Source organism: Arcicella rosea, assembly GCF_040543805.1.
GTDB classification, from domain to species: Bacteria; Bacteroidota; Bacteroidia; order Cytophagales; family Spirosomataceae; genus Arcicella; species Arcicella rosea.
In genome coordinates, this window is record NZ_JBEUMS010000015.1 from 115,344 (window position 1) to 173,014 (window position 57,671).

Below are 57,671 nucleotides of genomic sequence, written 5' to 3' on the forward strand. Positions count from 1 at the left end.
CCAATAGTTAATAAAATATTCAACTCTTGTCGAAGTATTTACATCTTCTTCCTTTGTTAGTTCATCTAAATATTTAAGCTTCTTAAACTGCATAATTTTAATCAGGTTATATCCAAATATTTTCCTCTGTGTATGAAAGCGTTATTTAAGTTCAATATAAGATACATATTCCATATAAAAAACTTTACTTAGTTGAGCAATTGTACTAAACATTAAATGAGTATCTATGCACCACTCATGGCATGAATGATAGAGATTTGTCAATGCCACAAACTAAATAAAGTAATACCATGAGTATTTATCACTTCATTTCAATAGGGGTGGACTTAACTCCACCTCTATTGAAATAAAGTAAATTTTAAACCTATGAGGTTTTAAAAACCTCATGGTTTGTTATACTTACTTAATAAAAATATGCAATGGCTGTATGTCTTTTCCATTCATGTTAAGCTTTGCGTAGGTTGATGCGTTTTTCCAACATGTTGACGCTCCGTTTTCATAACCAACTCCATACACATCATTTCCATGCTTAACAAGGCTATTGGCTATTGAGCCATTTACATTACTAAAATACTGAAGTCCTTCAGCATTATTTTTCCAGTAGCAAGCCTTCCCATTATTCATCCCTGATAGGTAAAAATCATCTCCTTCAAAAATCATTGGAGATTGGCTACCGTAATTGCTTTGTGCATTTGCTTCTGCAAGCTTAATAATTTCTTTGCCCGACCCATCTGGGTTTAGCTTTAATACCGCTATGTATAATTTACTATTCGCTTCAAAGTAAGCACCAACGATATACAACTTTGTTTTGTTGGCATAAATATATCTTGGACTAAAACTATCATCCTCTGAAAGACTAATAGATTGCTGTGTACCACCTGCTATTCTAAGCATGACCGATTTCACAACGCCATTGATACCTTGTGTGCCAACGGCAAAATACTCATTATCAAGTTTAGTAATATCAGCAAGGTTATGCACAGCACCTTGGTTGTTTGAAGCAATTAAAACAGTATTATTGCCTTCTTGTAGGTAAAAATTAGGTCTGGTAAAACCACCAGGCGTAGAACGATAAAAATAACTTAACTGATTCTGAAAAACCTTATAAGCTATCACCATTGCATTGGACTCTGTACTGTTGATGGCTGTAATTAACTGCTGGTTTTTTCGGTATTTATAAGAACCGCCGATATAAACATCTTGATTATGATAATAGCCAAATTTTATATCTAAACCTGTGGCAGTGGCACTCATATCTACCGTTTTTTCAGCATTCCACAATACGACACCGTCGCTATTGGTGTTACCGACAGTATGACCTAAAACATGTAATTATGGATTTGTTTGATTAATGATTTCTTCACTATTACAGGCAAAGAGGCTGATAATACTTACAAAAAGTATTAGCCATGAGTTAAAAGTTTTCATTTAAAAAGGTTGTGTTTATGAGGTTATATTGGCTTTTTTAGCGCAATAAACTAAAGATGCACTTTCCCCTTAATTGGTTGGAAACGTTTTTACAATTTTCAAAAAATGATACGAAAAATATTTATCCACTCATGGCATGAATGACAGAGGTTTGTCGATGCCCCAAACTAAATAAAGTAAATTTTAAACCTATGAGGTTTTAAAAACCTCATAGGTTTGCTAAAAATGTAATCTCAACTGTACTTTCACTTCTGAACGATGCGGAGCTGAGATTTCATCTAAACCTGAACCAAAAGTAAGGGCATCGCCCAATAAGTCCGTCCTTGCCCAACGAATCCAAGCATCCACATTCCGATTGATTTTGTATTTCGCCAAGAGATAATGCCGAAAACCATGTTCATAATAAGCAGGAAAGGAAAAGGCATAGAGGACATCTTGTTCATAGAAATATTGTCGGTTATCATAATCATCCGTCTTGAAAAAAGCAATTCTACTCGATAAAGCAATCCGACCAAAATCTGCATTGACATCTTGGGCAATGGCAAAACCTTTGGTAAAGGCTTGTCCATCAAACTGAAAAGTACTTGCCGAAGCCCTTGTTTGGAATTCCCAAGTTTTAGAGAGTTTGTAATTTACATTCACCAACAAAGCCCTTTTAGTTCTTTCCCTTACCACCGTTATTTCTCTGGTTTTCTCCTTCCCTTTATCCAAATACGTTTCGGTGATTTTAGTATTCTCTTCCTTATTCTCTTGCCTGATTTGCAGATAAGCCTGTAGCTTTTTAGAGGGTTGGAAAGTCAATCGTCCCAGATAATCAAAGCCTTTGGTTGGCTGTTTATCCACTAAGTAACGATACCAAGGAAAGTAAAAATAATCGAAATAAGCAGAAGCCGACCATTTCCTGTTAATAGTGTGTTTGATGCCCGTATAAACTCCCCGTTCGTTGATATTTCGGGAGTTTTCAGAAAAGCCATTGGCATAAAAACTATGGAAATTTTTATCATAATTCCGAAGCATTAGCGAAATATCAGTTTGTTTGCTTAAACTCGCTAAAATACCCGTTACTGCCCCTACTCCACCACTTTCTGAACGAGCGATTTCACCAAAGAGATTATAATTCTGGAAATGATAACTCCAATGCAAGCCCGCCAAGAAGTTTTCTTTGCCCGAAAACTCAAATTGATTATAAGCTTTATCAGCTTTAATCAAGGGCAAACTAAAATTGGTTTGCAACAAAGTAATTCCCGTTTGCAAAGTATTGCTTTTGTTATGATAACTAATATTTACACCGACGTTCTCTTCCCTTAAAGAAGCTTTATCAGCAATTTCAGAAGGCGTGCGATGTAAACCAGAAGTTTGAAGCGAAGTAACGAAAGCGACGTCGGTATTGGGATAAGTTTCCAAATTTGCATCACGTTTGATACGAGAATAAAAAGCGGTAAAATCAAAAGAATGAATTTGATAAGTAGCAGTTCCACCACGAAAGAAATTACTTTCCATCACCGAAGTATAAGGACGAGCACCAAGATGGTTTCGGCGAGTCGTTAAAACAGTTTCGGCACCTTTACCCAAATAGAATCCAGCAGCAGAAATTAAGCCTTGTCCGAATTGTAATTGATAATCGCCCAAAGTGATGTTTTTCCAATGTCCTTTGTTTTGTACTTGGAAATGAAAAGAAGTAAAATCTGTAATTTGGCTTTCGCCTTCATCTTTTTCGATGGTGAAACCTGCACTAAAATCTTTGGGTAAAGCGATTTTATAGCGTGCATATAATTTCATCGGCGAACCTTCATAACGCACTTTACTGCGTGCATCTGGTTCGGTAAATCCTTTTTTGGTTTCCAAATATTGGGTGTATCTCAGCAAGAAGTACTGATTGGCTTTTTGTAAGCTATTTTGAAAAGTTTTGATAGAAAATCCATCCGCATTTACCCGCACGAAGGGAATGAATTTATAAATAGTCGGCAAATCAAAGTCTGGAATGGCTTGCAATTCATAGATTGAAAGAAGTTTTCCAACATTTTCACGATAAGTAAAAAAGGCATTCAATTGTTTTTCAGAAAGCAAGTAAAGGGAAGCTAATTCTTGTCGGGAGACTGTATTCAAATCTAAAGGATTCAAATAATTTTGATAGAGCGATTCAAATAATTCTTCGGAAACACCATCAACAGGATTTCCTAAGATTTCTTGAATGAGATTACGAATATTACTTTCTTGTGTAGAAAGTTCTTGAGCATTGATTTGCGTATAAACTACGATGCTCAATGTGAGGAGTAGGATTTTTTTCATGGTAGAAATATTTAATGTGCAGTACAAAAAAAGAGATGCTTTGAGTATTTAAACCAAAAGCATCTCTTAAATCGCTTTGTACTAACAAGTTAAATATTTTTACTGAAATTTTCTAGCGACTACTTCTAAAAAATCGTTGGCTTCTTCTGCTACTGAAATCCAATTATATTTTGGTGCTAAAAACTTATTCATATAACTTTTAGCATCCGATAAATTTCCACAAGCATCAATTTTATCAATCGCATTACTGTATGCGTTGATGTCGCCGTCAAATAATTTACCGATGAATACAAACTTCTGGTTTAAACTCACGCCATCGGCAATACTCTTGATGGGGCGATTAAAAGCTAAATCTGCCAATGGAGTACCTCCAACAATAGCATCTCTTTTCAACAAATCATTCACCGTTGGTAAATCGCCAATGAAAGTATCATTGAGGCGGTCAATTCCGGGTAATTTGATTTCTGCTGGCGTTCCTTTTCTATCTATCTCCGCTTGAATTTTATCAACCGTTGGCAAAGGCACATTTTCATCATCTAAATCTTCTTCTGGCTCAATATCAAAAAAAGATTGAGCGGCTTTCTTCACAGGAATTTCTTCTACTACTTTTACAGCAGTTTTGATAAAATCCTCTTTTCTGAAAGGCACTTTTGCAGATAATATTTCAAAAAACTTATCTGCATTTTCAAACTCTACTTTATCGCTGATTTCCTTTAGCCAATTCAAGGCAACTGTTACATATACTTTATCATCGCTTCCCATTTTCTCCGCCATCGACTTCGCAATATGGTTGTTGATTTTCGTATATTTTACAAGTTGCGCCAAACGCTCTTTGGTGAGTGTAAACTCTGGAGAATCTCTGACAAAATCATCGAAATATTTACTTGGGTCAAGTAAAAGAATGATAGTTCTAACAACTGCTTTCGATAGCATTGGTTCAAAATGCTCTCGTTTTACCATAATATGTTGTGAAGCCGTATTCATAAAAGCTTTCAAAGCGGCTTTTACGTCGTCATTATCAAAATTAAAGTAAGGGCTTTTAAACGCTTCTGTATCTGCTTTCCATTTCTCGAACAAATCGCTCACCACAAACATATTTACTTGTGCAACGTTACTCAGCTTTAAGATTTGTTGACCATTAATGGTAGCAGTTCTATTAAAAAAATCATCACAAACTCGTGCGGCGTATTGCTGTCCGTAATTTTCGATTGCCGAAAAATCTAACTTCATGATTTCTTAGAGGGTCTTTTTAACTATTTGAAATATCGTAATAAATAATACTTATTAACAAAGTTAATATTTTAATAAGTCAGAAAGAAGGGGGATTTCTCCAATCAAGCCTATATTACATAACAGAGCAACAAGTATTAGAGTAAACGCAAAAATTGAACCAAAGATTATTAAATAAAAGAAACTAATCTATAAATCCTTCAAAAGACGTTTTCTTTGAACGTTTTGAAGTAATTATTAAGCTACACAACAAAGTCCACAAAAAAACCTGTGAAGTTCACAGGTTCTTTTATTAACTAATTTCTAGCTTTTCACAGGCTTTCATGGCTGCGGTTTGCTCGGCTTTCTTTTTGGAATAACCTTGCCCTATCGAAAAGGCTTCTTCATTCACAAAAATAGTTGCTGTAAATTCTTTATTATGTTTTGAGCCTTCTTCGATAATTTCAAACCTAATTGGTTTGCCTTCTCTTTGTGCCCATTCAATGACAATTGATTTAAAATTAGGATTGTTTTGTACAACCGTTTCAATATCAAAATGCTGAGTAAGTATTTTCTTGATGATAAACGACCTTGTAAATCGAAATCCTTTGTCTAAGTAAATCGCACCGATTAAAGCTTCGAGTGCATCGCCGTACATAGAAGTTCTGGTCAATACTGTTTTACGATTTCCATCATATTCTACAAGCCTGTCCAAACCAATTTTTCTAGCCACAACATTCAAAGACTCTCGGCTAACCATTCTTGAGCGAATTTCAGTTAGGAAACCTTCATCTTTAAAGGGAAATTTCTTAAACAAATATTCCGCTGTAATCATCCCTAATACTGAGTCTCCTAAAAATTCAAGACGTTCATTAGAATCCTTGTAACCTTTAGCTATTGTTTCTTTTGATACTGAAGAGTGCATAAAAGCTAATCGATACAACATTAAATTCGAGGGATTCTCTCCGATAATATGTTCTACTGCATTTTTTAGCTTTTTGTCTTTAGGATCACTTGAAAAAAAATCAATAATTGGTGATAGCATATTTTTAAAATGATAATTGATAGTTAAAACCTGATAGCCAAAGCTGATTAAAGGAGATTACAACATTAATAAAAAAATTTGACTTCGCCTTAACTACTATCAATTATCCTCTAATGCACTATCAACGATAAAGCTATATTTTTTTGAAAATAACTGTAGCATTATGACCTCCGAAGCCAAAACCATTACTTAAAACGACATCAATTTTTCTTTCTTGTGCTTTATTTAAAGTCAAGTTCAAGCGATTATCAACTTCTGGATCTTCCGTGAAGTGGTTAATCGTTGGTGGAACAATTTGATGTTGCATTGCTAAAATTGAAGCAACAGCTTCGATAGCCCCAGCCCCACCTAATAAGTGCCCAGTCATAGACTTTGTCGAGCTAATGTTCATTTTGTAAGCATGCTCACCAAATAAATCTACAATAGCTTTTAATTCTTGAGGGTCACCAAGTGGTGTTGAAGTACCATGAGTATTGATATAATCTACTTCTTCTGGTTGGATTCCAGCATCATCAAGGGCATCTTTCATTGAAAGTAATGCTCCATAACCTTCTGGATGTGGTGCTGTGATGTGATAAGCATCTGAAGAAAAACCTCCACCGATTAACTCTGCGTAGATTTTTGCGCCACGAGCAATCGCATGGTCATAATCTTCAAGGATTAATGCACCAGCACCTTCGCCTACAACAAAACCATCACGGTCTTTGTCATAAGGACGAGAAGCCGTTTTAGGGTCATCATTACGTTCCGACATTGCACGCATAGCAGTAAAACCACCCACACTTGCAATCGTTACAGCCGCTTCCGAACCACCCGTTACACAAATATTGATACGCCCTAATCTGATATAATTAAAAGCATCAATAATAGCGTTATTAGCAGAGGAACAAGCCGAAACAGTTACGTAGTTTGGTCCACGGAAACCATGACGAATTGAAATGTTACCAGATGCTGAATCGGCAATCATTTTTGGGATAAAGAAAGGATTGATTTTAGGAGTACCATCGCCTTTTCCGAAGTAAATCATTTCTTCTTCAAAAGTTTTTAAACCTCCAATACCAGAACCCCAAATTACACCTACTTTATTTTTATCTATATTTTCAAGATCAAGACCTGAATCCACAATGGCTTCATCAGCAGCAACAACAGCGTATTGCGTAAATTGATCCATCCGACGAGCATCTTGGCGGGGAATAAATTTTGTAACGTCAAAATTCTTCAATTCGCAAGCAAAGCGAGTACGGAACTTTGAAGCATCAAATTTTGTGATATTATCACAACCACTGACACCGTTTTTTAATCCATCCCAAAATTCTGGCACAGTATTTCCGATAGGAGTCAACGCACCTATTCCCGTTACAACTACTCTTTTAAAACTCTTCATGAGAAAAATAAAATTTAACTAATTTTATATTAGATAAAAGACGAAAGACAAAAGATGATATTTGAATAATTTGTCAGCAAACTCATCTTATTATTAAAAAATTCTTGGTTTTACCTTCTTGGGCTTTTATCTAAGCATATAATTAATACTCAAATTTGAGCATAATTAACCTGAAAATCAATAAAAATGTGCTAATCTGTCTATAAAACTATGGTTCAGGAAGAATCAATAATTTTACTTTCAAATTAGCACATAAAGAAGTTCAGATTACTTGGCGTTTTCTTCAAGATATGTGATTGCCTGACCAACTGTTTGGATATTTTCAGCTTGATCATCTGGAATAGAAACGTTGAATTCCTTTTCAAATTCCATGATTAATTCTACTGTATCCAATGAGTCTGCACCCAAATCATTTGTGAATGAAGCCTCTGGAGTAACTTCTGCTGCGTCAACGCCCAACTTCTCGACGATAATGCCTTTTACTTTTTCTGCAATGTCTGCCATTTTTAGAACGAATTTTGGTTAGAAAAACGGTGCAAAGATGATGATAAAAATTAGATTATCAAACATTTTTTTAATACCGCATTACTATGAAAAGATTTACTATAATTATTTAAAGAATATTATTAAAAACATAATGAAGCAGCCCCTAAAAGACCTGCATCGTTGCCTAAAGTAGCACGTTTGATGGTCAAACCATCAGCATGATATTTCGTTAACCAGTGCTCCATCTTAGCTGTCATTGATGGTAAAATGTAATCAAAAGAAGCAGATAAACCTCCACCAATTAGGATTAAATTAATATCAAGAATAGCCACTAAGTGACATAAATTCTCGCCTAGCAACTCTCCTACTTTAGCAAATACTTGTAATGCCAACACATCACCTTCAGAAGCAGAGGCTACTAAGCCAGTCGTAGAAATTGTACCATCATCTGGCAACTGAGTAATTCCTCTAAACTCTTTTCTCATCGAATTTGCAAGGTCTAACAACTCATTTTTGCCAATATTTCTTTCTAATACTTTACCATTCACTGAAGGAGTATGTCCTGGTTCCATTGCATTTCCTCTACCGCCAGAAAATACTTTTTTACCAATAATTGCTGCACCGCCAACACCAGTACCTAAAGTAATGAAAATATAGCTTTCGTCGATACGTTCTTCACCAAAATAAAACTCTCCTAACGCTGCTGCATTAGCATCATTTTCAAGGAAAAAGTCAACTGCTGGAAAACGTTTTTTAAGTATTTCAACTAAAGGTACGTTATTTAACTCTGGAATTGCTGTAATTTCAAGTGGCGTTACTCTTGCCGAATTAATCATTCCCGGTAAACCGATTCCTACTTTTGTAATATTTTTATTGTCGATTAATTGTAAACCGATTGCTTCTCCAAGACGATCCTCAAAATGCCCTGATTTTCTCCAGCTCACAGTATCGTGACTATAAAAATTAGAAATCTGACCCGTTTCTGAATTTACGATGCCCATTTTGACATTCGTTCCGCCAATGTCTATGCCTAAGTACTCGACTGCCGCCATTATTTTGTATTGCTATAGTGATAGTAAAAGTTTGTGGTGTCAAAAATACGGAATTTTTATCAGTGGATAATACAAACTAAAAACGAATTACGTCTTTTTATGTACTATCCTGTATTATTGAGGGGAACTATTTGTACTTTTTTAGCATTTTATATTGTCAAAGTTATTCTACAATTCCTCCTTTATTCCCTAAACCCGCTTTTTTGAGCTGTTCTACAATTTCAAAAACGGCTGGACAAACTTTAGTATTCTCTAAAGTAAGTGGTAAAATTCCTGCAATATTTTTACGATCTGTATGTGGATACTCACGGCAAGCCTTTGGTCTGACATCATAAATAGAGCAATAATTATCCGAACCCAAGAAAGTACAAGGTGTAACATTCAGTACATAATCATGGTCGCTATCTAAATGTAAATGTTCTTTTACCAATTGTGCAGGACGAATACGCAAATGTTTTGCAATGCGGTCAATATCAATATCTGTAAAAATTGGACTCGTTGTTTTACAACAATTTCCGCATTTCAAACAATCTACTTCATCAAACACTTCATCATGAACAGGATGAAAAGCTTCGTCCAATTTCTTGATTTTTTTATTTTTAAGTCTATCGAAAAACTTTTTATTTTCAGGAAACTTCAAGCGAGCTTGTTCGTTGAAAGCTTCTATATTTTCTTCTGTGTATATCATGGGATAAGTAAAATGTAAATCGATTACTTCTGATTTACTAAATCGCAAATAAAAAGGTTCGACAATTTACAAAAAACTGTCGAACCTTTTGGAAATATTATATTGCTTATTAAGCCAATGCACCTTTCAATACACATTCGTCACGGTCTGGACCGGTTGAAATGAAATTGATTGGTAAGCCTAATTTTTCTTCTAAGAAATTAATATAGCCTGTTAATTCAGATGGAAGGCTTTCAAAAGTTCTTAAGCCTTCTAATGAACAATTCCAACCTTTTAAGGTTTCATATACTGGCTCTACAATAGTGTCAGTCATGTCGTAAGGCAATTGCTCAGTAATTGTTCCGTCTGGTAATTTGTAAGCAACACATACTTCAATTTCTTCAAAAATATTCAATACGTCTGCCTTCATCATTACCAATTGTGTTACACCATTAATCATCATGGCATATTTCAATGCTGGTAAATCAATCCAACCACAACGACGAGGGCGACCAGTAGTTGAACCAAATTCACGACCTTCTTGACGCATTCTTTCGCCAACTTCATCCATTAATTCTGTTGGGAATGGGCCAGAACCTACACGTGTAGCATAAGCTTTGAAGATACCGTAAACTTCGCCAATGTTTTTTGGAGCAACGCCCAAACCTGTACAAGCACCAGCAGAAATTGTATTTGAAGAAGTAACAAATGGATATGAACCAAAATCAACGTCTAATAAACTTCCTTGAGCACCTTCTGCCAAGATTGTTTTTCCAGCCGTAAGTGCATGATTTACTGAATACTCAGAATCTACCAAACGGAATTGTTTCATAAATTCTACTGCTTCAAAGAAATCAGCTTCAGCAGCAGCAAGATCGTATTCAAAATGATAAACATCTAAAACCGCTTTGTGACGAGCCACCAAAGCATCGTATTTTGCTTTGAAGTTTGGTGAAATCATATCACCAACTCTTAAACCTTGACGAGAAATTTTGTCGGTATAAGTTGGTCCAATTCCTTTCAAAGTAGAACCAATTTTGGCATCCCCTTTCGCTTTTTCGTAAGCAGCATCTAACAAACGGTGTGTTGGAAGAATAATAGAAGCTTTTTTAGAAACTTCTAAGTTTTCCAATACATTCAAATTATACTTAGCAAGTCCATCAATTTCTTTTTTGAAAATAATTGGATCGAGTACAACGCCATTACCAATGATGTTTTGTACATCCTGACGGAAAATTCCAGAAGGAATTTGGTGCAAAACATGTTTAAAACCATCGAATTCAAGGGTATGTCCAGCATTTGGGCCACCTTGAAAACGTGCAACTACCTGATATTTAGGGGCTAAAACATCTACTATTTTACCCTTTCCTTCATCACCCCACTGCAAACCCAACAATACATCTACTGCCATTTTTTTGTTTTTTGGTTGTCAATCTCACGAAGGAAGCATCTGGCGGTGGCAGACCAGTTCCCTCCTGACGTTAAGATAACAGGAAACAGAAAAATCAAAAAAGAATAAACCACCTAATCAAAGTCGCAAAGATAAACAAACAAAAATAAAACCTCACAAGAATTTCAATAATGCTGTAGTTTTAGTGCAGAGTATTCAAAAAAAATCTCTGGAAAACAAAAATCTGCAATATCATTCGCTGTATGAATAATATTGCAGATTTAAATCTTGTTGAAAACTAGTTATGCTCTCTTCCAGAAATTTCTCTTTCCGCTAACATTGCTTTTTTATGTTCGCAATCTGTTTTTGTACAAGCACCATAAAAAATCAATGAATGGTGCATCACATTAAACTGTAGCATTTCACCTACCATTGATTGTATTGTTTGTACTCTTGGGTCACAAAATTCGGTAACATGATGGCATTCCGTACAAATCAAATGATCGTGTTGACGACGTCCGTAAGATTTCTCATACTGAGCCTGGTTTCGACCAAATTGATGCTTTGAAACTAAATCACATTCTACTAGCACATCCAATGTGTTATAAACTGTAGCACGTGAGACTTGATATTTCTTATTTTTCATCGAAATATACAATTCCTCCACGTCGAAATGATCATCTCTTGTGTAAATTTCCTCCAAAATAGCAAAACGTTCTGGAGTTTTTCGAAGACTTTTATTTTCAAGATAAGCAGTAAAAATCTTCTTTACTGCCTCTAATGTGGCGTTTGATGGCATTACTGACTGTTTTCAGAAAAACAAAAAATAAAATTCATTGATTCAGTATTTAGACTAAATCAATTTTGGAAAGTAAAATAAATCAATTTTTAAGAGAAAAAGAAATTCTACTCACCTCTTTCAATTTGAATAACGCCATCAACTTGCTCTAAAGAATGAACAAGTGTTTCAAGATGTTGTGTATCTTGAACCATTAATGCGATTTTTCCTTCGAAGATTCCTTCTTTTACTCCAATAGATAGATTTTGGATATTTACTTTTAATTCTTGTGAAATTACTCTTGTCACATCGTTCATTAAGCCCATCCTGTCAGTTCCTCTGATAATTAAATGAGCGACAAACGACATCTTCACTTGGCTAGTCCACAAGGCTTTGATTACTCTATCACCATGACGAGACAATAATTCTGTTGCATTCGGACAAGACGTTCTATGAATTTTAATACCTTCATTAATCGTAACAAATCCAAAAACGGTATCACCAGCAATAGGATTACAGCATTTGGCGAGCGTGTAATCTACTCTGTCCATGTCTTCTCCAATCAAAATCGCATCGGCATTTTTTACATCGCCGTGTAATTTCTTGAGTTCTTTAATGACATTTTTGGTATTGGTTAATGGCTCTTGAATCGCTTTTGTCGCTTGCTTGCGTTCATGAGCTTCACGATCAGACTTCCATTTTTTGATTTCATCTAAACTGATATAAGCTTTTCCGAAACGATAAAAAAGGTCATTAGAATCCTTCGCATTAAAATATGCACGAAGTTGATTGGTGATTTCGAGCGTTAAAGTATTTACACCAAGTACTTTTAAGCGATGTTCAATCATATCACGCCCCATGATGACGTGCTGCTTATTGGCTTCTTTTATATAATCTTTGATACGAGCTTTCGCCTTGGTCGTCGCCACAAAAGCCAACCAATCTTCAGAAGGTTTTTGCTTAGGCGAAGTCATACATTCAATAATATCGCCAGTTTTGAGTTTATGACTCAAAGGGACTAACTTATTATTTACTTTCGCCCCAATGCACCTCGCTCCTACTTCAGAGTGAATCTCAAATGCAAAATCTAGTGCAGTTGCACCATCTTTTAGCACAATTAGTTTACCTTTTGGAGTATAAACAAAAATTTCATCATTGTACAAACTACTTCTAATATCATCTACCAATTCAACGGCAGACTGCGATTTATCAGAAGTATCTAAAGCTTCACGTATCTGACTTAACCAAGATTCAAAAGCTTTATTGGTCCGAGTATCATTTCCCTTATATTTCCAGTGAGCTGCAAAACCTTTTTCGGCAATTTCATCCATCCGAGTCGTTCGGATTTGTACTTCTACCCAACGTCCACGCCTTCCAGAACTCATTACTGTGGTATGTAAAGATTCATAACCATTTGATTTTGGGTTAGAAATCCAATCTTTCAAACGTTCTGGATTAGGTTTGTAATGGTCTGTTACCATCGAATAAACAGCCCAACAAGCAGATTTCTCTAATTCAGTAGGAACATCTAAAATTACTCGAACCGCAAAAAGGTCATAGATTTCCTCAAAAGGAGTATTATTCTTTTTGAGTTTATGATAGATAGAATAAATTGATTTTGGGCGACCTTTCACAATGTGTTTGTAACCCATCAGGTTTAAGTCTTTCTCAATCGGTCGAATAAAGTTTTGTATAAAACTCTCTCTGGAAGTTTTGGTTTCTTTTAACTTCTTAGCAATATCTTTATAGGCTTCTGGTTCAGTATATTTCAAGCATAAATCTTCTAATTCAGATTTGATAGCATGAAGCCCCAAACGATGCGCCAATGGTGCATACAAATAAAAAGTTTCAGAACTGATTTTCAATTGTTTATCACGAGGCATACTTCCCAAAGTTCGCATATTATGCAAACGGTCGGCAAGCTTTATCAGAATTACTCGAATATCATCCGAAAGTGTCAATAACATTTTACGGAAGTTTTCCGCTTGTTGCGAACTTCCATAATCAAAAACACCTGAAATTTTAGTAAGTCCATCAATGATTTTAGCCACATTTCTCCCAAAAATGGCTTCGATTTCTGACAACTCAATTTCTGTATCTTCTACCACATCATGCAATAAAGCACACATAATCGAAGTAGCACCTAAACCTATTTCCTCAACACAAATCTGAGCTACCGCAATAGGATGATAAATGTAAGGCTCACCAGATTTTCGCCTCATCTCTTTATGAGCTTCGGCAGATAACATGAAAGCTTTTTTTATCAGTTTAGCATCATCATCTTGCAGGTATGGACGGGCAATATTGAGTAATTTTCGGTATCGCTTTAGGATCTCTTTTCGTTCTTGCTCTAAATCTATTTCTTTTACTTCCACGGTGTTATTCAAGGACAAATGAGTATTTTTTGAAAGACTATGAATTAGTGTTTAATCTAAATTAGCGAATTTTAAGGGAAACGACAAATTGAAGTCTATTTAATTTTATAGACTTGTGCATGCTTTTTTCAGAAATTAGAGTAAAGTCCTGATTGATAATTAGTCGCAATTATTTTATTGAATCACGGGGCATTTTATATTAGGAGAAAGATGGTAAATTAAACGAAAGCTAGTTAATACGTAAATATCATCTAATCTACTTGCTCCATTTCTAGCAGAACCTTGAGGAAAAATATTAGGAAAAGAGCTTACAGGTGTTAATGAGGGATTGGCATAAATAGGATTCACATTTCTAGCTAAATATTGCCTTATTGCGGCTTCTCTATTATTACCTGAATTAGCCGCAATCAATTCGTATTCTCTATGTCCCATAGCAGCAGCAAGTGGACTTATTGTAAGCAATTCATTGGAACTAGCATAGTTCCCTCCAATATCATCAAGGTAATCAGTTAAGTTATAACGGACTCCAATTTCTACTCCTAAATCAACCTTTCTGTTTATTTTGTATTTTAATCCAAAACCGAGTGGAAAATTCAAGGCAAATAGCTCATATTTTGATTTTGGATTACTCGCCAGACCTTGCCCTTCTGTATGAAGTGGCTGAAGGCTAACCCATTCACCAGCAGTTGCTTCAGAACCAACAAAATCTAATGGTACTTTAGCAACAGGATTATGGTGAAAAAAAGCAAATCCTAAAAATAAGTACGGAGAAATAGTTACTCGTTTTTGAAAATTTCTACTTCCTCTAATGACATTAAAAATACCTTTAAAAGACAATTCTTGAATATTATTTCTAAAATGCGCATTTCTCATAAAAGCATTTTGCTGAACAGCAACTCCTTCTAATTCGTTATCATCTCCAGCAATTCTTACCCATGTTAACGCTACATTTCCGGAAAATCTAGGAGAAAAATGTCTTGTTAAATCAAAGGAGAGGTTCCAACGTATATTTTGCAAAGTAGATTGTATTGGTCTATTAATAGGAACAATGTCTCCATAATAGTTTGCTGTTCCTATTCCAAAAGCAATATCAGAGTGTTTTTCAAATAGTTTTTTCTGTGAAAATACCTGAAAACACAGGCATAGAGCAATCATTATTTTACAAAAGGTTCTGACTAGCATCCGTAAATCTGTCTGTTTTATTTTTAAACGAGCAAATAACTATAAAAATACAAAGAATTTCACAAATTAAGCCACCGTTACTTTTCAATCGAAATTAAATAATTTTATTTTACTATCTATATCCTTTGTTTCTTCTATAAAACAAAAAATCTCCTGAGTACGACTTAGGAGATTTTTTGCAAAAATGCTAAAAATGAAGATTAAGCAACAGTAGAAATCGCTTTCATATCTGTCATTGCTTGACGTAACTCAGCACCTACAAATTCAATATCGTGTGAACGAAGTGCTTCGTTTACTGCGATAATAGTTCTGTTGTCTACACCATTATCTTTACCAGCATTAAAGTTTGTACCGATAATGTCAGTTTCAACAGTTGTCATGAAATCAGCTAATAAAGGCTTACAAGCGTGGTCAAATAAATAACATCCGTATTCAGCAGTATCTGAAATTACAGAGTTCATTTCGAATAATTTTCTACGTGCAATCGTGTTTGCGATTAGTGGCGTTTCGTGTAATGATTCATAATAAGCAGATTCTTCTTTGATACCCGCTTCAACCATTGTTTCAAATGCCAATTCAACACCTGCACGAACCATTGCTACCATCAATAAACCGTTGTCGAAGTATTCTTGCTCTGCAATTTTAACGTCGCCTGCTGGAGTTTTTTCAAAAGCAGTTTCGCCAGTAGCAGCTCTCCAAGTCAACAAGTTTTTGTCATTGTTCGCCCAGTCAGCCATCATTGTTGAAGAGAATTCTCCGCTCATAATGTCGTCTTGGTGTTTTTGGAACAACGGACGCATAATGTCTTTCAATTCTTCAGAAATTTCAAATGCTTTGATTTTCGCAGGATTCGAAAGTCTGTCGAACATAGCCGTAATACCACCTTGTTTCAAAGCTTCAGTGATTACTTCCCATCCGTATTGAATTAATTTAGAAGCATAACCAGCATCGATTCCTTTTTCAACCATTTTGTCGAAACAAAGGATAGAACCCGTTTGTAACAAACCACAAAGGATTGTTTGTTCTCCCATTAAGTCAGATTTTACTTCTGCTACGAAAGATGATTTCAACACACCAGCACGGTGCCCACCAGTACCTACGCAATACGCTTTTGCATAAGCCCAACCTTTTCCTTCTGGGTCGTTTTCTGGGTGAACGGCAATCAAAGTAGGCACACCAAAACCACGAACGTATTCAGCACGTACTTCTGAACCCGGACATTTTGGAGCAACCATAATTACTGTAATATCTTTACGAATTTGCATTCCTTCTTCAACGATGTTGAAACCGTGTGAATAAGAAAGTGTAGCACCTTCTTTCATCAAAGGCATTACTGCGTTTACTACTGAAGTATGTTGTTTATCTGGCGTAAGGTTGATTACTAAATCAGCCGAAGGAATCAATTGCTCATAAGTTCCTACTGTGAAATTGTTTTCAGTAGCACTTTTCCAAGATTGTCTCTTTCCATCAATTGCTTCCTGACGTAAAGCATAAGAAACATCTAAACCTGAATCTCTCAAGTTCAAACCTTGGTTCAAACCTTGTGCTCCACAACCTACTACTACGATTTTCTTTCCGATTAATGCACTTACTCCGTCAGTGAATTCAGTGTTATCCATGAATTCGCAAACACCTAACTGATTTAATTTTTCTCTTAAAGAAAGAGTATTGAAATAATTTGCCATTTTTTGAATGTTTTTGATTTTGAAGAACGCTGTCGATACTTAAAATTCACGACATTGCTGAAATATGCACAAAGTTGATAAAAATCATTAATTAATGAATGGTAAATTCGTGTTTTATTTAGGTACTTTTTATGGCTAATTTATATTTACTCAAATACTTTTTATTTTAAACAGATGATTTTAAAACTTTTACAGAAAAAAGCAATTGTGTAATTTTATCAAATGAAACAGCTTGACATTCCCGTTTATAGCATTGATAGGTTTAATAATAAATCTGAAAAAACGATTCAATTTCAGATTGAGCACTATGATATCAATCGAAATTTTAAAGTAACATATCCACATCGTCACGATGATTTTTATGAAATACTCTTTCTTACACAAGGAGAAGGCATTCATACGATTGATTTTCAGAATTATACCATTAAGCCTAATACGATTTTCTTTCTTTCACCCGGACAAATTCATGAATTAAATCTTTCTGAAGATGTAAAAGGCTATATTTTTCTGTTTACTTCTTCTTTTTATCATTTTAATAAAACTGACCCTTATAAACTTTTTGAACTTCCGTTTTTCTATAATTTGAATCAAGAAACGCCACCAATTTATTTGGAAAATGAAAGTGAAAAACAAGTCATTACCGAGCTTTTCAAAAATGCTATTTACGAAAATCAGCAAAACCTGACTGATTCAGAAGAAGCCATTCGGGCTTTGTTGGATTTAATTCTGATTCAGTGTAAGCGAATTTATCCACTCAGTAATTATGACGATAAAACCAGTAAAGGTAAAATCATGGTGAAGCGTTTCAAACAATTGATAGAAGAAAAAAGTCAGGAAAATTTATCGGTGAAAGACTATGCCAGTTTACTTTCCATCACACCTAATTACCTCAGCGAAACCGTAAAAAGTGTAACAGGAAGAACTTCAACAGATTTAATTAATGATAGAATGATTATGGAAATAAAGCGTTTTTTAACCCATACCGATTTAGGAATCTCAGAAATTGCTTATCAATTAAACTTTTCAGACCAATCGTATTTTTCGAAGTATTTTAAAAAATTGACGAATCAATCGCCCTTAGAATTCAGAAATTTACTTTCAAAATAAGGAAGGGTATTTATTCCTTACAAACTATCTTATATTTGTAAAATAAAAATCAAAGGCTTTATTTCATCAACATGGCTAATAAAACAGATCAAAAACAAGATGCTATTTTTCCCACGCTCGAAAGTATTTATGAAGCGGCTGAGCGCCTTCGTGGTGTAGCAGTTCATACTCCACTTACCGAAAACATTGTTCTTTCCGAACGCTATGATGCTAATATTTTTTTAAAAAGAGAAGATTTACAAATTGTTCGCTCTTATAAAATCAGAGGTGCATACAATAAAATGGCTAGGCTTTCTGCGGAAGAATTGGCAAAAGGAGTAGTCTGTGCTTCTGCGGGAAATCATGCGCAAGGCATGGCTTACGCTTGCCATAAAATGAAAGTAAAAGGCACGATTTTTATGCCTACGACTACGCCAAATCAGAAAATCAAACAAGTAAAAATGTTTGGGAAAGATGATATTGAAGTAATGCTAGTTGGCGATACTTATGATGATGCGTCAAATGCTGCCAAGCAATATTGCGAAGAACACAATGCTACTTACGTTCATCCTTTTGATGATATGGATGTGATTACTGGTCAGGCGACTGTCGGGCTTGAAATCTTTAAAGATTCGGATGTTAAGATAGATTATATCATTTTGGCGATTGGTGGAGGTGGAGTTTCGGCTGGTGTTTCTACGGTTTTCAAACAACTTTCTCCACATACCAAAATCATCGGTGTTGAACCTGCTGGTGCGGCTTCAATGAAAGCAAGTCTTGAAATCGGTCATGTAATTGAATTGGAAAGCATTGACAAATTTGTAGATGGAGCAGCCGTTAAGCGTGTTGGCGAAAAGACTTTCAATATTTGTAAAGAAACGCTGGATAATATTATTGTTGTTCCAGAAGGCAAAGTATGTACAACTATTTTAGAATTGTATAACGAATCTGCCATTGTAGCCGAACCAGCGGGAGCTTTAACCATTGCCGCTTTGGATTTTATGAAAGAGGAAATCAAAGGTAAAAATGTGGTTTGTTTGGTTTCTGGTGGAAATAATGACATTACTCGTACCGAAGAAATAAAGGAACGTTCACTCCTTTATGAAGGCTTAAAACATTACTTTATTATTCGTTTCCCACAAAGAGCAGGCGCATTGAAGAATTTTTTAAATAATGTATTGGGAGAAGAAGATGACATTACTTTATTTGAGTACCAGAAAAAAACAAACCGAGAATCTGGTCCTGTATTGTTAGGCATCGAACTGAAACACAAAGAGGATTATGAACCCATGTTAGAACGAATGATTGAACAAAATATAGTCTATCAAAAATTGAACGAACAACCTGATTTATTTTCGGTGTTGGTGTAAAGAATTAGGATTTGTCTTAGCTGGGTAAAAACTCGTTTGAAATATTTCGAGATTTTGCCCAGTAAGAAGCCATCATTTCTTCTGAACCCCCAAGATTATACCAAAAATGTTCAACAGTATCGGGAGATTGGTAAGCAAAGAAAAAATGCCATTGAAATAGATATTTGGCTTGGGGTTTATCAATTTCAAAAGTATCTGCATACAAAGTAACTTCCTCAATAATAGCCAAATATTTATACTTCAACTTTGGGTCATAGCTTCTAATGTCCTCTATTATTTGCGGGTCTTTCTTTTCTGCAAGATTAAGTAAATTGAATAAATCAAGCATTTTCTCATCTCCCAGAAATGATTTCCACAAAGAAGATAAATTTTGTAATCGCTTAAACTTTTGTTGTTTTTGGTACTGGTACAAAGCAAAAATACCTCCAAAAATTACCATTAAAGGCTGAATAATATCTTTTAAAATGTTCATTATTTCGTGTTTTTTGCTTGCTAAGGTATTATTTTTTCACACAATAGTCAAGAATTTGTGATTCATTAAATCAAAAATTAAGGCTATGTTTAGTGTACTCCTGAGAAGTATCAAAAACATAGCCTTAATATACTAACGCAAATTATGGAAATTGAAGCTTTATAATGCTGAGTCAAAAACTTTTAAATTTTCGCTTCTTTAAAGCTATTTTTCTCTGCTTTAGAAACACTCAATATCAACTCTGCTACAAGACCAGTCCAACCCGTTTGGTGTGCAGCTCCTAGCCCTTTCCCAGTATCACCATCAAAATATTCATTGAAAAGAATCAAATCTTTGAAGTGAGGGTCGCTTTGCATTTTTTCGTATTTCTCATACATTGGACGTCTTCCTTCACTGTTTTCAGTAAATAGATTTATCAAACGCTCAGAAATACTTATCGCTGCTTCTTTGATACTCACCATATTACCCGAATTGGTAGGATATTCTACCTCATAATCGTTTCCATAATATTCTTGGAATTTCATCAGCGAATCAATCAATAAGAAATTCATTGGGAACCAAATTGGTCCACGCCAGTTTGAGTTTCCACCAAACATACTTCCAGTTGATTCGGCAGGTGTATAATCCACTCTGAGTACATCGCCATTTACTCTGAACTGATAAGGATGTTCTAAATGATATTTTGAAAGTGAACGAATACCAAAATCAGAAAGGAATTCTGTTTCGTCAAACATTCTTTTCATAATCATTTTCATACGGTGACCTCTCAGAATTGCGAGTAATCTACTTTCTCCTTTACCTGATTCATACCAACGGGAAATCAAACTTGCTAAGTCGGGTCTATTCGCTAAAACCCATTCTACTCTGCGACGGAAATCTGGTAACTTTTCAAGCATTTCAGGATTCAAGACTTCTACTGCAAAAAGAGGAATTAAACCAACCATCGACCTGATTTTCAACAACATACTATTATTGTTCGGTAAATGAAGCATATCGTAATAGAATTGATCTTCTTCATCCCAAAGACTTATTTCATCTCCTCCAAGCGATTGCATCGCTCCTGCAATATGCAAAAAGTGTTCGAAGAATTTTGAAGCCATGTCTTGATAAACAGGACGTTCCAAGGCAATTTCTACGGCAATTCGTAACATATTCAAGCTGTACATTGCCATCCAACCAGTACCGTCAGCTTGTTCTAAACGTCCGCCAGTTGGTAAAGTAGCCGAACGGTCGAATACTCCGATATTATCCATGCCAAGGAAACCTCCACCAAAAATATTATTACCTCCTTCATCTTTTAGGTTTACCCACCAAGTAAAGTTTAGTAATAATTTATGAAAGATTTTTTCAAGGAAGGCAATATCGCCTTTGCCATTCATTTCTTTGTCAATTTCATAAACCTTCCAAGTTGCCCAAGCATGTACAGGCGGATTCACATCCGAAAACGACCATTCATAAGCAGGAATTTGTCCGTTCGGGTGCATATAATACTCACGGAGTACTACAGCTAATTGACGTTTCGCAAAATCTGGATCAACCCTAGCCAATGGTAAAGTATGGAAGGCTAAATCCCAAGCTGCGAACCACGGATATTCCCATTTATCGGGCATCGATAATATATTGGCTGAATACATGTGTCGCCAACCTGCATTTCTTCCATACTTTCTATATTCCGAAGGCTTTGGCATAGCAGGGTCACCTTTTATCCATTCGTTGATATTATAATAATACCATTGCTTCGTCCAAAGCATACCTGCGTAAGCTTGTCGCTGGATTTTTAACAATTCTGGATTTTCTACACCTTGCTGTACTTCTTCATAAAACTGATTTCCTTCACGAATACGTTTATCCATTGTATCTTCAAAACCACCAAATGGTTCAAGAATAGAATGGTCAACCAAACGAAGTCTAACCGTATAACTATCACCACCTTTAATGGTTTTAGTGTATCTAGCCGCCGCCTTTGTACCAATGTTATTCGGATTTATAGCGGTTTTCTTATCATCAACAATATAATCATTGATACCATCCTTACAATAAGGCGAAGCATTTCCTACTTTATAAAGACGTTCAAAATTGGTTTCGTTTTCACAGAAAAGTAATTCCTGAGCATTTTCGCAGTACAGTTTGTAATGACCAATATTTTTATTGTCAATATCGATGGCTTTCTTCGCCACACCAGTCATCATTGGTTTGTACTTGTAGTTTTCGTAGCCCCAGCTCCAAGTATTTCTAAACCAAACAGTTGGTAAAATAGTAAGTGGCGCAGCCTTTTTACTTCTATTATGAGCCGTTATTTTGATAAGAATATCTTGTTCGTCTGCTTTAGAATATTCTATAAAAATATCGAAGTACTCATTGTTATCAAAAACACCTGTATCAAGGATTTCATATTCAGGCTCTAAACGAGAACGCTTTCTACTTTCGGAAACCAATTGATCATAAGGATATGAATTAATTGGATACTTATAGAGCATTTTCATGTAGGAGTGTGTCGGCGTAGAGTCAAGGTAATAATATAATTCCTTTACATCTTCTCCGTGATTAGACTCGCTACCAGTTAAGCCAAAAAGACGTTCTTTTAAAATATGGTCGTTATGATTCCAAAAAGCCAAAGCAAAACAAATATGAGATTTGTTGTCTGAAATACCAGCAATTCCTTCTTCGCCCCAACGATAAGCAATTGAACGTGCCATATCATGTGTCACTGAATTCCAAGCATCCTGATTGGCTGAGTAATCTTCTCTAACTGTACCCCATTGCCGCTCTGAGAGATAAGGACCCCACTTTTTCCACCCCTTATTATCTTTGCGAGTATTCAATCGCAGCTTCTCCGCACTTATACTTTTACTCATACCTTTTTATATAAATGGTTATCAATAAGTTTCTAATAAAAATTTACTATTTTATTTATAATTTTAATATGTAAAATACCAAAAGATGCAAAGTATTGCAATATTCTATTCACTTAATGCACTTGTATGCAATAATACCTCCAAATTTAAAAAAAACACCCAAACCTTTATCATAATAGCCTTGCTAAATAGCTTAAAATGCAACTTTTAGAGTAATTATACTTAATAAATGCTATTGTTCCATCATTAAAAGGTTAAAATTTCTATTATTTATTTTGCGCTTTACCTTCAATAAAGCCTAAAAATAGCCCAAAAAGTTGCTATTATTAAATCTTGTAAGACCCAACAATGGATTGCTTCATTTATAGCGCATTTTTCCGCATGATAGTACAGGACGGTTTAAGATACGGAGAATTCTAGTTTTGCTAAACATTAATTATTATATTTTTTATAAAAAAATGGCAACCAAGACATTCAAATACGTAAGCTATCTTTGGGACGAAGCCAAAGCTGCTGAACTAGCAGGCGACGAAGTAGCTTTATTCATTTATCGCTCAAACCTCTTAGGAGCGGATCTCCGTTTAACAAATTATGGCGGTGGAAACACTTCTGTTAAAATCGTAGATAAAGACCCATTAACGGGAAATCAAACTGATGTGATGTGGATTAAAGGCTCTGGTGGTGACATCGGTACTTTGAAAAAATCAGGTTGCGCAGCTTTATATGTTGACAGACTTCGTGCTTTAGAAAACGTGTATCGTGGCATCGAATTCGAAGATGAAATGGTAGAATTATTCAACCACTGTATCTTCGATTTAGCTTCTAAAGCTCCTTCTATTGATACTCCTCTTCACGGGTTTTTACCTTTTGCTCATATCGACCACTTGCACCCAGATGCAGCCATTGCCATCGCAGCAGCAAAAGACGGTAAGCAAATCACTGAAGAATTATTTAACGGTGAAATCGGCTGGGTAGGCTGGCAACGTCCAGGTTTCGACTTGGGTCTTCAATTGCGTGAATGTTTGGAAGAAGCAGCTTCTCGTGGTATCAAATTAAAAGGTATCATGTTGGGTTCACATGGTTTGTTTACTTGGGGCGATACTTCTTTCGATTCTTATATCAATACTTTAGAAGTAATCGAAAAATGTGCTGAATACTTAGAAGCAAACTATGGTAAAAAAGCACCAGTTTTCGGTGGACAAAAAATTGAAAGTCTTCCAGAAGCTGATCGTAAGAAACAAGCAGCTTCTATTGCTCCTATCTTACGTGGTTTCTGTTCTTCATATCGTAATATGATTGGACATTTCACGGATGATGCTCGTGTATTAGAATTTACAAATTCAAACGACTTAGCAAAATTAGCACCACTTGGTACTTCTTGTCCTGATCACTTCTTACGTACTAAAATCTCTCCTTTAGTTCTTGAATTAGAACCAAACGAAGATTTGACAGACGTAGCCGCTATCAAAGCAAAATTAGAACCTGCTTTTGAAGCTTACCGTGCGATGTACACAGAGTACTATAATACTTGCAAAAGAGACAATTCACCAGCCATGCGTGACCCTAACCCAGTGGTAATTCTTTACCCAGGCGTAGGAATGTTTACTTTCTCGAAAGATAAAACAACAGCACGTTTAGCTTCAGAATACTATGTAAATGCTGTGAACGTAATGAAAGGTGCAGAAGCTGTTTCTGAATATACTTCATTGCCACGTCAAGAAGCATTTGATATTGAATATTGGTTGTTGGAAGAAGCGAAATTGCAACGTATGCCAAAACCAAAAGCTCTTTCTGGTAGAATCGCTTTAATCACTGGTTCAGCTGGTGGTATTGGTAAGGCAATCGCTAAGAAATTTGCAGAAGAAGGTGCTTGCGTAGTAATCAACGACATCAACCAAGAACGTTTAGACGGCGCAAAGGCTGAGTTTGTTAGCAAATTCGGTAAAGATGCCGTTTCTTCTACTTTATTAAATGTTACAGATGCGGCTTCAATCGCTTTAGCTTTTGATGACGCCGCTTTAGCTTTTGGTGGTGTTGACATCGTAGTAAACAACGCTGGTATTAGTATTTCAAAATCTATCGCTGAACATTCAATTGAAGAGTGGGATAGATTATATGACATTTTAGTAAAAGGTCAATTCTTGGTTTCACAAGTAGGTGTGGCGATGATGCGTAAACAAAATTTAGGTGGCGACATCGTAAATATTGTTTCTAAAAATGCTGTAGTTGCTGGGCCAAACAACCCTGGTTACGGTTCTGCTAAAGCTGCTCAAGCACATTTAACTCGTTTGATGGCGGCAGAATTAGGCGGAGACAAAATCAGAGTAAACACAGTAAATCCAGATGCTGTAATTTCAGATTCAAATATCTGGGCAGGCGGATGGGCTGAAGGTCGTGCGAAAGCCTACGGAATCACAGTAGCTGAATTACCAGCTTACTATGCAAAACGTACTTTATTGAACGAAATCATTCTTCCAGACGATATTGCTAATGCTTGTTTTGCTTTTGTAGGTGGTTTATTAAGTAAATCAACTGGAAATGCCTTGAACGTAGATGGCGGTGTGGCAATGGGCTTCTATCGTTAATTGAATTATGAGTTAGTAATTTAGATATGAGTTAGTAATTATGAATTATGTGAATGAAAAAGGAAACTTGAAACATCTCATAATTAATAATTCATAACTCATATTTAAAATTCATCTTTTTTCCTTTCTCTCCAATGCAACTCGAAAAATATAAAATCCAATCACATAACGAAGATGTACTTGCGGGACATCAACGTAAATTAGCATACACACTTTCAGAAGTTGAAAATGCTGAGAATATCATTCAAAAATTAGTTGATTTCCAAATTGCGATTCCTTCTTGGGCTTTAGGCACTGGTGGTACCCGTTTTGGTCGTTTTTCAGGCGGCGGAGAACCAAGAAGTTTGGAAGAAAAAATTGAAGATGTAGGTTTACTTCATTCATTAAACCAAGCAAGTGGTGCTATTTCTTTACACATTCCTTGGGACATACCACAAAACGCACAAGCAATCAAAGTATTGGCGGCACAACATGGTTTGAAATTCGATGCAGTAAACTCAAATACTTTCCAAGACCAAGCTAATCAAGAGTACTCTTATAAATTCGGTTCACTTCAAAACGTTAATAAAGCCATTCGTAAACAAGCGATTGACCATAACATTGAAGTAATCAAACAAGGAATTGAATTGGGTTCTGAATCTTTAACGGTTTGGTTATCTGATGGTTCTTGTTTTCCAGGTCAATTAAATTTCCGTAAAGCTTACCAAAATACTTTGGAAAGTTTAGAAGAAATCTACGCAGCTTTACCAGATAACTGGAAATTGTTCTTAGAATATAAATGTGCTGAACCTAATTTCTATTCTACAACTGTGGGTGATTGGGGACAGTCGTATTCATACGTTAAAAAATTAGGTGATAAAGCCTTTACTTTGGTTGATTTAGGTCACCATTTGCCAAATGCTAACATCGAACAAATCGTTTCATTGTTATTAATGGAAGGCAAATTGGGTGGTTTCCACTTCAATGATTCTAAATATGGTGATGATGATTTAACGGCTGGTGCTTTGAAGCCATACCAATTGTTCTTAATCTTCAACGAATTAGTAGAAGGAATGGATGCAAGAGGAATGAATCACGCTACAGATTTAGGTTGGATGATTGATGCTTCACACAACGTGAAAGATCCTTTAGAAGATTTATTACAATCTGTTGAAGCTATCATGACTGCTTATGCTCAGGCATTATCGGTTGATAAAAAAGCTTTAGAAATTGCTCAAGAAGAAAATGATGTAGTGCGTTGTCAGGAAATTTTGCAAGATGCTTTCCGTACTGACGTTCGTGCATTGGTAGCAGAGGCTCGTCTTCGTGCTGGTGGTGCATTGAATCCAATTGCATTGTATCGTAACTTGAAAATTAGAGAAAATTTGATTCAAGAAAGAGGCTTGAAAGCCGTTTCTACTGGGCTTTAATGTTGTATGGCAAATAAAACTTCTGTCATTGCGATTTTTGACATTGGCAAAACCAATAAAAAACTGTTTCTCTTTGACGAACAGTATAAAATTGTTTTAGAAAAATCAACCCAATTCGACGAAACCAAAGACGAAGATGGTGATAATTGTGAAGATTTAGACCTCCTCAACTCATGGGTAACCAAAACGTTTGAGGAGGTACTAAGCCTTCCTGATTTTGCTATAAAAGCATTAAACTTTTCAACTTACGGAGCAAGCTTTGTTCATCTTAATGCTGATGGCGAAGCCATTGCACCTTTGTATAATTATTTAAAAACGTATCCAGAAAATCTAAAAAAGCAGTTTTACGATACTTATGATGGCGAACAGAAATTCTCACAAATTTCGGCTTCACCAGTATTAGGGAATTTGAATTCTGGAATGGTTTTGTATCGTCTGAAATACGAAAAGCCTGAATTATACGCTAAAATCAAGTATTCGCTTCATTTGCCACAGTACTTGAATTTCTTGTTTACAGGAAATTATTATTCAGATATTACAAGTATTGGTTGCCACACAAACCTTTGGGACTTCACTAAAAATACTTATCATAGATGGGTACATGAAGAAGGAGTTGACGAGAAATTAGCACCAATTTTCCCTTCTAACCAAGTTCAACAGCAAAGTATTGGCGAACATGAATTACAAGTAGGCGTAGGTTTACACGATAGTTCGGCAGCTTTGATTCCTTACTTGGCGAGTTTTACAGAACCTTTTATTTTACTTTCAACGGGTACTTGGTGTATAAGTTTGAATCCTTTCAATCATATTCCACTCAGTGCTGAAGAATTGCAATACGATTGTTTGTCGTACATGCACTATGAAGGTAAACCCGTAAAAGCTTCAAGATTGTTTGCAGGATATGAACACGAACAACAAACCAAACGTTTGGCTTCGCATTTCAATTTGGCAAATGATTATTACAAAACAGTAAAATGTAACGACGAACTTTTACAAGCATTAAGGGAAAGTCAATTGCATGGTGATGACGACCATTTGCGAGAAGCAAAACGTCCGCCATTGCAAGAATCACTTTTTGGAAGTAGAGATTTAACAGTTTTTAGTAATTACGAAGAAGCTTATCACCAATTAATTATCGACATCGTTGCTCAACAATTAATTGCTACCGAATTAGTATTGAATAATTCGCCTGTGAAAAAACTCTTTGTAGATGGTGGTTTTGGAAAGAATGAAATCTTTATGAAACTTCTGGCTATGGCATTTCCAACGTTGGAAGTTTATGCAGCATCGGTAGCTCAAGCCACTTCGTTAGGAGCAGCACTTTCAATTCATAAGTATTGGACAGCAAAAGCTTTACCTGAAAACTTAATTGAATTAAAACATTATCAGCTTTAATTTAAGCTTAGTAATTAAGCCACATATAGAAATTCTTCAAGAAGCGAGCATCTAAAAATGCTCGTTTTTTATTTTACGGCACAAAAAAAAGTGATTAAACGTATTTGGGGCGTTTAATCACTCAGCTCTGTTAAAAGCACAATTCAACCACGAATTGATTATTATGCCACAAAATTAGTATAAATACTCATACTACAATAAGTATTTGTACTTATTTTTAAAAATAATTTTGATTCATCATTTCACCCTTAAATTGTAATAACACATAAGTACTTGTAAATTGCATTCGCATTGAATTCAAACAAAAGCTAAATGATTGTTTGACACACAATTATAATTAACATGAGTGTTTTAAAAAAACTAGCGAGCGAAACAGCATCGTATGGCATAAGTACTATTTTGGGGAGATCACTAAATTTTCTATTGGTGATTGTTCATACAGCGGCTTTTTTGCCAAAAGAGCTTAACGTAAATGTAAAGCTTTATGCCTACGTAGCCATTGCTAATATTATTTATACTTATGGCATGGAAACAGCTTTTTTCCGTTTTGCAGCAGACGATAAAGCCAAGTATTACAATATCATTCAATCTGCCATTATTGTTAGTAGTTGTATTTTCTCAGGAATACTCATTGTTTTTTCAACGCCCATTATTACAGCTTTAGGTTTTCCTGGCAAAGAAATTTTCTTAATTTGGATTTCATTAATTGTAGCGATTGATGCCATTACTGCCATCCCCTTTGCACGTTTGAGATTAGAAAAACAAACCAAAAAATTTGTCAAAGCCAAAATTTTCAACATTCTGGTAAACGTTTTACTAAACGTTATTTTCTTATTAGGATTCAAAAAAATTGCAGAAGGAGATTATTTACTTTTCTTACAACCATTAGCTCAGAAACTGTATTTACCAAGTGTTGGTGCTGGTTATATTTTCTTAGCAAACCTACTTGCCAATGCTTGTTTCTTTTACTTTTTAAGAGCTGAATTCAAAGACTTCAAATTTCAGTTTGATAAAGCCGTTTTAAAAAACTTATTGATATACGCTTACCCAATCATGGTGATGGGCTTGGCAAGTACATTCAATTTAATGTTTGATAGAATTTTATTAGAAAGATTACTTCCCGAAGGTTTTTATCCCAATCGTACTTCTCAAGAAGCCCTTGGCATTTATGGCAACGTTTATAAACTTTCCATTTTTATGGCTTTGGCTACTCAGGCTTTTCGTTATGCGGCTGAACCATTTTTCTTGGCAAAAGCAGAAGACAAAAATTCACCAGAAACTTTGGCTGATGTTACAAAATGGTTTTTAATTACTTGTGTATTTATTTGGCTTGGAGTATGCTTAAATCTTGATATTTTAAAAGTATTGTTTTTACGAAAACCAATCTATTGGGAAGGCATGAAAGTAGTACCCATTTTACTTTTGGCTAATCTTTTCTTAGGTATTTATTATAATATTTCTGTTTGGTTCAAACTGAATAAAAAAACCTATTTTGGTACTAGAATCACTTTTGCGGGTTTAGCCATTACTATTCTTTTCAACTTTATTCTCATACCCAAAATGGGTTATATGGGCTGTGCTGTCGCTTTTTTGATTTCATGCTTTTCGATGACAGCCCTGTGTTATTACTTCGGTCAAAAGTATTATCCAGTACCTTATAAAATTTTCTCTGGCTTTGGTTATATCATTTCTGCGGGCGTGTTAATTTATTGTACCATGCAAATTCATATCGAAAATCTATGGATTTCTATCCCCTACCATTTCTTATTATTGAGTTTATACACGGCAAGTGTTGTTTTGATTGAGCGAAAGACAATTATTCCACTGAAAGTCAGAGATAAGTATGCTTTTTTAAGATAAAAACATAAACTTTTCGAGTAAATTATAGAACTTTGTATTTATATAGGATTAAAGCCAATATAAATTTTAGGCTTTTCAATAATGTATCGTTTTTTATTTAGATTTTTAATATCTAAAGAGTTTACAGGAAAAATCACAAACAGACGGCATGATAACTGACAATCAAATTCGGAATCAATTTGAGGCCTTAGAAGTAAAACTAAGGAATGTCGTCTTGAGATATAAAGAACTGAAGAATAAACTTGAACAAGCCAATAAAGAAAACGAATCGCTGAAAAATACCTTGGCGGAAACATTAAAGGAAAACCAAGAATTAAATAAAAAATTAAACCAAAGAATAAAAAACTTTAAAAAATCAGATAAAATCAGTAAGATTGCAGTAAACAATCTAAATAGTACAGGCAATAATGCCGAATTGAAAGAAAAACTTGACCAATATATCTTAGAAATAGACAAGTGTATTAGTCAACTTAGTAAATAACAAAGTTTCAAAAATCAATCGTTTAATAGTTCATAGTCTCATTAACTAAATAACTGAAAACTTTTAATTTAAAACTTGAATATAATGGCCGAGAAAGTCCCTTGTAATATAGTCGTTGCCCATGAACCCTTCAACCTATCTGTAGGTAGAGAAGAAGAGGAATTCGTTCGCAAGGCTGCTAAGTTGATTAATGAAAAAATGGATTCTTATCGAGAAACGAAAAAGGTTGAATCTCACCAACGTCTGTTAGCAATTGTTGCTTTAGATTTTGTAATGAGTAACCTTAAATTTGGTGCCAAACACAGTGATCTTCAAAAATCAGTGATGGGGAAGGTTTCTGAATTGGACAAATTATTAAGTTCTGTTACAGAATGAATTAATATATTTCTTTATTATTTGTTTAAACGTTTTTGTATAAAATTGAGCGAATTAAATCATCCTTTATAAAATTAATACAAGTAACTGAATTCCATAAATTAAACCTTATACATTCTAACGACATGATTTTGACTGGATTCGTTTCCAAAAACAACGCCATACAAATTTCTAGTTTACTTGTTTGATTTATTTTTGAAATAACATTCTCAATTTTAAATAAGATAATACCAACGTTTATTTTTCTTTTCACATTCAAGGCATCTGTCTGTTTTAGTTCCTTTTTTTCACTCAATAGTTGGTCGGATTGCATCACAAAATGCACGAAAACTATTAACTAAAACGATATAAATAATGCTAACTCCCATCATTGCCGCAGTTGCTTCGCTGATAGCGGGAATATTTGTCGGTAAATTTGCTTTTGCAAAGAATACCCAGAGAATTGAAGAAGAAGCAACTTCCAAAGCTGCAGATATTGTCAAAAATGCTGAATTACAAGCAGAAAACATCAAGAAAGATAGAATACTCGAAGCCAAAGAAAAGTTTCTAAAACTTCGTTCAGAATTTGAAGATGATTCAAATAAGAAAAAGCAGATTTTGGTTCAAAATGAGCAAAAATTAAAGGAGCGTGAGCGTAATATTCAGATTTCTATGGAACAAACCAAGAAATTAGAATCTGACTTAAATTCACAAAAACAATCGTTGACTTCTAAAGAAGAAAATCTTAGAAAGAAAACTGAAGAGGCTGATAGAAAAAGAATACAAGCTGAAGAAATGTTGGCTTCGCAAGTAACGCAATTAGAGAAAATTGCAAGCTTAACGGCAGAAGAAGCTCGTCAACAATTGATTGATGCTTTGCGTGCTGAGGCTGAAACGAAGGCTTCGTCTATCATCAAAAATACAATTGAAGAAGCTAAATTAACCGCAACGAAAGAAGCAAAAAAAGTAGTTATTGAAACCATTCAAAGAACGGCTGCTGAAAATGCAATTGAAAACTGTGTATCTGTTTTCAACATTGAATCAGACGATGTGAAAGGTAAAATCATTGGTCGTGAAGGTAGAAATATTCGTGCTTTAGAAGCCGCAACTGGTGTAGAATTTATCGTTGATGATACGCCAGAAGCGATTATTATTTCTGGTTTCGACCCAGTTCGTCGTGAAATTGCTCGTTTGTCATTACACCGTTTAGTACAAGATGGCCGTATTCACCCAGCTCGTATTGAAGAAGTAGTAGCAAAAACGAAGAAAAATATTGATGAAGAAATCATCGAAATTGGAGAACGTACTGTGATTGACTTAGGTATTCACGGTTTACATCCAGAGTTAATTAAAATGGTTGGTAGAATGCGTTTCCGTTCATCTTATGGACAAAATCTTTTACAACACTCTCGTGAAGTAGCAAAACTTTGTGCTACTATGGCTGCTGAACTAGGTTTAAATGCGAAGTTGGCTAAACGTGCTGGTTTATTACACGATATTGGTAAAGTTTGGCATGAAGAAGCTGAATTGCCTCACGCTATTTTAGGGATGCAATTGGCTGAAAAGTATAAGGAAAATGTAGAAGTTTGCAATGCGATTGGTGCTCACCATGATGAAATTGAAATGACTTCTATGATTTCGCCAATCATTCAGGTTTGTGATGCAATTTCGGGTTCTCGTCCGGGAGCTAGACGTGAGATGATGGAATCTTACATGCGTCGTTTAAAAGAATTAGAAGAATTAGCAGTAAGTTTCAGCGGTGTTCAGAAATGCTATGCTATTCAAGCTGGTAGAGAATTAAGAGTATTGGTAGATTCTGAAAATGTATCTGATGAAAAAGCAAGTATGCTATCTTATGATATTTCTCAAAAAATAGAAAAAGAAATGCAGTATCCAGGGCAAATCAAAGTAACGGTTATTCGTGAAATGAGAGCTGTAAATTATGCAAAGTAATTTAAAAATTAGTTTCAAAAGTGGGATTCAAAATTAGTTTTTGAATCCCACTTTTTTATTAAAACTGTTTTGGTTTCAGTTTTTGACTTGCCAATTCAGCAATTTCAGCAATTCTTCTTTGTCGAGTTTCCGCTTGTTTAGCAAGGACTAACCATTGTAAAATAGCTTTTCTGACAGACTTACTTAAACTTAAAAAGAAGTCCTTTGAACCTGCTTTAGTGTTGAATTCATTTTCTAAATCTACAGGAATGATTAATTCTTCTACTTCATCTAAAATTGACCAAGAACCATTTTGCTTCGCCTTTTCAATACTCTCAAAACCTGCTTCTGTCATCAATCCTTCATCAATTAAGCATTGAATCTTTCCTTTATTTATCTTCGACCAAACACTATTCGGTTTTCGTTTACTGAAAAACTGCATAAATGTATCATTCCCAAGCGATTTCTTAATACTATCTATCCAGCCAAAACAAAGTGCTTCGTCAACAGCATCATTATAACTTACTGTTGGAATATTAGCCTGTATTTTATGATAAACAAGCCAAATTGATTGTTTTGAACGATGATTTTCTGCTAACCACTCTCGCCAATTTTCTCGACTAGTTGGGCTAAAAGTTTCAATTGCTGTTGTCTGCATTTTCACTATTTCATTGAAACGATGATAAAACTTACAATCAAAATACCTACTAAATGATATGCTCCACTTATCATTCCATAAAGAATTGGTCGAGGAATATTTGGATTAATAGCAATGTTAATCGTATTGGCAACCAAATAACCAATGCCAATAAGTAAGGCGAATTCAAAGGCTGAAGCCAAAGACTGAACTTTTAAGGCTTCAATCAAAATAGCACTTGCCAGAGTAATCACCAATGAACAAATTGCTGGGCCGACGATAAAAATAGTTTTGTTGGGCAAGATTTCCTTATCCCGCCCCAATGAAACTTTGTAGGATTTATTGAAAAACAAAGTGAACCATAAAGCTCCCAATAAAAAATAAATGATAAATGCGAGTAAAACACTCATCCAATTTAAGTTTGTAAGTTGACTAATCATGATATTATTTTTTAGATTATGTCACAAAACTATATTGGAGAAATGACAGCCCTATGTCAGGGGTGTAAAATAAATTAATAGAATTTATCAAAATATTCTTGTAAGGTCATTTTATGAGGAGTAAATTTTTCGGTAAGGATTTCCAATTTTTTAATCCTATCCAAACGGAAATATCGAAATTCATTTCTTAAACGGCACCACGCTACCAATAACCAATTTTCTTGTGTACTCAGTAGCGCAAATGGCTCAATCAATCTCTCAGTTGTACTATCAGCTTCGTTAGTGTATGCTATTTTGGTTAGATAAAAATTCGTTAGTGCAAACTGTAAATCAGATAAATTATTACTGTTTCTTTCACCGTTAACATTCTGGCTGAATCTAGTTCGTTCAGCAAGTAAGTTTGCGTTGTCTTTCAGATTATGTTTTAAAACCGCTTTAATTTTGTCGATAGCTTCTGTGTAATCTTTAATAAATGAAGCATCCTTATTTTTCATCACTAACTGTTCTGCAAGAATCAACGCATTAGCTTGATTTTCTGTAAACATAATAGGCGGGATACTATAATGCTCCATCATTGAATAACCTTTTCCCTCTTCTGTAACAATAGGAATTCCGGCCTGTTCCAAAGCTCTAATATCTCTATAAATTGTGCGAACACTTACTGAAAATTTGGCAGCCAATTGTGGAGCAGTCGAGATACGCTTTGTTTGCAATTGAGTTAAAATTGCATTCAGTCGTGAAAGACGTTTAGTATCACTATCATTCATTTTTTAGATTTTAAGAGTAGCAATTTCGTTAACACAAATTGAAATAGCTAAGACTAATTCCACAAAGTTCCGTCTAAGCCTAAAACAATACCTAGCCAAAGTGAAATAACGAATGAAATAATGCTGAAAGCAAAAGCCAATACTTTTTTCAAAGTACCTTGAGAACCTACAAAGTCGATTGAATAAAAAGACAAACTCCCAAATGCAGTAGCAATAGGAACAATTATTAAAGGTCTAAGCATCCAAAATTTTCCCCATTCAGGATTAGGTTCTCCAGTTCCAGAAAGGAATAATGAGATAACGATTAATCCTACTCCTCCACCAATTAACATCCTTGTAATAAGCGATTTTCGATTAATTTCTTGTATTGTAAAATTGTTTCTCTGTGTCATAACGAATTGATTTAAAATTTCAAATACAATAAAGTACTTTGAAATACAAAGTAAAATTAAATAATAATCTTATACAAGAAAAGTTTTCAATCTTTATTAAAAAAAAGAGAACACAAAAAAAGAGATTACCTTGATTGAAGGTAATCTCTTTTTGACAAAACGAGTTGTTTACGAATACTCTACACAATTTCCCATTCATGCTCTGGTAAATATTCTACCAAGCCTTTTTCGGTTTTACCTACGGCTACTCTTCCAGATTTTAGGTATTCTAAAATCTCCCAATTTTTCATGTATTGGTAAAATTCTGCGATTTCAGTTTCTGTACCGTTTTTTTCAATCACTACGTAGTCAAGTCCCCAGTGAACTACTTTCGCATTCCAATCGAGATTGATTTCTTTGATGTTTAAAGGTGAACCTCCAAGCGGTGTAGCCAATTTGAAAAGGGCGATTTCGTTGAAAACAATTTCGTGGTCTAAGTAACCAAAAACTGCAAGTACGTCAACTACTTTACGAATTTGACGAACCAATTTTTCAACAGCCTCACGACTTTCGTGACGAATTACAATCGTAAATCTTGAAACACCTTTGCGTTCAGTTTCGCAAACATTCAAGGATTCAATATTCAACCTTCTCCTTGTAAAAATAATGGTAATTCGATTTAACAAACCAATGGTATTGGTCGTGAAAACGGATAATGTGTATGTTGTCATTTTTAACTTCTAAATTTAGATTTTAGCTAACAGAATAAACCGTGATTAGAATAATCTGAGAAAAAATGATAGAATGGTAAAAAAATCACTCAATCAGCAATCACTCAATAAATTTACTCTAATCTAATTGCCGAAACACTTGCACCCGCAGGTACCATTGGGAAAACGTTTTCTTCTTTCTCACAAATGATTTCTAACAAATAAGGTTTATCAGAAGCCAATAAAGTATCTAAGGAATCTGACAAATTCGCTCTGTCACTAACAGTATGTCCTGCAATACCAAAACCTTTGGCAATAGTAATGAAATCTGGGTTTTGTAATTCTACAAAAGAGTAGCGCTTTTCAAAAAACAGTTGTTGCCACTGACGAACCATTCCCAAGAAATTATTATTCAAAATAATAATCTTAACAGGCAAACCACTTTGGGCAATCGTTCCTAATTCTTGAAGTGTCATTTGGAAACCACCGTCACCGATTATTGCAATTACTTCACGGTCTGGCGCACCAACTTTTGCACCAAATGCTGCTGGCAAAGCAAAGCCCATTGTGCCTGCCCCTCCTGAAGTAACCAACGAATTCCAAGTATTGTATTGATAATAACGATTTGTAACCATTTGGTGTTGACCAACATCTGTAACGGTTACTGCTTCACCTTTTGTTTTATTAGAAAGCATCGTAACGGCCTCTCCCATCCTGATTTTATCACCATCATGGAATACGTCACGTTTCGTAATCTTCTCAAATTCAGCTTCGTCGTACTTCTTAAATTCAGCCTTCCACGTTTCGTGTTTACGCTCTTTTACCAACGGTAATAATGCTTTTAAAACTTGCTTAGCATCGCCAATTACTGGAGCATCCGCAAACACGTTTTTATTGATTTCGGCAGGGTCAATATCAATATGGACAACTTCTGCTTGCTTGATGAATTTTGATAAATCACCTGTAACACGGTCATCAAAACGCATACCTATTGCAATGATTAAATCTGCTTCATCCGTTAACACATTGGCACCATAATTTCCGTGCATACCCAACCAACCGATATAATTAGGATGATCTGATGGCAATGCCGACATACCTAATAATGTGGTAGCAACTGGAATATCTGTTTTACGAACAAAATCATCAAATTCTTGCTGTGCATTAGAAATAATAATACCGTGTCCAGCAAAGATATAAGGCTTCTGCGCAGCATTAATTAATTTGGCTGCCGCTTCCACTTGTTCTTGTTTTGGAGTAAGTCTTGGTCGATAACTTACAATTTCAGTACAAGGTTTGTATTCGAAAGGAATCGTCATCAAATCTGCTTGTGCAGTACGGGTAATGTCTAATAAAACTGGACCCGGACGACCAGACTCAGCAATGTAAAATGCTTTCGCCATTGCCTCTGGAATTTCGTTAGGGTCGGTAATCTGAAAATTCCATTTTGTTACTGGCATCGACATTCCGATGATATCACACTCTTGGAAAGCATCAGTTCCTAATAAATTTGCTTTTACTTGACCAACCAAACAAACCATCGGTGTTGAATCTAATAAAGCATCAGCAATAGGCGTCATTAAGTTGGTTGCTCCCGGCCCAGAAGTTACCATGGCAACCCCAGCACGACCCGTCATACGAGCATAACCTTGTGCTGCATGACCAGCACCTTGTTCGTGACGGACAAGAATATGTTTGATTCTATCTTGATAATCGTAGAGGGCATCATACGTTGGCATGATTGCGCCACCTGGATAACCAAAAATGGTTTTTACATTATTTTCTACCAAGCATTGCATGATTGCTTGCGCTCCTGTCAAAAACTTAGCAGGTTCTGTTTTCTTTTCCTCTACGGTCATGGTTTGTGAGTTTTCCATGGTTAACATTATTTATTTTTAATGAATAAATATATTATTGTGGTTTTGTTAGTCTAATCTATTAATGGCTTTCCTATTTTTTCAAATTTTCAATATCATTCAAATCTCTTGGACGACCAGCTGCTTTTTTTGCTAAAATCAAATCATCATAATGTATCAACTTTATACTTAATTCATTATCTATCTGATAATCAATATACTTTTCAAAGGAGTCACCAAAAATCAAACCTTTAACATTAGTGAGAATTTCTATTGCCACAGGTGGTCTTCCAAAAGTAAAGACATCTATTAAGGGATTATTTAAAAAATTATCAATGGTCATATCAAAAATTGGCATACCAAAATCTGCAAATGCACTAACAATTCTTTCATAATTTTCACTGGTTTTTTCAGCCCATAAATCCATATCACCTGTTGTGCGAGGATAACCGTGTAGTATTACAGAATATCCTCCTACCAACAAATATTTCACTTCATACTTGTTAAAAGCTTTAAGAAAGTCTTGAAAGTCCTCATTAAAAATATTACTCATAAGTGTTTTCTATGTGAAAAAAGAGTTTTGTCCATTTTAGGAGGATTCTTAATGTCAAAATTATAAGAGATACTATTCAGATAAAATGATGCTTCTAATCGTTCTATAATAGTTTTATCCTTCCAAAAATTCCGGTTATCACCACTTTCTAAATGGCTTCCCATCTTGAAAAAGTTACGATCTAATTTCATATACTTCTCTTAGTTTTTTAATTATCGAGAGCTTTCAAAAATAGGAATTAATACTAAATTCCTACAAATCCGTCACACAGCCATCGCTTGCTGATGATACGTTTTTCACGTATTTACGCAAAACACCTTGCTTAAATGGTGATTCGATTGGCTTCCAAAGTTTACGTCTTTCTGCTAATTCTTCATCTGAAACATGTACATGAAGAATGTTATTTACGGCATCAATCGTGATTAAATCTCCGTCTTTTACTAAACCAATATTTCCTCCTACTTGAGCTTCAGGCGTAACGTGTCCAACCACAAAACCATGCGTGCCACCCGAGAAACGTCCATCGGTAATCATCGCTACTTTATTTCCTAAGCCTGCACCCATCACTGCTGAAGTTGGTTTCAACATTTCTGGCATTCCTGGTCCACCTTTTGGTCCTTCATTACGAATTACAACTACTTGTCCTTCAACAATTTCACCTTTTTGTAAAAACTCAATTACTTCTTCTTCACATTCACAAACTTTGGCTACTCCTTCAAATTTCTCACCTTCTTTTCCAGTAATTTTTGCTACGGCACCACCTGTGGCTAAATTGCCATATAAAATTTGTAAGTGACCAGTCGCTTTGATAGGTTCAGTTAAAGGTTTGATAATCTTCTGAGTTTCAAAATTAATTTCTGGAATTTCAGCCAAGTTTTCAGCAATAGTTTTACCCGTAATTGTCATGCAATCTCCGTGCAATAAACCTTCTTGCAATAAATACTTCATTACCGCAGGAACGCCACCAATTGCCAACATATCTTCCATATAGTATTTTCCAGAAGGTTTTAAGTCAGCAAGTAAAGGAGTACGGTCTGAAATATCTTGAATATCTTTTAAGGTAAAATCAACTTCTGCGGCACGAGCAATTGCCAAGTAATGAAGTACTGCATTTGTAGAACCACCCATTGCCATTACTACAGTCATTGCATTTTCAAATGCTTTGCGTGTCATAATATCACGTGGGCAAATGTTTTTCTCTAACAAATTTTTCATTGCTGCACCAATAGCTAGACACTCTGCTTTTTTACCTTCGTGAGTAGCTGGATATGATGAAGAGTTTGGTAAAGTTAAACCCATTGCTTCCATTGAAGAAGCCATTGTGTTGGCTGTGTACATACCTCCACAAGCACCAGCACCTGGAATCGCATTTTTAATGACTCCTTCATAATCTTCATCAGAAATATTTCCTGCGAATTTTTTCCCTAAAGCTTCAAAAGCCGAAACGATGTCTAATTTTTGTCCTTTATACTCTCCAGAACGAATCGTTCCACCATACACTAACATCGCTGGGCGGTTTAAACGAGCAATTGCCATCATTGCACCCGGCATATTTTTATCGCAACCAACTACGGCAATTACGCCATCGTACCATTGCGCTCCAACTACGTTTTCGATTGAATCGGCAATTAAATCACGAGAAGGCAATGAATAAGACATCCCATTGTTTCCATTCGTCATCCCATCAGAAACCCCAATTGTATGAAAAATCAAACCTACCATGCCATTTTCTTGAATTCCTTTTTTCACATGAACCGACAAACCATTGAGGTGCATGTTACAAGTATTTCCTTCATAACCCGTACTGGCAATACCAATTTGGGCTTTTTGCATGTCTTCAGTAGTTAAGCCAATGCCGTATAACATTGCTTTTGCTGCTGGGTTTGTTACTTCTTGCGTAAGGGTTCTTGAGAATTTGTTTAGTTCTTGTGACATCTTGAATTGAAATTGTTTTGAATCAGCATTTAGTGTTTTCACTAAATTTCAACATGATTACTTGGTTAAGTTATTATATCAAAAATGAGATTTGTACTTTATCTGCTTTTTTTACATTTTTCTAAGAATTGAAATCCTTTTAAACAAAAGACCTTTCTCCGGTGTGAGAAAGGTCTTGGTATAGTAAAAATATCAAACCGTCTCACACCTGTTGGGGGAGTAGAATAACCACTAGGACGATATTGATAATTTGATTGAACATCTTTTCTTAGAATTTTTTCTAGCGAAATTTCGCTATTGTTTCTTTGTTTACTTAACAAATATACAGGAGTTAATTTCTTAATTCCAAAGAAACACCAAATAATATTTTAGTAATAAATACTTATACCAATTATTATTTTCTGAATAAACCTTTAGCTTCAAAAGATAATTCTTTAAATAGTTAAAATCATTAGGTTTTATTTTGCAAAACTTTTAAGATTCCAGAGAAAATATTTTTTATTATAATTACCGATTTTTCATTTAGCGAAAATTCGCTAAATGAAAAATCGGTAATAAATTTCAGTGTCAGCTTTCTATGTGTTATTACTTCAAGACAAAAATGAGATAGTATTAGAAAGTATAAGCTATTTTGTAAGCTTTAGAAAACTAAATAAACAATGATAAAGCCTATCAAACTACATGGCTATTTATATTACATTTGTATAATGTGAAAACAGCTCATATTTGTTTTTATTGGAATAACTATTTACAAAATAACAACGATTTCAAAACTTACCTGAATTTTATTTAAATGACTTACCTTGCTAATCCTGCTCGCTACGACCAAACGGGTAGCCGTCCGATGGAATTTCGCCGTTGTGGTAATAGTGGCTTACAATTACCTGCTATTTCTTTAGGTTTATGGCATAATTTCGGTGGTGTTGATGTCTTTGAAAACTACCGTGCTATTCTCCAAACAGCTTTCGATAATGGTGTCACGCATTTCGATTTAGCCAATAATTATGGTCCGCCTCCGGGTTCTGCTGAAGAGAACTTTGGCGTAATCATGAAAAAAGACTTCATCCCTTATCGTGATGAACTCGTGATTTCTACCAAAGCGGGCTACTTAATGTGGCCTGGTCCTTATGGCGATTGGGGTTCAAAAAAATACTTGGTGTCTAGTCTCGATCAAAGTTTAAAACGCATGGGTTTAGACTATGTGGATATTTTCTATCATCACCGTCCAGACCCAAATACGCCACTGGAAGAAACAATGGCAGCTTTAGACTTAATCGTCAGACAAGGAAAGGCTTTATATGTTGGTATTTCTAATTATCAAGCGGAAGAAGCTGAAAAAGCTATCGCCATTCTGAACAGATTAGGTACTCCTTGTTTAATTCATCAGCCAAAATACTCGATGTTTGAACGCTGGGTTGAAGGCGGTTTATTAGATGTACTCGGTCGTGAAGGTGTAGGTTGTATTCCTTTTTCTCCTTTAGCACAAGGACTTTTAACTGACAAATATTTAAAAGGTATTCCAAGTGATTCAAGAGCTTCTAAAGCACATGGCTTTTTACAAACCAGTCAAGTGACGCCAGAAGTGATTGCTAAATTAGAAAAACTCAATGCAATTGCGTTGGAACGTGGACAATCTTTAGCTCAAATGGCTTTGGCTTGGTTGTTAAAAGATTCAAGAGTTACTTCGGTGTTGATTGGCGCAAGTAGAGTTTCCCAATTATTAGATTCTTTAGATTGCTTGAAAAACAAAAATTTCAGCCAAGAAGAATTAACGAAGATTGAAGAGATTTTAAGCTTTTAGCTATGAGCCGTGAGCTTTGAGCTTTTTAGATTATTTTAGAAAAAGAAGGCTCAAAGCTCATAACTCACTGCTCAAAGCTTTTCTAATAAAAGATAAACAAAAATAACAATCCTAAAAATGCAATATAGAAAGTTAGGAAAAACAGGTTTCGACATCTCGGAAATCAGTTTGGGTACTTGGCAAGTAGGTGGAAAATGGGGTGCTGATTTTAGTCATGAAACGGCAGACGCTATTCTGAATACTGCCGTAGATGCTGGTATTAATTTTATTGATACTGCCGATGTCTATGGCAATGGCGAAAGTGAAAAAGCAGTTGGAAGGTTTGTAAAATCTCGTTCTGAACGCCTTTTTGTTGCTACAAAATGTGGGCGACAGTTAAATCCACACGTAAACCAAGCGTATCAACCAGCGGTACTTCGCAAATTTGTGGAAGATAGTTTGACCAACATGGGTTTAGAAACCCTTGATTTGATACAACTACACTGCCCGCCAACGGAAGTATATTATCGTCCAGAGATTTTTGAATTATTCGATCGTTTGAAAGATGAAGGAAAAATCTTGAATCTGGGTATCAGTGTCGAGAAAGTAGAAGAAGCACTGAAGGGCATCGAGTACGACAACGTTACTTCTGTTCAAATTATCTTCAATGTTTTCCGTCAACGTCCTGCTGAATTATTTTTTGAACAAGCCAAGAAAAAGAACATTGGTGTTATTGTTAGAGTACCTTTGGCGAGTGGTTTATTGACTGGAAAATTCTCTAAAAACTCTACTTTTACCGAAGGCGATCACCGCAATTTCAACCGAAATGGCGAACATTTCGATAAAGGTGAAACTTTTTCGGGTATCGACTACGAAACGGGCCTATCCGCTGTGGATGAATTAAAGGCTTTATTCCCAGAACATCCTAATTTAGCACCCATCGCCTTGCGTTGGATTTTACAACACGATGCCGTAAGTACAGTTATTCCGGGGGCTTCTCGTCCAGAACAAGTATTGTCGAATTTAGATGTTTTCAATATTGCAGATTTAACAGCGCAACAAGTTTCTAGTATTAATCAAGTATATCAACAGCGTATTAAACCATTAGTTCATCACTTATGGTAGTGAACAAATGTTATTAATAATCTGGAATTCGTTAATTGCGCCAGATTGCTGAAATATTACAACAATATTCTATTATCTTCTTATTCAACTATCAACTATTTCAAGAAAATGAAAAATAATCTCTTCAAAAGTACTCTTTTGTTTTTGTTGGCTTTATCATTTACCAGCACGACTTTCGCACAGCAATTTAAAGTGTTGTTATACACTAAAACTGCTGGCTTTCACCATGAATCAATTCATGAAGGCGTAGCAGCGATTCGTCAATTGGGCGCTCGCCATAATTTCTCGGTTACTTGGCAAGAAAATGCTACCGTTTTCAACGATAAAGATTTAGCGAATTTCAGTGCCGTGATTTTCTTAAACACAACTGGCGATATTTTGAATGATGAACAACAAGCAGCATTTGAGAAATTTATTCGTTCGGGAAAAGGTTATATAGGCATTCATGCGGCATCGGATACTGAGTACGACTGGGCTTGGTACACTAAAATGGTGGGTATGATGTTCAAAATTCACCCTGCACAGCAAACGGCTTATTTAAAAGTTGAAGATAGCAACTTCCCAGGAATGGAGCGTTTCCCTAAAAAATTCCTTTGGACAGACGAATGGTATGAATTTGGCGACCTAAAATCAACAGATTTACATTATTTAATTTCGGTAGATGAAAAATCTTATGAGCCTTACGCAAAATGGGGAACAAACGAGGGAAAAGGCATGGGTAAATTCCACCCAATTTCTTGGTACCATAACTACGATGGCGGTAGAGCATTCTATACTGGTTTAGGACATATTCCATTGACGTTCTCTGACCAAACTTTCTTAGATCATATCTACGGCGGTATTTACTGGGCAGCTACTGGTAAGGGTTTGTAGAACTTATCTGTTTCAATGAATTGATTCGAGTTTATACTTCAAAAAAAATCCTCATATCAACGATATGGGGATTTTTTTGTTTGCCCGAATAACCGCAAGGCTTTGCATCTACAATGATAATATGTTCCAAAATGATTGTCCTAATCCACATTCGTATCTAAGCTTTTCTCAACAGAAACAAATTAGATATAAGTGTTTCTAAGCATTTCTTAACAGAAACGGATGAGATACAAGTGTTTCCAAGCATTTTCTAATAGAAATAGATTAGATACAAATGTTTCTCATCATTTAACAATAGAAATATACTAGATACAAGTGTTTCCAAGCATTTTCCAATAGAAATAGATTAGATACAAATGTTTCCAAGCATTTTCCAATAGAAATAGATTAGATACAAATGTTTCCAAGCATTTTCCAATAGAAATAGATTAGATACAAATGTTTCTCATCATTTAACAATAGAAATATAGTAGATACAAGTGTTTCTGAACATTTACCAGTAGAAATAGATTAGATACAGAATTTTCTTAGCATTTCCCACTGAGAAATACTAAGAAATACTTTATGATTTTCACATGAATTATGAAAGGAATGGTCATCATCATATCAATCGCTAAAAATGCTCAAAGCTGACAGCTCATCGCTCAATACTATCTCACAGCCCCTTCAAATAAGTAATACTCAAAGGCACATTTTCTAATTCGTGTTCGCTTTCGTCTTCAATAAAGTAATGTTTGATACCAATCTTTTTGGCTATCTTCAAAATCGCTGGCCAATTGGCTTGTCCTGTTCCTAAAACTACATCATTTTCTGCGGGAGTATGTCCAGAAAAATCACCCACAATACCTTTTTTCAAATCTTTCACGTGCATCAATCTCCAGCGAGAACCATATTTTTGTAACAAAGCTTCTGGATTCGCTCTGCCATGAAGTGTCCATAAAACATCCATTTCAAAAGACACATAAGCAGGATTGGTATTCTTTACCAAATAATCGAAAAGCGTTCCGTCTTCATAAGGTCTGAATTCATAACCGTGGTCATGATAACAGAAAATAAGTCCATTTTCTTTCAATACTTTTCCTGCCTTGTTGAAAACTGCTACTGCTTTTTTAATGTCCTCAATGGTAAATTCATTGCCTTTGTGGGGAATCCAAGCACACATTACATATTTTGCACCCAAAGCCTTGGCGTTATCCACAACCTCTTGCGGGTTTTTCTCTAATTGTTCATAACTACAGCCCGCTGAAGGAATACTGATACCTCTGTCGTTACAAAGTTTTTTATAATCAGCATTACTCATTCCTTTTGCCCCGCTACTTTCTATTTCTGTAATGCCCATCGCCTTGATTTTATCCAAAGTATTTTCAACAGAAACAGGGAAATGATTACGAAAAGTATAAGCCTGCACGCCAAAAGGAAAATTAAATAAAGGCTTCGCTTTTTGAGCAAAAGTATCGCCGATACTCAACAAGAACAGTAAAGTAAGAGCGATAGTATAAGATTGTTTTTTCATGATTTGTGAAATTTATAATTGAATTGGATGATTGAATGCTAAAAAAATAAGAATCGTTTTTTACGATAAATATGCTTTAAATCTTTCTCGAAAAGCGTATAAGGGTCATCATAGAGCTTCAAGAAATCGGCAACGCTTGTTTGTGTAGGAAAAGGTGCATAAAAATGGGTTGGGCTTTTAACATCATTTCGCCAAACCAAAACGTAAGCCAGATTCATTTTTTCAGATTTCAGAGCTTTCAACAAAGTCTCCGTCCACCAAGTAGGATTAGGAATTGACTCTAAACCGGTTTCCGTTAAAGCCGCCAGTCGATTGGCTTTTTTGGCATAATCAGACACGATTTTTAATTTCTTAATACCCAATGCTAGATTGTACTTCCCATTTCTTCCAAAATCTGCATAATTATCCATGCCCAACATATCCACCCATTCGTCACCCGGATAACGCTCCAAAAATTCTTGTTCAGTAGTGAATTTACAATCAGGCGAAAAAGCATAAATAAAATTATGAACATCCAGACTATCACGCAGATAAGTAATGGTAAACTGCCACACCGAAATAAAATCTTCCCGAGAACAATGGCTTTTTCCCCACCAAAACCAATCGCCATCAAATTCATGATATGGTCTGAAAATCATCGGCGCTAAAGTACTATCTTGTCCTTTTACCGAATGAGCAAAGTCTGCAACAGTTTTCAAGATTTCCTTATATTTTTCATGATGCGAACCATCCGGTTTTATCAAAGCCATTGAAGCCGACGAAACGGAGTCTTTCCAATAAAAACCACCCTCAGATGCAGGATTCGAAAAATGCCAAGCAACCGTTGTAATGCCCCCACGATGATATGTATCGACAACATTTTTGCGTAAAGCCTCCGCCGTTTTGGCAATTTGTTCTTTAGAACGACCCGACAAACCACTAAAATCAATCCCAATTACAGCAGGATGCGAACCCGTAACCGATTTTACATCTGAACGATTTTGGTCGCCCGCCCAGCCATGTCCATATTCGGTAGCATGCTGATGTCCAAAAAGAATATTTTTCTTGGAAATTTTTGCTAAACTTTGATAAAGCCTTTTCGTTTCTTTAGTAGCTTTTTTGTCGATTTGTGCCAGCGTAGATTCTACAAAAACGGTACAGAATAATAAGAGTACAAATAGTTTTGGCATAGTTCAACGCTTTAAATGGAGTGAATAATAGATAATTCTTTAAAAATATTGCGTAGAAAATCGACTTCTACCCTTTTCTGAGTGTAAGCAGGTCAGCCAGAAGGCTAAAATTGCATTTTAAAAATATTTTTTAAAATCATTTAGGGATTTTGGCGACTTGTTTGACTATACATCAAATATTGATTCCGGAACAATCACATGAAGCATTCACAATTAAGCGATGAACAATTAATAGACTTTCTGAAAAAGGACGATAAAAAGGCCTTTGAGGAAATCTATCATCGTTATTGGTACAAACTTTTTGGCGTTGCCTATCACGAAACAGGCACGAAAGAAGAGGCTGAAGAGCTTGTTCATGATTTGTTTGAGAGTCTTTGGCTAAAACGAGAACAGTTGAATATTCGTTTTTTGAGTGCTTACTTGGTGGTTTCGATAAAACACTTAACAACCAATTATATCAAATCTCAAATCACAAATAGAAAATTTCAGGAGTACATCATTTTCCATGAAATTCAGCAATCGTTCTCTACAGAAGAAATTGTACATTTTGCAGATTTATCAAAAGCAGTAGATGAAGTATTGAAAAAATTACCAGAAAAAACCTGCGAAGTATTTAAGATGAGTCGATTTGAAAATCAATCTGTCAAAGACATCGCCCAACGTTTAGAACTAAGTGAAAAAGCGGTAGAGTATCATATTACCAAATCGTTGAAAGTACTTAGAGAAAACTTAAAAGTATATCATTCTGATAATTAATTCATCAACGCCTATTGTTTACAATTTCAAATCAAATTACAGCAAATACGAAAGATGAACCAATACGATTTCGATAAATTACTAGAAAAATACCTTGAGGGCGCTTGCACAGCAGAGGAAGAAGCGATGGTAAAGGAGTGGTCGGATAATATGCTAAAACATAGTGAACTTAGATTGAATTCAAGCGAAAAAAGCAATATTGAACAACAGCTTTGGACAAGAATTCAGCAAAGTTTATTTCCTAAAAACATTGTTGCATTACGTTTCAAATGGACGGCAGTTGCCGTGGTGGCTTCCTTAATTATAGGGATTTTTGGCTTATTTTATTATCAAAAAACTACGGCGTACAGCCATTCATTCACAGAAAGTATCGCCAGCAATTTAGGCGTTATTGAAGTAAAAAACACCTCTAATAAACCTCAAAAAATTAAATTAGAAGACGGTAGTGAAATCGTACTGAAAGCAGAAAGTAGCATTAGTTATCCTGAACATTTCAATGATAAAACCCGCAGCGTATATTTAAAAGGCGAAGCGTTTTTCAAAGTAAAAAGAAACCCTTCAAAACCTTTTATTGTACATACTCGTGATTTAGTGACAGAAGTATTAGGCACAAGTTTCACCATCAAATCTTACGATGATTCGAAAGCCATTGAAGTATTGGTCGCTACAGGAAGAGTATCGGTTTATGAAAATTCAGAGAAAGATGGCTTTCATAGAAATGGCGTAATTCTGACACCGAACCAGAAAATTGTTTTTGATAAAGAAACGAAAAAACTGATTCCAAGTTTGGTTGAAAATCCAGTTATCGTAAATATTCCTGCTACAACATTAGATTTCATTTTTGAAGAAACGCCACTGACAGAAGTACTTGAGCGTTTGAAAGAAGCTTATCAAATAGAATTTGTGGTTGAAAATCATGAACTCAACAAATGTGTATTCACGGCAGATTTAAACGAAATTTCCTTACACAGTCAGCTTGATTTAATATGTAAATCGGTCAACGCTACTTACGAACAACGTGGAACGGTGATTTTTATCAACGGCTCAGGATGTCAATAGGCTTTGAGCCTTGAGCTATTAGCTTTGAGCTTTTTTTATTCAATTGCTGAAAGCTCATGGCTCAAAGCTCAAAGCTAAACAACTCATAATTAACTAATAACTCATAACTCTTATTTAACTCCATGAAAACATAGTCGCTTTCAAATGAAAAAGCCGATAATGTTACGAGCATTACCGGCCTAAGAAACCCCACCAAACGCCAATTCGGTGACATCAGGACGATGTTCAGGGTTTGTTTTTCCACATTTCACAGTTTAAAAACAGTTAAAAGTATGAAAAAAAAATTATCATTTAAAAAGATTCTCTCCAAAGCGATGCGAATTACCATTACTCAATTATTCCTCTCGATTATCTGTTGCGGAATTTCTCTGGCAAACAGTGCTTTTTCGCAAGAGGTACTCAATAAAAGTATTACGCTAAGAACTGGGACGAGTACAGTTAAAAAAGTATTATTCCAGATAGAGAAGAAAGCAGATGTAAAGTTTGTGTATAGCTCAAATGCCATTCAGGCAGAGCAAATTGTGTCTTTTGATTTTACTGACGATAAATTATCAAAGGTTTTAGAGAAGCTTCTTAGCCCATTAAATATTTCGTATGAAGTAATGGATAATCGTATTCTTCTTCGTAAAAAAACGGTTACTGAAAAAGAAAACATTCAAACAATCATCCCAAACGAAATAATCGCCGAACAAACCATCACGGGAACAATCACCGATGAGAAGGGACAATTTTTACCTGGTGTTTCGGTACTCGTAAAAAATACCAACAGAGGTACAGCAACAGACAGCAAAGGTCAATACAAAATTGCAGTGCCAGATGGTAACAATACTTTGGTTTTCTCATTTGTAGGTTATCAAAAACAAGAAATTGCGGTGGCTGGTCGCTCGGTAATCAACGTTTCGATGTTAGTTGAAAACCAAAGTTTGGAAGAAGTAGTAGTAGTTGGTTATGGTACACAATCACGTAAAAACTTAACCAGTGCGATTACAACCATCAAGCCAGAAGACTTGAATAAAGGAGCTATCAGTGATGTTGGGCAGTTATTACAAGGCAAAGTTCCGGGATTGAACATCACAAGAAGTGGTGACCCTAACCGTGCGGCGGCTATCATTTTACGTGGTGCATCTTCATTACGTGATGGCGCACAATCACCATTATTCGTAATTGACGGTGTGCCGGGTGCAGATATTTCTTTGATTGCACCAGACGATATTGCTACAATGGACATTTTGAAAGATGCTGCTGCTACTGCAATTTATGGTAACCGTGCTGCCAATGGTGTAATCATGGTTACGACAAAACGTGCTAATAAAGGACAAATGCAGGTTTCATATAGTTCGTATATGGCAATCGACAAAGTGTCTAAGCAATACAACATGATGGATGCTAATCAGTTGAAAACATTTTTAACGAAAAATGGACAAGCTTTATCACCAGAAGATGATTTAGGTGCAAATACCAACTGGCAAGATGCTGTTCAACGTAGTTCGGCGATTAGCCAAAACCATAATATTTCATTTGGTGGTGGAAACGAAAATACGATTTACAATGCAAGTATCAACTACTTCGACCAAGAAGGTATTGTAAAATCAAGTGCTTTGAACCGTGTGGTAGCAAGATTATCTATCGAACAAAAAGCATTTAACGATAATTTGAAATTAGGTTTATCAGTAACCAATTCAGTAAGTGATGCAAAATGGGTTCCTTACAGAAACACTGTTTTAGCACAAATGTTGACTTATTTACCGACAGCTCCTGTACATAATGCAGACGGTTCTTTTTATGATAACTTCAACAAATCTAGTTATTACAACCCTGTTTCTTTGATTGAAAATGGACAAGAGCGTTTGAAATACAAGAGTTTAATAGGTACTTTCTTTGGGCAGTTAAAACTTCCTTTAGGTTTTACTTATGATGTTAAATTCTCGTATCAAAACTTCCAAACGAATTATGGCGCTTACTACAACAGTTATTATACACAATATTATAATAACATCCGTAGTACACCAGAACCTCCGGGAAACCCATCTTTTATCACTTTAGTAGGTGCAAATGGTTTGGCAACAAGAAATGCGTATCAGAATACTCAGAGTTTATTAGAAACATATCTTACTTGGGATAAACAAATCGGCGACCATTCAATTAATGCTGTAGTGGGTTATTCTTGGCAAGAAAGTATCAATGGCGATGGTTTCCAAGCAACTAGCACAAACTTTCCAGTTGATGCCGTTGGTTACAACAATTTAGGTTTAGGAAACCCTTATGCGGTTAACTCATTCAGAGTAAATTATGGTGGTGATAATTACCAACAAGTACGTTTAATTTCAGATTTCGGACGTGTTAACTATAATTACAAAAACAAATACTTATTACAAGGCTCAGTTCGCCGTGACGGTTCGTCAGTATTTGGGTTGAACAAACAGTGGGGATATTTCCCTGCAGTAGGTTTTGCTTGGAGAGTTGACCAAGAAGCATTCATGGAAAAACAACGAATTTTTAGTGAATTAAAATTACGTCTTAGTTATGGTGTAACAGGTAACTCCGCAGGCTTTAGCCCATATACCACGAAATTGATTTACGGAAACGTTGGTACATTTTATTACAATGGGGCACAACAAGCAGCGATTGGTGCATTACAAAACGAAAACCCAGATTTAGGTTGGGAAAAAACAGCGACTTCTAACTTAGGTCTTGATTTTGCCATTGCTAAAGGAAAAGTAAGCGGTACATTAGAAGTATATGATAAAACAACTTCTGATTTGATTTGGACATATCCAGTAAGTACTGTCTTATATCCAAATGGTTCATTAACTGCCAATGTTGGAAAAATGAGCAACAAAGGGGTTGAATTTACCTTAAATGTAAATGCTGTTAAAACCCAAAACTTTTCTTGGAATACTACTATCAACTTAGCGCATAATCAAAACAAAATTGTTAGTCTTTCGAATTCAACACTTAAAACAGATTCAGTTAAAATTGTACAACCTGATGGTGCTGGACAAACTGGAGAAACTGTACAGGTAATCGTAGCAGGACAACCAATCGGACAATTCTTTACTTATGAGTATGCAGGAAAAGATGCTAATGGCGTTTCGCAATATTATAATGCAAAAGGTGAATTGACGACCAAACCAATTAGTGTAAAAGACTATAAAGCTTTGGGAAATGCACAACCTAAATTATTAATAGGCTGGTCAAACAATTTTACATACAAAAATTTCGACTTGAATATTTTCATGCGTGCGGTTTTAGGAAACAAAATCATGAATATTACTCGTGCAGATTTGTTCAGACCAAGTACAGCAAGATTTACCAACATTCCAGTTGAAGTTGCCGAAGAATCAGCAAACGATTTTAACTCTTATCGTTACTCATCACGTTTCTTAGAAAATGGTAGCTACTTGCGTTTAGATAATGCTACTTTGGGTTATTCATTCAAAAACATTTCTAAAAACGTAAAACGTATTCGTTTGTATGCCTCAGTAAACAACTTGTTTGTGATTACGGGCTATAAAGGTATCGACCCTGAAATCAATCAAGGTGGTACAGCTCCGGGTGTAGATGCTAACAACTTCTATCCTAAAACACGTACATTCTTGTTTGGTGTTTCCGCCTCATTCTAAAAACATTTACAATAATTCAAACAGTACCTAGAAGCAATTACTGAATAAATGATGCTTTTGGAGAAATTCTTCTTAGAGAATTAGGTACTGTTCAAAACTATTAATGCTAGAAACAGATGAAAAAAATATTTCAATTGATAATAACCATTGCAAGCATAAGTGGATTAATGGCTTGCCATGACCTTGACGTCCCCGTAACAACACAACTAACGCCAGATATTTTCCCTCAAACGCCTACTCAGTTTATCCAAGCTGCGGGACCAACGTACAATGCTTTTCGTCAAAACTATTCAACTGACTACTGGTTTTTACAGTCGTTGAGTACTGATGAAGCTATTTTACCTGCACGTGGAGGAAACTGGTATGATGGCGGACGTTATGAGCAACATCATAAACACACTTGGAACCAAGATAACCCACACGTACAAAGTGCTTGGTCATGGTTAACAAGTACCATCAGTACAAGTAATCAGAATATTTTCTTGATTTCAAAAGCACCAGAATCTCCGGCAAAACAAACCAGTCTTGCTGAACTAAGAACAATGCGTGCGATGTGTTATTTTATGATGATGGATATGTGGGGAAATATCCCAATTTCAACAAAATTTGGTGATACAACCACAGCTAGAACAACTGCAAGAGCTGATGTATTTAAGTTTATCGAGAAAGAATTACAAGAAAGTATTCCAAACTTAAGCACAGTAGTTGGTCAAGAAACATACGGTCGTCCAAACAAATATACTGCTTATACAATATTAGCGAAAATGTATTTGAATGCTGAAGTTTACACAGGTACTGCACGTTGGAACGATGCCATCATTGCTTGTGATAATGTCATCAGTTCAGGAAAATATGCTATCGAAAGTGATTATCGTAAAATGTTTTTCGTGAATAACGGACCGCAAATCAAGGAATTTATTTTTGCCATTCCTTACGATGCCTCCGCTCCTAACGGTTATATGTTTTATGCTCGATACTCGCTACCAAGATCATTGCGTGCGAAATACAGCTTGCCTTTTACGCCAAGTTCAGCAGCAAGTACGCTTCCAGAATTTTATGCTTACTTCAACGATGCAAAAGATGTAAGAAATCAGCAATGGATTACTGGAAAACAATTTGATTACAAAGGCAATCCAGTAATGGTAAGTACCACAAAGCAAGGTTACGACGAAGATTACAAAGGTGCAGATGCTGGAACGTCTTTATCTTATCAAGTTGACATAACACCAGATGTTATCATCAAAAAACCTGCAACGTTTGACTTAGGAAATGATGAAAAAGCATGGAATATGGGTTACCGTAACAACAAATTCTATGCAGACAGTACTTCGGCAACTAGAAATCAAAATAACGATGTGCCGATTTTCAGATATGCTGATGTATTGTTGATGAAAGCTGAGGCAATTGCTAGAGGTGGTTCTGCGACAAACGGACAAACAGCAATCTCTTTAGTAAACGAAGTAAGAAGCAAACGTACTACTTCAACGGCTTGGACTTCTGTTACTTTACAACAGCTTTATGAAGAAAGAGCAAGAGAATTTACTTGGGAAACTTGGCACCGTAATGATATGATTCGTTTTGGTAAATACGAAGATACTTGGGGAGCAAAAACGGACAAAGATGTTAAAAAACGTCTTTTCCCGATTCCAACCAATGCTTTGCAATTGAACAGATCATTAACGCAAAACCCTGGTTATTAAAATTTAATTGACTGACTAATTATCAATAGCTTTGTATCAAAGAATTTTCTTGGTGCAAAGCTATTGTTTTCAAAAGCCATCCTGAAAATCTATTCAGACTATTATTACAAACATTACTTATGCAAAAAGGTATAAATTCAACTCGATTACAATCCTTGGATGCACTTCGAGGTTTTGATATGTTTTGGATTATTAGCGGCGAAGGCTTGATTCACGAATGGGCAAAAGCTTCTGATAACAGTACAATCAACTGGATGTCTAGCCAATTACATCATTCAGAATGGAATGGTTTTACCTTTTACGATTTAATTTTCCCACTTTTCATTTTCATTGCTGGTCTTTCAATGCCCTACAGTATTGGCAAACAACTAGAAAACCCACAAAATACCAAACTCTTTATTCTAAAAAGTTTATTCAAGAGAGCGATTATCTTAATCATTTTAGGAACAATCGTCAATGGTTTATTCAAATTCCAAGGCTATGAAAATACTCGTATCGCAAGTGTTTTGGGTAGAATAGCACTTTCTTGTTTATTCGCAGGAATTATTTTTATTTATACTGAACTCAGAACGCAAATCATCCTTTTCTTCGGTATTCTTATTGCTTATTTTTTACTTTTAAAATACGTTCCTGTTCCCGATTTTGGTGCTGGAATATTCACCAAAGAAGGCAATTTGTCAGCCTATATCGACCGATTATTTTTACCAGGAAAACTTCACCGAAAAGTATATGACCCCGAAGGTTTACTTTCTACTTTACCAGCCATTTGTAATGCTTTATTAGGCGTTTTTGTTGGGCAATTTTTGCGTTCAGTAAATATTTCAAAAATCAAAAAAGTAATAGCAATGTCAGCAACGGGCTTTGTTTTGCTTCTCTTCGCTTGGGCTTGGAATCCGATTTTTCCAATTAATAAAATCATGTGGACGAGTTCATTCGTACTTTGTTCGGGTGGATTTAGTTTACTTTTTATGGCTTTCTTTTACTTAATTATTGATGTATTGGAAATCAAATTTTGGATAGCGCCATTCGTTTGGATTGGGATGAATTCCATTACGATTTACTTGGCAGCACACGGATTAATTAATTTTGAATCAACAACTCTTTATTTATTCGGCGGTTTAATTCAGCAAGTAGCCATCACTTGGCAACCAGTAGCTTTAGCAGGCGGAATCGTAATAGTACAATTAGGGTTTTTATACTTTTTATATCGTCAGAAATGGTTTTTGAAAGTATAAATTCAAGATAACATTTACCAAAAAATCGAAATAAGTATTCGGAATAAATTAATTAAGCTTAAAGTCTCATCATTAAACATTATACAAATCCTTATAGATTTAAGTAAATAATTCTGAATGTTTCACATATTCCAAATAAACATGAATTATAAAAAAATTCTTTTTGCGCTGTTATTGCCTCTAGGAAGTGTGGCACAAAAACAGCCCGCAGATTATGTCAATCCGCTGATTGGTTCAGCACCAAGTACCACAGAAAGTGCCAAAAAACACAGCGAAGCAGGTTCTGAAATGAAAGGGCAAATTGTGCCTGCCATTGGCGTGCCACAAGGTATGACTTCTTGGACGCCCCAAACTAGAGCAACCGAATTAAAATGTATTCCACCATTTTATTATAACGATACTAAAATTCAAGGTTTCAGAGGAACGCATTGGATGAATGGCAGTTGCGTACAAGACTACGGAAGTGTTACCATCATGCCAATGTCTGGAAAGCTAAATGTGAATACAACCGACAGAGGAAGTGATTTTGACCGAAAAACGGAAACTGTAAAACCGTCCTATTATCAAGTAACGCTGAAAAAAGGCAACATTAAAGCAGAGATGACGGCTCTTTCTCGTGCAGGATTTTTACAGTTTAATTTCAGTCAAAATCAGGAAAATTATATTGTTGTTGAACCAAATTCTGACGAAGGCGAAGGTTTTGTAGAAGTTCATCCAGAAAAAAATGAAATCGTAGGTTATAATCCCGTTCACAGAATTTATCAAGGTGTTGGAAAACCAGCAGGTTTTAGCGGTTATTTCGTCATTCAATTCGACCAAACTTTTACTGATTTTGGCGTTTGGAAAAATAATGAAATAAATAATAAAGTAACACAAGCACAAGGAAACGGACAAAAACAAACTGTTGGTGCTTATGCCCAATTTGGCAATAAATTAGTAAAAGTACGCATCGGTACTTCTTTCACAAGCTTGGAAGGGGCTAGAAAAAATTTGGAAGGCGAAATCAATCATTGGGATTTTTCCAAAACTCGTCAAGCATCCAATAACGCTTGGAACAAAGCTTTGAGCAAAATTCAAGTAAAAGGTTCGGAGTATGATAAAACCCTGTTTTATTCTGCACTTTATCATGCCAAACTTACACCAAGAGTATTCTCGGATATTGATGGTACTTACACTGGTTTTGCCGACGATGATAACATTTATCAAGCCAAAGGATTTGATTATTATGAAGATTATAACCTGTGGGATACTTATCGTGCGGTGCATCCATTGCATACTTTATTAGAGCCAAAAGTAACGGCAGATATGATGCAGTCTTTGGTTAAAAAAGCCGAACAAGGCACTTGGTTACCCATTTTCCCATGCTGGAATAATTATACAGCTGCCATGATTGGCGACCACGCTACTGCTGCTATCGGCGATGCTTATATCAAAGGCATCAAAGGTTTTGATATAAAAACGGCTTACAAATTCATGCGAAAGAATGCTTTTGAAGTAAATACAGACCAAAAAAGTTATGAAGAAGGAAAAGGCAGAAGAGGTTTAGCCTCGTATTTACAGTACAATTATATTCCTTTAGAAGATTCTGTTTGGCAAGCTTTTCATAAAAGAGAACAGGTTTCACGTACTTTAGAATACGCTTATGATGATTTTGTATTGGCACAAGTAGCCAAAAAATTAGGCGAAAAAGCGGATTATGAAACGCTAATGAAACGCTCTAAAAACTATCAAAACGTCATCGACCCACAAACTGGCTACGCTCGTGGACGCTATGCTGATGGCACTTGGATTAAAACGTTCGACCCATTTGCGCAACGCAGTAGTTTCATTACCGAAGGCTCTCCAGCTCAATATACTTTCTATGTTCCACAAGATGTTGAGGGTTTAATTAAACACATTGGCGGAGAAAAACGCTTCATTGAAAAATTAGATACATTGTTCGACCAAGGTTATTATTGGCATGGAAACGAGCCGAATAATCAGATTGTGTATTTGTATCCTTTTGCAAATCAGGCTTGGAAAACACAAGAAAAAGTACGCCAAATTATTAGAGAAGAATACGATATTTCAGCGGGTGGAATGAGTGGCAATGAAGACGGCGGACAAATGTCGGCTTGGTTGGTTTTCAGCATGATGGGCTATTATCCTGTTTGTCCGGGTACACCAAATTATATCATCGGTAGCCCAACATTTGAAGAAACGACTTTGAATTTACCGAATGGTAAAACATTTAAAATCATCGCCAAAGGTAACTCTGCCAAAACACCTTACATTCAATCGGCAACACTCAACGGAAAACCATTTACTCAGAATTTCTTGACACATCAGCAAATTATGGCAGGTGGAATTTTAGATTTGAAAATAAGTAGCCATAAAAGTTTATGAGTTTAAGGTTTATGAGTTCATGAGATTAATATTGATAGTTTCAAAACTAAACTTTGTAAACCTAAAAACATACTTATAAACCTTAAACTCATAAACTCCATAATAACACAGGGCAGAGTTAAACTATTTCATTAAAAAGTTTAATTCTGCGTCAATTGATAACGTTTTTTTCTTTACTTTACTATCTAATAAAAACTACCGAGTACAGCTTTTTATAAAAATCTAATAATCAATCATTTAACTAAAATATGAACCGTAGAGAAGCCGTCCAACGAGTTGCCCTTCTAATGGGAGGCGTACTTTCTGCTCCATTAATGGCAGGAGTAATGGGACAAATCATCAATACTGGAGACAGTGTAGCCGTAAGTATTGAACAAGAAACATTACTGGCAGAAGTAGCTGATATTATCATTCC

45 protein-coding genes (2 of these 45 cut by a window edge) are annotated in these 57,671 nt (G+C 35.5%); 19 read left to right on the forward strand and 26 right to left on the reverse strand.

The window, feature by feature from the left end; all coding sequences use genetic code 11:
• From ABID42_RS18455 to ilvC, 14 genes are all read right to left on the reverse strand, one after another.
• Nucleotides 1-93, reverse strand: the 5' end (the start) of a protein-coding gene (locus tag ABID42_RS18455; protein WP_367284932.1) for a hypothetical protein. It extends 1,758 nt beyond the left edge of the window; 93 of the gene's 1,851 nt are visible here — the first part of the coding sequence; its start codon is at nucleotides 91-93; its stop codon lies beyond the left edge, outside the window.
• 306 nt (nucleotides 94-399) lie between these two features.
• Nucleotides 400-1,254: a hypothetical protein gene (locus tag ABID42_RS18460; RefSeq protein ID WP_367284933.1), complete on the reverse strand. Its 855-nt coding sequence runs from the start codon at nucleotides 1,252-1,254 to the stop codon at nucleotides 400-402.
• A 393-nt stretch (nucleotides 1,255-1,647) separates the two neighbouring features.
• A complete protein-coding gene (locus tag ABID42_RS18465; protein ID WP_367284934.1) occupies nucleotides 1,648-3,717 on the reverse strand; it encodes a ComEA family DNA-binding protein in 2,070 nt (689 codons plus the stop codon).
• A gap of 99 nt (nucleotides 3,718-3,816) precedes the next feature.
• Nucleotides 3,817-4,947: a DUF8457 domain-containing protein gene (locus ABID42_RS18470; RefSeq protein ID WP_367284935.1), complete on the reverse strand. Its 1,131-nt coding sequence runs from the start codon at nucleotides 4,945-4,947 to the stop codon at nucleotides 3,817-3,819.
• A gap of 292 nt (nucleotides 4,948-5,239) precedes the next feature.
• The gene (gene rnc / locus ABID42_RS18475; protein ID WP_184128894.1) at nucleotides 5,240-5,971 is read right to left on the reverse strand and encodes a ribonuclease III; all 732 of its coding nucleotides are present in this window, start codon (nucleotides 5,969-5,971) and stop codon (nucleotides 5,240-5,242) included.
• A 133-nt stretch (nucleotides 5,972-6,104) separates the two neighbouring features.
• Nucleotides 6,105-7,355, reverse strand: a complete 1,251-nt coding sequence (fabF, locus tag ABID42_RS18480) for a beta-ketoacyl-ACP synthase II (protein ID WP_323256526.1) — start codon at nucleotides 7,353-7,355, stop codon at nucleotides 6,105-6,107.
• A 267-nt stretch (nucleotides 7,356-7,622) separates the two neighbouring features.
• Complete coding sequence (locus ABID42_RS18485; protein ID WP_184128888.1) at nucleotides 7,623-7,859, reverse strand: acyl carrier protein; 237 nt, start codon at nucleotides 7,857-7,859, stop codon at nucleotides 7,623-7,625.
• Between the two features lie 122 nt (nucleotides 7,860-7,981).
• Nucleotides 7,982-8,893 (reverse strand): ROK family protein, encoded by a 912-nt coding sequence (locus tag ABID42_RS18490; protein WP_323256528.1) that lies wholly within the window; start codon nucleotides 8,891-8,893, stop codon nucleotides 7,982-7,984.
• 163 nt (nucleotides 8,894-9,056) lie between these two features.
• Nucleotides 9,057-9,581 carry a YkgJ family cysteine cluster protein gene (locus ABID42_RS18495; protein WP_323256530.1) on the reverse strand — a complete coding sequence of 175 codons (525 nt, stop codon included), beginning with the start codon at nucleotides 9,579-9,581 and terminating at the stop codon, nucleotides 9,057-9,059.
• Between the two features lie 109 nt (nucleotides 9,582-9,690).
• Nucleotides 9,691-10,971, reverse strand: a complete 1,281-nt coding sequence (locus ABID42_RS18500; protein ID WP_367284936.1) for an adenylosuccinate synthase — start codon at nucleotides 10,969-10,971, stop codon at nucleotides 9,691-9,693.
• Nucleotides 10,972-11,248: 277 nt separating this feature from the next.
• Nucleotides 11,249-11,749, reverse strand: coding sequence for a Fur family transcriptional regulator (locus tag ABID42_RS18505; RefSeq protein ID WP_323325487.1), 501 nt, complete (start codon nucleotides 11,747-11,749; stop codon nucleotides 11,249-11,251).
• Between the two features lie 107 nt (nucleotides 11,750-11,856).
• Nucleotides 11,857-14,115 (reverse strand): RelA/SpoT family protein, encoded by a 2,259-nt coding sequence (locus tag ABID42_RS18510; RefSeq protein ID WP_323256536.1) that lies wholly within the window; start codon nucleotides 14,113-14,115, stop codon nucleotides 11,857-11,859.
• A 162-nt stretch (nucleotides 14,116-14,277) separates the two neighbouring features.
• Complete coding sequence (locus ABID42_RS18515) at nucleotides 14,278-15,285, reverse strand: DUF6089 family protein (RefSeq protein WP_367284937.1); 1,008 nt, start codon at nucleotides 15,283-15,285, stop codon at nucleotides 14,278-14,280.
• A 200-nt stretch (nucleotides 15,286-15,485) separates the two neighbouring features.
• Nucleotides 15,486-16,970, reverse strand: a complete 1,485-nt coding sequence (gene ilvC, locus ABID42_RS18520) for a ketol-acid reductoisomerase (protein ID WP_367284938.1) — start codon at nucleotides 16,968-16,970, stop codon at nucleotides 15,486-15,488.
• Between the two features lie 222 nt (nucleotides 16,971-17,192).
• On the opposite strand from ilvC, the gene ABID42_RS18525 reads away from it, so the two are divergent.
• The gene (locus ABID42_RS18525; RefSeq protein WP_367284939.1) at nucleotides 17,193-18,077 is read left to right on the forward strand and encodes an AraC family transcriptional regulator; all 885 of its coding nucleotides are present in this window, start codon (nucleotides 17,193-17,195) and stop codon (nucleotides 18,075-18,077) included.
• 71 nt (nucleotides 18,078-18,148) lie between these two features.
• Nucleotides 18,149-19,426 carry a threonine ammonia-lyase gene (ilvA, locus tag ABID42_RS18530; RefSeq protein ID WP_323256544.1) on the forward strand — a complete coding sequence of 426 codons (1,278 nt, stop codon included), beginning with the start codon at nucleotides 18,149-18,151 and terminating at the stop codon, nucleotides 19,424-19,426.
• 16 nt (nucleotides 19,427-19,442) lie between these two features.
• Here ilvA and ABID42_RS18535 read toward each other — a convergent pair whose 3' ends face one another.
• The gene (locus ABID42_RS18535) at nucleotides 19,443-19,898 is read right to left on the reverse strand and encodes a hypothetical protein (protein ID WP_323256546.1); all 456 of its coding nucleotides are present in this window, start codon (nucleotides 19,896-19,898) and stop codon (nucleotides 19,443-19,445) included.
• A gap of 182 nt (nucleotides 19,899-20,080) precedes the next feature.
• The gene (locus ABID42_RS18540; protein ID WP_367284940.1) at nucleotides 20,081-22,753 is read right to left on the reverse strand and encodes an MGH1-like glycoside hydrolase domain-containing protein; all 2,673 of its coding nucleotides are present in this window, start codon (nucleotides 22,751-22,753) and stop codon (nucleotides 20,081-20,083) included.
• A gap of 458 nt (nucleotides 22,754-23,211) precedes the next feature.
• Between ABID42_RS18540 and ABID42_RS18545 the strand changes: the two genes are divergently transcribed.
• The 7 genes from ABID42_RS18545 (at nucleotide 23,212) to rny (ending at nucleotide 32,790) form a co-directional block, all read left to right on the forward strand.
• Nucleotides 23,212-25,338, forward strand: a complete 2,127-nt coding sequence (locus ABID42_RS18545; protein ID WP_323325473.1) for a bifunctional aldolase/short-chain dehydrogenase — start codon at nucleotides 23,212-23,214, stop codon at nucleotides 25,336-25,338.
• A gap of 134 nt (nucleotides 25,339-25,472) precedes the next feature.
• A complete protein-coding gene (locus ABID42_RS18550) occupies nucleotides 25,473-26,747 on the forward strand; it encodes a sugar isomerase (protein ID WP_323256552.1) in 1,275 nt (424 codons plus the stop codon).
• Between the two features lie 6 nt (nucleotides 26,748-26,753).
• Nucleotides 26,754-28,142 (forward strand): FGGY-family carbohydrate kinase, encoded by a 1,389-nt coding sequence (locus ABID42_RS18555; protein ID WP_367284941.1) that lies wholly within the window; start codon nucleotides 26,754-26,756, stop codon nucleotides 28,140-28,142.
• Between the two features lie 342 nt (nucleotides 28,143-28,484).
• Nucleotides 28,485-30,002, forward strand: a complete 1,518-nt coding sequence (locus tag ABID42_RS18560; RefSeq protein ID WP_323256557.1) for a lipopolysaccharide biosynthesis protein — start codon at nucleotides 28,485-28,487, stop codon at nucleotides 30,000-30,002.
• A gap of 148 nt (nucleotides 30,003-30,150) precedes the next feature.
• Nucleotides 30,151-30,483 carry a hypothetical protein gene (locus ABID42_RS18565; RefSeq protein WP_323256559.1) on the forward strand — a complete coding sequence of 111 codons (333 nt, stop codon included), beginning with the start codon at nucleotides 30,151-30,153 and terminating at the stop codon, nucleotides 30,481-30,483.
• 84 nt (nucleotides 30,484-30,567) lie between these two features.
• Nucleotides 30,568-30,858 carry a cell division protein ZapA gene (locus ABID42_RS18570; protein WP_323256561.1) on the forward strand — a complete coding sequence of 97 codons (291 nt, stop codon included), beginning with the start codon at nucleotides 30,568-30,570 and terminating at the stop codon, nucleotides 30,856-30,858.
• 354 nt (nucleotides 30,859-31,212) lie between these two features.
• A complete protein-coding gene (rny, locus tag ABID42_RS18575; protein WP_367284942.1) occupies nucleotides 31,213-32,790 on the forward strand; it encodes a ribonuclease Y in 1,578 nt (525 codons plus the stop codon).
• A 58-nt stretch (nucleotides 32,791-32,848) separates the two neighbouring features.
• Here rny and ABID42_RS18580 read toward each other — a convergent pair whose 3' ends face one another.
• From ABID42_RS18580 to ilvD, 8 genes are all read right to left on the reverse strand, one after another.
• On the reverse strand, nucleotides 32,849-33,427 hold the full coding sequence (locus ABID42_RS18580; protein WP_367284943.1) for a YdeI/OmpD-associated family protein: 579 nt from the start codon (nucleotides 33,425-33,427) through the stop codon (nucleotides 32,849-32,851).
• A gap of 5 nt (nucleotides 33,428-33,432) precedes the next feature.
• Entirely contained in the window at nucleotides 33,433-33,846 is a 414-nt protein-coding gene (locus tag ABID42_RS18585; RefSeq protein WP_367284944.1) for a DUF1761 domain-containing protein, read from the reverse strand.
• Nucleotides 33,847-33,920: 74 nt separating this feature from the next.
• Nucleotides 33,921-34,613, reverse strand: a complete 693-nt coding sequence (locus ABID42_RS18590) for a helix-turn-helix transcriptional regulator (RefSeq protein ID WP_367284945.1) — start codon at nucleotides 34,611-34,613, stop codon at nucleotides 33,921-33,923.
• 53 nt (nucleotides 34,614-34,666) lie between these two features.
• On the reverse strand, nucleotides 34,667-35,005 hold the full coding sequence (locus ABID42_RS18595) for a potassium transporter KefB (RefSeq protein WP_367284946.1): 339 nt from the start codon (nucleotides 35,003-35,005) through the stop codon (nucleotides 34,667-34,669).
• A gap of 179 nt (nucleotides 35,006-35,184) precedes the next feature.
• Nucleotides 35,185-35,715: an acetolactate synthase small subunit gene (gene ilvN / locus ABID42_RS18600; protein ID WP_184134927.1), complete on the reverse strand. Its 531-nt coding sequence runs from the start codon at nucleotides 35,713-35,715 to the stop codon at nucleotides 35,185-35,187.
• A gap of 113 nt (nucleotides 35,716-35,828) precedes the next feature.
• A complete protein-coding gene (ilvB, locus tag ABID42_RS18605) occupies nucleotides 35,829-37,571 on the reverse strand; it encodes a biosynthetic-type acetolactate synthase large subunit (protein WP_367284947.1) in 1,743 nt (580 codons plus the stop codon).
• A 73-nt stretch (nucleotides 37,572-37,644) separates the two neighbouring features.
• Nucleotides 37,645-38,103, reverse strand: coding sequence for a DUF6036 family nucleotidyltransferase (locus ABID42_RS18610; protein WP_323256577.1), 459 nt, complete (start codon nucleotides 38,101-38,103; stop codon nucleotides 37,645-37,647).
• 252 nt (nucleotides 38,104-38,355) lie between these two features.
• A complete protein-coding gene (gene ilvD, locus ABID42_RS18615) occupies nucleotides 38,356-40,038 on the reverse strand; it encodes a dihydroxy-acid dehydratase (protein WP_367284948.1) in 1,683 nt (560 codons plus the stop codon).
• A gap of 793 nt (nucleotides 40,039-40,831) precedes the next feature.
• On the opposite strand from ilvD, the gene mgrA reads away from it, so the two are divergent.
• The 3 genes from mgrA to ABID42_RS18630 all read left to right on the forward strand — a co-directional run bounded on the left by mgrA (nucleotide 40,832) and on the right by ABID42_RS18630 (nucleotide 43,816).
• Entirely contained in the window at nucleotides 40,832-41,839 is a 1,008-nt protein-coding gene (gene mgrA, locus ABID42_RS18620; RefSeq protein WP_367284949.1) for an L-glyceraldehyde 3-phosphate reductase, read from the forward strand.
• A 117-nt stretch (nucleotides 41,840-41,956) separates the two neighbouring features.
• Nucleotides 41,957-42,943 carry an aldo/keto reductase gene (locus tag ABID42_RS18625; RefSeq protein WP_367284950.1) on the forward strand — a complete coding sequence of 329 codons (987 nt, stop codon included), beginning with the start codon at nucleotides 41,957-41,959 and terminating at the stop codon, nucleotides 42,941-42,943.
• Nucleotides 42,944-43,051: 108 nt separating this feature from the next.
• Nucleotides 43,052-43,816: a ThuA domain-containing protein gene (locus ABID42_RS18630; protein ID WP_367284951.1), complete on the forward strand. Its 765-nt coding sequence runs from the start codon at nucleotides 43,052-43,054 to the stop codon at nucleotides 43,814-43,816.
• 655 nt (nucleotides 43,817-44,471) lie between these two features.
• Here ABID42_RS18630 and ABID42_RS18635 read toward each other — a convergent pair.
• Entirely contained in the window at nucleotides 44,472-45,329 is an 858-nt protein-coding gene (locus ABID42_RS18635) for a sugar phosphate isomerase/epimerase family protein (protein ID WP_367284952.1), read from the reverse strand.
• 38 nt (nucleotides 45,330-45,367) lie between these two features.
• Complete coding sequence (locus ABID42_RS18640) at nucleotides 45,368-46,498, reverse strand: glycoside hydrolase family 26 protein (protein ID WP_367284953.1); 1,131 nt, start codon at nucleotides 46,496-46,498, stop codon at nucleotides 45,368-45,370.
• A 198-nt stretch (nucleotides 46,499-46,696) separates the two neighbouring features.
• Here ABID42_RS18640 and ABID42_RS18645 point away from each other — a divergent pair, with 198 nt between their 5' ends.
• The 7 genes from ABID42_RS18645 to ABID42_RS18675 form a co-directional block, all read left to right on the forward strand.
• Entirely contained in the window at nucleotides 46,697-47,254 is a 558-nt protein-coding gene (locus tag ABID42_RS18645; protein ID WP_323256590.1) for an RNA polymerase sigma factor, read from the forward strand.
• A gap of 54 nt (nucleotides 47,255-47,308) precedes the next feature.
• Entirely contained in the window at nucleotides 47,309-48,313 is a 1,005-nt protein-coding gene (locus ABID42_RS18650; RefSeq protein ID WP_367284954.1) for a FecR family protein, read from the forward strand.
• Nucleotides 48,314-48,585: 272 nt separating this feature from the next.
• Nucleotides 48,586-51,936 carry a TonB-dependent receptor gene (locus tag ABID42_RS18655; RefSeq protein WP_367284955.1) on the forward strand — a complete coding sequence of 1,117 codons (3,351 nt, stop codon included), beginning with the start codon at nucleotides 48,586-48,588 and terminating at the stop codon, nucleotides 51,934-51,936.
• 116 nt (nucleotides 51,937-52,052) lie between these two features.
• The gene (locus tag ABID42_RS18660; RefSeq protein ID WP_367284956.1) at nucleotides 52,053-53,636 is read left to right on the forward strand and encodes a RagB/SusD family nutrient uptake outer membrane protein; all 1,584 of its coding nucleotides are present in this window, start codon (nucleotides 52,053-52,055) and stop codon (nucleotides 53,634-53,636) included.
• Between the two features lie 119 nt (nucleotides 53,637-53,755).
• The gene (locus ABID42_RS18665) at nucleotides 53,756-54,871 is read left to right on the forward strand and encodes an acyltransferase family protein (RefSeq protein WP_367284957.1); all 1,116 of its coding nucleotides are present in this window, start codon (nucleotides 53,756-53,758) and stop codon (nucleotides 54,869-54,871) included.
• 141 nt (nucleotides 54,872-55,012) lie between these two features.
• A complete protein-coding gene (locus ABID42_RS18670; protein WP_367284958.1) occupies nucleotides 55,013-57,256 on the forward strand; it encodes a GH92 family glycosyl hydrolase in 2,244 nt (747 codons plus the stop codon).
• 248 nt (nucleotides 57,257-57,504) lie between these two features.
• Nucleotides 57,505-57,671 carry the start of a gluconate 2-dehydrogenase subunit 3 family protein gene (locus ABID42_RS18675; protein WP_323256602.1) on the forward strand. It continues 364 nt past the right edge of the window, so only the first 167 of its 531 coding nucleotides appear in the window; the start codon lies at nucleotides 57,505-57,507; the stop codon falls past the right edge of the window.

Bases quoted from the DNA above. Each gene is read 5' to 3' on its own strand.
- ABID42_RS18660 (WP_367284956.1), top strand. From the start codon at position 52,053: ATGAAAAAAATATTTCAATTGATAATAACCATTGCAAGCATAAGTGGA.
- ABID42_RS18540 (WP_367284940.1), bottom strand. From the start codon at position 22,753: ATGAGTAAAAGTATAAGTGCGGAGAAGCTGCGATTGAATACTCGCAAA.
- ABID42_RS18595 (WP_367284946.1), bottom strand. From the start codon at position 35,005: ATGACACAGAGAAACAATTTTACAATACAAGAAATTAATCGAAAATCG.
- ABID42_RS18625 (WP_367284950.1), top strand. From the start codon at position 41,957: ATGCAATATAGAAAGTTAGGAAAAACAGGTTTCGACATCTCGGAAATC.
- ABID42_RS18465 (WP_367284934.1), bottom strand. From the start codon at position 3,717: ATGAAAAAAATCCTACTCCTCACATTGAGCATCGTAGTTTATACGCAA.
- ABID42_RS18635 (WP_367284952.1), bottom strand. From the start codon at position 45,329: ATGAAAAAACAATCTTATACTATCGCTCTTACTTTACTGTTCTTGTTG.
- ABID42_RS18495 (WP_323256530.1), bottom strand. From the start codon at position 9,581: ATGATATACACAGAAGAAAATATAGAAGCTTTCAACGAACAAGCTCGC.
- ABID42_RS18665 (WP_367284957.1), top strand. From the start codon at position 53,756: ATGCAAAAAGGTATAAATTCAACTCGATTACAATCCTTGGATGCACTT.
- ABID42_RS18535 (WP_323256546.1), bottom strand. From the start codon at position 19,898: ATGAACATTTTAAAAGATATTATTCAGCCTTTAATGGTAATTTTTGGA.
- ABID42_RS18650 (WP_367284954.1), top strand. From the start codon at position 47,309: ATGAACCAATACGATTTCGATAAATTACTAGAAAAATACCTTGAGGGC.
- ABID42_RS18555 (WP_367284941.1), top strand. From the start codon at position 26,754: ATGGCAAATAAAACTTCTGTCATTGCGATTTTTGACATTGGCAAAACC.
- ABID42_RS18610 (WP_323256577.1), bottom strand. From the start codon at position 38,103: ATGAGTAATATTTTTAATGAGGACTTTCAAGACTTTCTTAAAGCTTTT.
- ABID42_RS18670 (WP_367284958.1), top strand. From the start codon at position 55,013: ATGAATTATAAAAAAATTCTTTTTGCGCTGTTATTGCCTCTAGGAAGT.
- ilvA (WP_323256544.1), top strand. From the start codon at position 18,149: ATGGCTAATAAAACAGATCAAAAACAAGATGCTATTTTTCCCACGCTC.
- ABID42_RS18470 (WP_367284935.1), bottom strand. From the start codon at position 4,947: ATGAAGTTAGATTTTTCGGCAATCGAAAATTACGGACAGCAATACGCC.
- ABID42_RS18560 (WP_323256557.1), top strand. From the start codon at position 28,485: ATGAGTGTTTTAAAAAAACTAGCGAGCGAAACAGCATCGTATGGCATA.
- ABID42_RS18515 (WP_367284937.1), bottom strand. From the start codon at position 15,285: ATGCTAGTCAGAACCTTTTGTAAAATAATGATTGCTCTATGCCTGTGT.
- ilvD (WP_367284948.1), bottom strand. From the start codon at position 40,038: ATGTCACAAGAACTAAACAAATTCTCAAGAACCCTTACGCAAGAAGTA.
- ABID42_RS18505 (WP_323325487.1), bottom strand. From the start codon at position 11,749: ATGCCATCAAACGCCACATTAGAGGCAGTAAAGAAGATTTTTACTGCT.
- ABID42_RS18640 (WP_367284953.1), bottom strand. From the start codon at position 46,498: ATGCCAAAACTATTTGTACTCTTATTATTCTGTACCGTTTTTGTAGAA.
- ABID42_RS18550 (WP_323256552.1), top strand. From the start codon at position 25,473: ATGCAACTCGAAAAATATAAAATCCAATCACATAACGAAGATGTACTT.
- ABID42_RS18525 (WP_367284939.1), top strand. From the start codon at position 17,193: ATGAAACAGCTTGACATTCCCGTTTATAGCATTGATAGGTTTAATAAT.
- ABID42_RS18585 (WP_367284944.1), bottom strand. From the start codon at position 33,846: ATGATTAGTCAACTTACAAACTTAAATTGGATGAGTGTTTTACTCGCA.
- ilvB (WP_367284947.1), bottom strand. From the start codon at position 37,571: ATGGAAAACTCACAAACCATGACCGTAGAGGAAAAGAAAACAGAACCT.
- rny (WP_367284942.1), top strand. From the start codon at position 31,213: ATGCTAACTCCCATCATTGCCGCAGTTGCTTCGCTGATAGCGGGAATA.
- rnc (WP_184128894.1), bottom strand. From the start codon at position 5,971: ATGCTATCACCAATTATTGATTTTTTTTCAAGTGATCCTAAAGACAAA.
- mgrA (WP_367284949.1), top strand. From the start codon at position 40,832: ATGACTTACCTTGCTAATCCTGCTCGCTACGACCAAACGGGTAGCCGT.
- fabF (WP_323256526.1), bottom strand. From the start codon at position 7,355: ATGAAGAGTTTTAAAAGAGTAGTTGTAACGGGAATAGGTGCGTTGACT.
- ABID42_RS18630 (WP_367284951.1), top strand. From the start codon at position 43,052: ATGAAAAATAATCTCTTCAAAAGTACTCTTTTGTTTTTGTTGGCTTTA.
- ABID42_RS18460 (WP_367284933.1), bottom strand. From the start codon at position 1,254: ATGAGTGCCACTGCCACAGGTTTAGATATAAAATTTGGCTATTATCAT.
- ABID42_RS18570 (WP_323256561.1), top strand. From the start codon at position 30,568: ATGGCCGAGAAAGTCCCTTGTAATATAGTCGTTGCCCATGAACCCTTC.
- ABID42_RS18500 (WP_367284936.1), bottom strand. From the start codon at position 10,971: ATGGCAGTAGATGTATTGTTGGGTTTGCAGTGGGGTGATGAAGGAAAG.
- ABID42_RS18645 (WP_323256590.1), top strand. From the start codon at position 46,697: ATGAAGCATTCACAATTAAGCGATGAACAATTAATAGACTTTCTGAAA.
- ABID42_RS18590 (WP_367284945.1), bottom strand. From the start codon at position 34,613: ATGAATGATAGTGATACTAAACGTCTTTCACGACTGAATGCAATTTTA.
- ABID42_RS18565 (WP_323256559.1), top strand. From the start codon at position 30,151: ATGATAACTGACAATCAAATTCGGAATCAATTTGAGGCCTTAGAAGTA.
- ABID42_RS18485 (WP_184128888.1), bottom strand. From the start codon at position 7,859: ATGGCAGACATTGCAGAAAAAGTAAAAGGCATTATCGTCGAGAAGTTG.
- ilvN (WP_184134927.1), bottom strand. From the start codon at position 35,715: ATGACAACATACACATTATCCGTTTTCACGACCAATACCATTGGTTTG.
- ABID42_RS18580 (WP_367284943.1), bottom strand. From the start codon at position 33,427: ATGCAGACAACAGCAATTGAAACTTTTAGCCCAACTAGTCGAGAAAAT.
- ABID42_RS18545 (WP_323325473.1), top strand. From the start codon at position 23,212: ATGGCAACCAAGACATTCAAATACGTAAGCTATCTTTGGGACGAAGCC.
- ABID42_RS18655 (WP_367284955.1), top strand. From the start codon at position 48,586: ATGAAAAAAAAATTATCATTTAAAAAGATTCTCTCCAAAGCGATGCGA.
- ABID42_RS18490 (WP_323256528.1), bottom strand. From the start codon at position 8,893: ATGGCGGCAGTCGAGTACTTAGGCATAGACATTGGCGGAACGAATGTC.
- ilvC (WP_367284938.1), bottom strand. From the start codon at position 16,970: ATGGCAAATTATTTCAATACTCTTTCTTTAAGAGAAAAATTAAATCAG.